The sequence below is a fragment of the Streptococcus infantis genome, assembly GCF_047465525.1.
In the GTDB taxonomy this organism is placed as follows: Bacteria; Bacillota; Bacilli; order Lactobacillales; family Streptococcaceae; genus Streptococcus; species Streptococcus infantis_R.
In genome coordinates this window covers 1-57,671 of record NZ_JASGZS010000011.1, presented here as the reverse complement: position 1 = coordinate 57,671, position 57,671 = coordinate 1, and the positions used below count along the sequence as shown (strand labels likewise).

Sequence of the window (57,671 nt, the reverse complement as noted above, 5' to 3'; positions counted from 1 at the left end):
GTCTAGTAGAGTGTCTACTGATCGTCGGTACCAATCCAGTTTTAGCATGAAACTCCGCATTCTTCCTGATTGTATCATCGATAATGGACTGAGTGAAATTCACAATAGGTTCACCGAGCAACCAACTGACATCCTCAAAATTCTCCTCAGACGAAAAGCGATTGACAATACCAGCGATTCGATCCTGATTCAACTCAGGAACTTGCACTTTGAGACCGATTTTTGCTTCATCATTCAAATTTTTCTGAACATCGCTAGCATAGCCACTAACAAGCTCGTGATTTCGTCCTAGCACGTCCGTCAGCAAACGCTGAGCGATATTGTAATACATTTTTCCGTCTGGTAATTTATCGGCGCTCAGAGACGCTCCTAGAGCTTTAGAGAGAATCTCTCCAATTTCAACCGCAAACTCATTTGCAGTTTTGTAAGTGGCTTTTTTTGCTTTTAACGCAGCAAAAGCATTTCTGACAATCTCGCTCTTACCAAAATCTCGTTCAAATCTATCCTGAACCTCTTGCAAGATACCAGGTAAAACATCATTCTCCATCTGAACCGCCCTCGCTTACCACTGGTTTAGCCGACATGTCTCCAGCAATACCAGTAAGGTCTCGAATTGTCTCCGCATTGATGTAACCAGGTAATGCCTGATTCAACTTCACAACACCGTCACCAATCATGGTCATTGTATTCGCATCCGCTTCAAACAATGGTTCCCACTTAACAGTGGTTCTCACGAATTGGCTTCTAGTATAGCGAAACTCATCACGCAAACAAGCTGCAACATAAGCCACATTTAGAAAACCTGCTCCCAGCGATCGCTGAGCCTTCCGACCAGCTAAACGCAAATTCTCATGACTAGCTTTGATAGCTTCAACAGATGATGGATTATCTGAAGCGAAACCAAGGTCATCCAATGTCAAGCCCATTTCCCCAGCAAATCCAGCAGCAGCCGTTTTTAGCTGTTCTGTGAAAGGTGACATGCTAGCGGTAGTAAATTGGCCAACGCTCGGCTTCTCTCCTTTGTCACTAGAAGAAATCGTCAACAAACTTGATACAGTAGCTTTCCATTTTTCCATTGGTTCCGCATCAGGATCAAGCCCAAGAATGTATTTCTGTGGCCACGAATAGAATTCAGCAGTGATGTCAGCTCGCTCTAAAGTACGCTTCGCATATTTTTGATGATACATCCCTGCCCTAGTAATACGAGATCGACCAAACGGACGAACAGCATCAGGACGATGAATGACTGGAACCAACAAAGGGATACCAGTTTCATTCACAACCGAGTATGGTCTACCATCTTTTGGAATGAAATGAGTAGCATTTGGCTCGAAGTAGGCTTCAAGTGTCGGACGATTGTAATCATCCCGAGCCAACACCGCATAACCTTCCACAAGCAACCCTGTGATAGGATCAATGACACCAGTTGCATTGCTTGATTCAATGACTTGCAACCTCACCTCATCATCCTCACCCTTCGAAATGTAGACGAAACTACACGAACCAATCAGCGCAGCTAAAATTGCACTATCAAAGAAGATATCAGGATTGTTCCGATTAAAGATTTCTGTAACATTAAAATCATCGTTAGCAAATGCCCTGAAAATCAAACGATCTGCAAGACTATCAACTCCCTTTGCAGCCCAACCAAGAACAGCTTGGTACTTCACCCTGATATGTGGAGGAATTGTAATTCCTGTCGGTGATTCATGGTATTGCATTGCATAATGCTTATACCTCAGATTAACTCTACTCTGATAGAGAGTCAACTTTCTCCTGAGATAGTCAATTCCTCTTAATTCCAAACCGTTCTCCTTTCTTTGTGATGATTTGGCGCGAGAAAAAATGTACAGTGACGGCGTGAAGCTCGCGAGCGCCTAGTGGGAGGGGGATACCCCCCCTATCCTCAGCTAGGACTTACTTCACACATATCTGTTATTTTTTTCAAAATCTAAGCATTCATTATTATTTTTGATATTTTTAAAAAATAATATAATTTTTCTTTTTTTAGTTTCTTCAACCTCTGTACTTTGTCCAGTCTCTAGACTGTGGCAAGTTCCTGTTGCCTACAACAGTAGCATTGGCTGATCTATCGTCAGCATACAGTTTATCAGACTTCTGTCTGTTGCATTGCCAGTGGGCTAACTGCAAGTTTTGAATATCTGATGGGTGACCGTTGCGATTGATTGGAATAATGTGATCAATGACCGGACTTAATGGATGTGGGTACCTCAAGGATTTGTCAACTGGTAGTCCACAAATCCCACAAGTATTTCTTGTTTTGAGAATAATATTTTTATTCTTTTCAAAAGCAACTCTGTGAGGACCGCTCCGGTCCGGTCTTTCATGGGTGGTATTCATCTTCGGAGGGGCCTTTCTTTTTAAGAGGTAGGGGGTTAATTTTTATGATGTAGGGGGGAGGTTTTTTAACTTCTTACACCCTCGTATATTTAACATATCTTATATTCTGTTAAATAAAATCAACATCCTTAAACCTCAATCGTAGCAAGTGCTTACATCTATTTTATTAAATACTAATTTACATTTTCTCAATGTGTTAAATAAATAGGAATTTAATAGCTAAAATTCATCATTGAATCATCCAATTCATCCTGCTTAATACCTATATAATCAAGTGTAATATCTGGTGATGAATGATTAAATAATTCCATCAAGATCGCTACATTTTGATTTTTTCTGTAGTGATGATAGCCAAATGACTTTCTCATGGAGTGGGTTCCAATATTCTTCAGGCCAACATGTTCAGCTGCTTGCTTTAAAATTTGGTAAGCAGCTACTCGACCTATGTGAGTTATCCGAACTCCATCCGTCCTGACTTTCTTTTTGCTAGGAAATAGATAGTCATATCCTTGTAGCTCATTCATTTTAATGTAATGATTCAAGGCCTTTCTTAATTCCGGATTGATAGCAAAACGCTTGACTTTGCCTGTCTTCTTCTCAGTGACTTCTATTCTATCACTAGTCACATGTTTAACTTGCAGAGGTATGATGTCGCTGATACGCATTCCAGAATAAAGACCACACATAATCAGAACATAGTTTCGCTCACTCTTTGATTTTAAGAAGTTTTTCATCCGTTCAATATCATCAAGTTCTCGAATAGGTTCTACTTTCTTCACGACATCACCTCCAATCCATACAAAAAGGCAGGATGTGCCTGCCTTTACAATTATTTCATAATATAATTTTAGCACACAAAATCATATATCCACTCCGAACTTACTCCGAATTTACTCCAAAAAAACTCCAAGTTTACTCCAAAATCTCAACCTGTTCACCATTGCGGTATAACTCTGCAAATGCCATCAGAGACTTATCCAAGATGTCGTAATATGAACTTTCTGACAGAGACAAGTCCATTGCGATTGTTTCATCCTTCTTGCAATTCCACTGAAGATACTTCTCAAAAAGTATCCTACGATATAGTGGATCATGTAATCTACTGACAGCTTGCTCAATTGCATCCAGCTCAATCTCTGCATCAACTTTTCGTATAGCCAATTTTTCAACTTGACTATCTCTCCCGCTTGATGGATTTCGTGGCATGAATGAGTAGGTGGTGGTCACTCTCTGACCATCAGTGTCATTCGCGACTCTTCTCCAACGAGGATATCCTTTTAGAATCCTTTTGGCATTCTCTTTCGTTTTTATTTCATTTATATCAGGAAAGAAGGGCATCGCTCACCTCGTTTCTATGCCGTTTATATTTTAATCATGATTTGTAATCACGCCACCGGCTCCATTAACAGTAACCCAGCCATGCTTCTCTCTGGCTTCTGCTTCTTTCATACGGATAAGGTTGTCTGTGATTGAGTCTGACTTAGCTTTGTTAGCTTTAGCTTCTCCTTCTGCTTTGATGATGCCAGCATCCGCTTCAGCTTGAGCTTGAACTTTCTTGGTATCAGCTTCGACCTTAGCTTTTTCCTGTTCCTGTTTAGCTGTGTCAATTTCCTTCTGTTTGACAGATTCAGATTTGATTGCTGCTTCAATTTCATCTCCTGCATCCTGATCAGTTATTGTGAATGAAACAAATTCAAGATCATAAGATTCAAATTTCTCTTTTAGCGCCTTGTCAATCTCTTCATAGACTTCTGTACGCTTATTCCCAAGAATGTCGTAGATGTCATAATTCCCAGTAACCGACTCGATAGCTCTCTGTACTGCCGGAGCAATTACACTCTCATTCACATTTTCTAACTTGGTGTAGTTTGAAAAGATTGTCATTGCCTTTTCTTTATTCACACGATATTTCACATCAATGTTAGTATTCAGCCATTGACCATCTTTGGTCTGAGTTGTGATTTTTTCCATAGTCTTCGTCTGAACTGAAGTCGAAAGAGTATAGACGGTATCGATGAAAGGAATTTTGAGATGATAACCTGTTTGTAGGGTGTTTTCTTGAACACCTCCGATTGCACTGACCTTTACTCCAACCGTATTAGCTGGGATGCGCTTCACGGCCGTGAGACGAAAAATTCCAAGTGAAGTAATAGCAACAACCGTGATGATGCTACCTTTTGCAAGTTTTGTAAGTTTAGTTTTCCCTGTTTCGTGATCGTATTGTGTAAACATTGTTTTTACTCCTTTTTAAATAATTTTTCCTTCAAAGACTAATGTAATAGTCCCTGTACCGTCTCTGTGCTTAGAGACCAAAGCACGACAGTCTGAACCATATTCGACACCATCAATCGTGATGCTACGCTTTATTTTATCAACGTTGATGATTGTTCCCATTAATGTTTTAATTCTCATGTTCTTTCTCCTCAATCAACCAATCCATGATCTTGCGAGCTTTCTTCTTTCTGAGTTAGAATAGCTGCAATCTCTTTGTATGTTGGCTTGATTACATACATGAACTTATCGGCAGTTAGTCGCTCTTTTAGATGCTCTGTCATTTCATCGTTTACAAATACTTTGCTAAAGAAATCATCATTTTTCAAAACGCTTTTGATACAATCAACATTTATCGTGATAGGTTCTTTCTCCTCACCATATTTAAACGGCACTAGTTGAATAAACTTTGTCATCCATTAACCTCCCAAAGCTCGGGATTTTCGTAGATGTTGCCGATGATTTCACATCTCATGTAAGCTAAATAAAGAGGATTCCATTCTGCATTTCGCTTTTGTAATTCATCTACAAATCTGTAAATAAAACTTGCATAAGAGCCATGCCAGCTTACAAGCGCTTTTCTGCCTTTGTAATCGACTATATCCCCCTCAAAGATTTCCTTTCCGTTCTTGTCTTTGAGTCCTGTTGATTGCATGAGTTTAATTTCATCAAACTCTACTGACATTTCTGTACATCTTTCAGTATCTCCCTGCTGACAGATATCTACGAATTTGCTATCAAATGAAATGTTAGTTACATCACACATCCATTTCAATGACTTTATCCATGCTCTATATCTTGGTATCATAATTTCACCTCAGCCCCAACTTTTACCTTGTCCCACTGCTCTCTAGTGACTACGAAAATTCCATAATCTCTGATAGTCACCGTGTATAACTTGCCATGTCGTCCTTTCTCAACGACCTTACCGAATATCTCAGCGCCTTGATTATCAGCTTTATAGACAATCATCGGGCGCTTTTCTTCTAATTTTTTGATTTGGATACTCTGCCAGACGTTTAGTCCAGCAGATAGCAAGATCCAGATAGCTATAAAACGTTTCATCACTCCACCTCCTCATTTTTTATTGATTCATACGCTCTTTTATAAGCATCCAAATAGAGAAGCACTATTTCAGACACTTTTTTACCAGCGAATTCAAGAGTCTCATAGTATTCTGAATCTTGTTCACTCAGGAATTCTCGAACAGTATCAGTAATGTGTTTGAATCCATGCCGATCATCGAAATATTCAAATAGTTCATCAAAATAATATCGATCATTTTCGTCTAAGTCTTCATATCGCTTATTATCAAAGAAATACTCAAGAATAATTTTTTTAGCTTCGTCTTCATCATAAACAAAAAGATTTCGACTAGATGCTTTTATTTTTTCAATAAAATATTCAGCGTTGTTTGTGAAATCCTTATAGAAATCTTCCCAACTACCCATATTGTAAAAATTTACTGCAACCAGCTCTCCAAAATCCCCTGTGATAGCTAATGATGAATTTTTCTTATCGAAAATATATCTTAGATTATACATTTGTTTATATTCTGGACTATGATAATCAATGATTGTAATATCAGCTAATTCGATTTTTTTAGCAATGTGCTTGTTAAAATAGTGTGCAAATAATTCCATCACTCAACCTCCTCAATCTCAATACCTGGGCAATCGAATACCCAGCCTAAGCCCGCTTCTTCTAATTCTTTGCAGGTGTGATGTGTTTTATAAAGTGTGTTTTCTTCTCGATCTGAAAAAAGCCATTTTTTTGAATGTTTTTCACGGTTCAAAGTTTCGTGATTTCCACAAATCCCTTTTATCTTCACCAAATACCGCTTTTCTTCCTCGACCTCGTAGCCATCAAGCCATGCACGAGCTACTTTGTCGTAAGCATCCTGTTCATTCATCAACCACTCATTGTATTGTTTGTTGAAATTTTTTTCTCTAAGCGCATCATATAACGTAGCGTTCTGTCCCTTGTAATACTCGATAATTTCCGCCACAAACTGCGGAACCTTTACTTGATTCAACTCACGTCGAATCTTATTAGCATCCTTCAATTGATTACCAACCCATGCTCCCTCAAATTTTCCTTGCTCGTAGCCCTCACGCCATTTTGCATGACTGAAATCTTTCTCAAATTCACCCATGATAGCCTTTAGCCAAACTTCACGGTCATGCAATGGCAATTCTCGCAATCTTGCTAGTATATTTTTGACATAGCGTGGAGCTTCATCTGCGTTACCTGCTTCTGGTTCGCCCTCGACATAAATCGCATCGTTTGGAGCAATAATTTGTTCGCCGTAATCAAGTTTAACAACGTTCTCAACAAACCTGTCATCAAGCACCTTTAAGCTAACTATCTTCCCTTTTATTGAAACATCTGTTCCGATAGGGAACAAAATCCGTGGGACATTAATCAATTTTTTTTCATTCATCTTCTAACTCCTTTATCTTTTCTTCTAGCTCTTTATTCTTTTTCTTCAACAAATCGCGCTCCAATGCTCTAATCCGTCTCTTGCGTGCATCGCACGGCTTCGAATACTCGGCAATCTTTTCTTCGTTTTTCTTGATTGTGCGTTTCAGTCCGTCAATCTCAGCCTGTTTATCGTACTTCATCTTCTAAAAATCTTTCAATAGCTTCTCTGTAGGAGACTTCCACCAGACCATCCAAGTCGTTCAGAGCTTCAATATAGTCTGGACGACCTTGCCCATACTGCTCTTTCAAAAATTCAACAAAGAGATGAATCTCCTGATAGGTTACTCCAACCATATTTCTTACCTCCTAGAACGGCAAATCATCATCTGAAATATCCATTGGCTCGCCTTGGCCATAACTTGGTGGCATCTGATTTTCCATACTTGACTGGTTCGCAGTATTATCCTTCTTTTCAAGCGTTTGAAAACTTTCAGCTACAACTTCCGTCACATAGACACGTTGGCCGTGTTGATTATCATAACTACGAGTTTGGATGCGACCTGTGATTTCCACAAGAGCACCCTTTTTTAGCCAATTTGCAAAATTTTCAGCCTGCTTGCGCCACATCATACAGTTGATGAAGTCAGCCTCTCGCTCTCCATTCGCACCTTTAAAATTTCGATTTACTGCCAGATTGAAAGTCGCAACTGCAACATTTGATGGCGTGTATCGTAATTCTGGATCACGAGTTAAGCGCCCAATTAACACCACATTATTGATCATCTTTCTTTTCCTTTCCTGCTATACATTCCACGACCGAGTAACCGATAAAGAAGCACAGAAAAGTTATTCCAAATTCTTTAATAAGTTCAATCATTTTCTTCTCCCTTTATTTGTTCTACGTTTGTAAATGATTCCATTACCTTAATAATTTTTTCTAACTTAGATTTATGTAGCGTGATGTAATTATTTTTCTTCACTTGTTCACAGAAGATACAAATTCGATCGCCAAAAAATCTGCAATTTTCAGTTAAGCGGTGTCTCTCATCTGACTCTATTTGTTCCTTGTTGGCTAAGCTAACAAGGATTATTTCATCAGATTCTTTCCAATCTGGAAGTGCTACAGCTTTGTATAAGTTTTCAAATGCTAAATCGGTTAAAATATCTCTAGCCATTATTTCCCTCCTGAAAAAGTCGCCAAGTAGTAACAATCCTTCGCACCGTAGTCGAACCGCGTTGTCCGTTTGCCGATGTACTTCTGAAACCTTGGGTGAGTGATAACCGAGAATGCCCATTGATGGTCTTCCATACGCTCAATGAGATCATCGACGTTATTAAACGTCCAAAGGAAGAATTGACAGTGCCCGTTGTAGACGAAGTAAAGATTTAACATCAATACCTCCTATCCTTCATCCCAGACGGATACACAAAGCACCTGCCAGTTGCTCCTTCAAAAATGCGACTTGATAAAGCACCATTCCCGAAATCGTCCGAGTAAAGCTCTTTAATTTCTTCACTAGACAGATTCGTGTTGATAATCGTATTGGTCCGATTATCCAGGATCTTGAACAATATCTGATGCGCCCATTCATTTCGCCTCGTGTCAGCCTTGCGACTCTCTTTCCCAAGGTCATCCAGGAAGAGAAAATCAACCTCAGACAGTAGCTTGACCATCTTGGCTTCTGAAAATCCATTGTCAAACTCAAAACTTTCTCGAATCTTGTCAAACAAAGCCACAACCGACACAAAGAGCACGCTTTTCGGTTCATCATAAGACTTAAATTGCTCATTGAGAAACCGAGCTAATCCATAGGTTAGATGACTCTTCCCGACTCCAGAAGGTCCTGTGATGATGGCATTCCCAACTGTACCTTTGGCATACTCACGTTCCAATCGCTTCACAAAATTCATAGCCTTTTCATCAATATCAACCTGAATCTCATAGTCATGTAGTGACTTGCTAGCAAGCTTACTTGAAACGATACTGTCACGAGCAAAGACCTCGTAAGTGTCCGATAGCTTGCTTTTGACCTCGGCTTCCATATTCAACTGCTTTTCAAAGAGACGGATGTTCTCTTTCTCACACTCAGGACATTGACTGATTTCTTCAACCTTCCCCTTAATAGGAATCTTAACAGACCAAAGATGGCATCCATGGATTTCACAGACATCATCAAGAACCGTTCTAGTTCTAAATTGTTTAAACTGTTTCATCTAAAACCCTAGCCTTTCGTCTGTTTTCTTTTCACGATTAACAATATTCCCTTGATTCAAATAACCATCGAACTTTGTTCCAAAGAGTGTTTCAGGTCTCAAATATTTCGCATACTTCGTACCTGACCAATCCTTAACCATGTTATCAATCACCTGTTTAAAGTCATCTAATCGATATCCTTCAGACCATCTAGCCTTAATCAGAGATCTGTTCTTCTGAACATTATCTCTATAATTCTTTCCAGTCTTTGAATTGAGATAATCGATAATTTCTTTGTAAGGGATATTATCTATACTACCCTGACCTATACTACCCTGACCTATACTATGCGGACATTCGTCCGTCACTTGTCCGTCAACTGCCTGACCTTCTTCAGTAAGCTCTAGAACTGCCTTTCCAGGCTCAACCAATCTACTTCCATCAACTTCTAATCCAAGTTGTTGAATAGCTAAATTCCTATGTATACTAGGCTTGTGTCTATCTGGTCTAATTTTATTTTGTTCGTTGAAATCCGTAATGAAATAGACCATGTCTTGATTAAGTGGTTTTATAAACTGCTTGATAACTAATAGGCCTAAACTGTCCTCACTGGCACCAATCATTCTAACGACTGGAAATGCTTCGACAATTCCGTCATCATCTGAATTGATGACTAAATGAACATACAATGCCTGAGTTTCAAGTGGTAGTCTTAAAAATTTTTGTGTTTGCATTATGGTCTTGCTGACCATTCTTCTTTCTGCCATCTACCCCTCCACACTTGAAAATTTTGTGTATTCCTTATGAAAATACAACTTCACTGTCCCTAGACTCCCATGTCTATTCTTTTCTAGGATTAGCTCGGTCACGTTATTCGCTTCTTGACTGTCTGCCTGTTCCTTCTGGTAATAGGCATCACGATACAAGAACGCTACAATATCAGCATCTTGCTCAATAGAGCCTGACTCTCGCAAGTCTGCCAGCATTGGGCGCTTGTCCTGTCTCTGTTCAACTGCACGACTTAACTGTGACAAGGCAATGACAGGTACTTTCAAATCTTTAGCAAGTATCTTCAATTCCCTTGAAATCTCTGAAACAATCTGCTGACGATTCTCGCCCTTTGCCCCAGTTATCAACTGCAAGTAGTCAATGATGATGACACCCAGACCGCCCATTTCTTGGGCGAGTTTTCGAGCATTTGAGCGTATCTCTGAAATCCGAATACCCGCAGTATCGTCCACAAAGATAGGCGCATCATAGAGATTATTTTGGGCCTGTACCAGCCGTTTCCATTCGTCAGTACTCAAATTCCCAGTCTTCAGATGATAAGCTGGAACCATGCCCTCTGATGCCAACATACGCTCGATCAGTTCCTCTGCACCCATTTCAAGCGAGAAGATAACTGCAGGCTTTCTTTCCTTCGTAGCCACATACTTTGCAATGTTCAATGCTAACGCCGTTTTCCCCATTGCAGGTCGCGCAGCAAGGATGATAAGATTTCCTTCATGAAGGCCTGTTGTAATCTTATCTAGTCCGACAAATCCAGTAGACAGACCAGTCACGAATCCATCTGTCTGTGAGCGAGTCTCGACTATCTGCATGTGTGTATCAAGAATATCGGCCACATTACGAAATCCTGTCCCTGCATTTTGATTACTGATATCCAGTAGAGATTTTTCAGTTTTAGCAATGATCTCACCGATTGAGACATCACCTTGATAAGCACTAGATAACGAATCCGACAAGTCAGCGATTACTTTTCGGAGCGTAGCCTTTTCTTTTACAAGCTTCGCATAATGCTCCACATTTTTTGAAGTCGGAGTTGAGTTCACCAGCTCGACAACGTAGGTGATGCCCCCGATATTTGAGATATCTCCCTGATTAGTAAGAGCAGAAATCATGGTAGTAGCATCGATCGGCTCACCTTTTTCAAGTAATGACAACATTGTTTTAAAAACAATCTTGTTAGCAGGCTTGTAGAAATCGTCTGGAGTTAATTCGTCTGCAAGTGACGTCATCGTTTCTGGTGAGATAAAGACTGCACCCAGAACCGACTGTTCTGCAACTAGATCATGAGGTAGTATTCTAAAATCTTCACTCATGCGCTATCCTCCCAATACTTTTTCAAATCCACTTCCATCACTGCAGCAAGGTTCTTTTGCTCGGTTAGGATTTGTCTGCGATAAGGCGCAAGACCAGCTTGTCGCTCCTCCTCATTTCGTGGTAAGTAATATCCGTTCGGCTTCATTTTCTTAGCTACGATAGGATGACCAAAATTTACACGCAAGCTCTCGATGATTTCTTCTACCTTACGTTTTGAGAGCCCAGTTTCTAAACGAATTTCACTGGCTTGGATTGGCAAGTCGAAGGTCGCACAATTGATAATCATGTTTAAGACACGAATTTCTAACTCATTCATACTGCGACTAACACTCATGTCTTTGCCCTCCATTTTCTTGGATTCTGACGAAAATCCATCGTCATTTCTTTGTAGAGCAAACGCCCATTTTCTTCTAAGAGATTCGCATTTTGTTTTCGTAGAATATCATTGTTACCTGCTTCTTCCTGGTAGTCGTTAGCCAGTCTGTCATAATCTTCGATGCATTCTCTAAAACTATGAGGCACATCCTCAATCGTTGAAGCGAGTCCGACAGGTGGTTGTGTGTCATAGGTGAATCCTCTATCACAGTTTTTCAAGTTTCTTCGTGCAACCTCTCTGAAATCTTCAGCTTCTTCAATGATGATCACTGTTTTTTGTTCAGTTTTTTCTTCATTTTTAGCGGTCAGTAACATCAGGATAAAGATCCCGATAAAGATTGACACTAAGCCAAGCAGCTGGCTTGATAAAGTTGGTTCTGTCATTTTGTTCTCCTTATGCTCTTAATTTTCGTACTTCTTTTTCTAATTCCAAAATCTCGTAAACATCATTGACATCATACATAGTATCTTTCCCTTGCTTACGAAATCTTAATCCTTTTCGTTCGAGCATCTTAACATATCCGTGAGTAAAGCCGAACTTCTTCATCAAAGCTTGTTGATTGATTGGCATGCGATCATTCTCTAACTGCTCCTTGACCTGCTTTTCAGCAAAAGCCAATAATTGATTCGTGAACAATTCAGCACTTTCACCATCCAATCGTAATTGTAATGTTATACCTTCCATTTTCTACATCCTCTCAACTATGCGGGCAAGCATTTTTTGTGATATAATAGTTTAAATTGTTTAAGTAAGTACCTGATTTCCGTCAGGTGCTTTTTGTTTAAAAAGTCTTACTTTCCATAGCCCTGAGTTCTATCTCATGGCTGACTTGTTTCAATAGCTTCTCACACGCTATCTTTGCTTCTCTGTACGTTTTAGATTCACTGATGAAGTAATCAGCAAGTTCAATAATTTTATCTTCCATTCAACCTCCTATATCAGTCTCAAGACTGATGAAATTCCCTCCTAATTTGCTATAATAACCTTGACTAGGACCTCTCACCGTTTTAGTCAAAATTTCAACAGAAAGGAGGAAAACTATATGGCAAAATTAACTAAAGAAGACGCTTTTAAAGTTTCTAAAGAAATTATCAACGATTCTAAACCTATTATCGAAGATATGTTAGATGAAGTATTTAAAGAGTATCCAATCGACATGGAGATTAGAAAGGCTATTCTCCATAGTGTTCTTGTTGCCCATAAACTTAGCACAGAAACTACGGTCTCTTTACTCGTTCAGCTAGTAAACTCTCAAGATAACTAGTGTTTCTTAAAAGTTTTTCAAATAATTCAGGGTCTGCCTTTACGAAGGCGGGCTCTTTTTTCCCGCTATACGGATATCGTCTTGGTCTCATCATACTGCCTCCTCATTCAAAAACTTGTTGATAAAATACTGCTGCCCCTTGCCAGTGACCTTGACGGTCTTGCTGACAGAGATATGACCGTCAGGATGTGTGATGGTTGACTCCTTGATTTCAAAGATTTTCATTTCCATGCTTCGTTGTGTCGGCATGTTCCAGTCAGAGCCTTTTCGCTTGATCAAGTAGCCATTTTCACGCAACCAGACAAAAAGACGATTGCCTCCGATTTTGTAGCCGTTTTGACTGATGAGCTTAGCAAGGTCTCCGACCAAGATAGATGTGTGACTAGCACTCACAGCATCCGCAAAGAGTACCTTCGGTTTGTCCGCCTCGATCTGAACTTCTAGCTTATGAACCTTCTTGTCTGCCATGAGCAAGGCTCTCGCCATAATCTTCTCAGGGCTGTTAAAGTCCTTTTCTACCTGAATGAAGTACTGTCGGACTTGCTTGCCTCGCTCTGTCCGCTGGATCATGGCAATTTCTTTAGCCATGTCTAACTTGATGACGTGGTCAGTAGCTCTACGACCTCCTGTACTTTGCGACAAAAATGTCGAAAAGTCTTCGTTTTCTGTAAATCCGTATTCCGTCATTCGTGGAAACCATTTATCATAAGGTGTTTTGACTTCCAGAGCCTCATGAAGTTGTCTTCCTGAAACAACAGGCTCATGACTGTCATTAAGTGTAACGTTGATAAGTTCGTTCATAATGTTCCTTTCTAGTTTTATTTTGTTCAAGTTTCTTGAACTTCAAGTTTAAAAAAATAATCCCCTATTTGGTTATCTGGAATAAGTAACAGATTACAAGCTGTTGTAATTTCGTTGTTTTTCCAATAACGCTGATTATTTAATTTAAGTGAAATACTTCGTTCTGAAAGTTTCATAGCTTTAGCGAATTTTTTCCGGCTATTAAAAATTTCAGTAATTTTTCCATTCAATTTTGAATAATCAAATTTCATTTATTCTCCTTTCTATCTTTTGTTCAAGTTATTTGAACTCTTGTGATTATAATTCTACTCCTTATTTTTTGCCTTGTCAATACTTAAGTTCATTTTTTTTGAACTTTTTTACTTTTTATCTTGAACTTTTGTTCAAATAGATATATAATTACTATTGAGAACGGAGTGTTAAATATGAAAACTACAACATCTTTACGACTAAAACAAATTCTGTCTGAAAGAAATCTTAGACAAGTAGATATCTTGAATAGTTCTTTACCACTTCAAAAGGAACTTGGTATCAAAATGGGTAAGAGTGCTTTGTCACAATATGTTTCAGGAAAGTCTTCTCCTGATCAAGACAAACTTGTTTTATTATCTAAAACATTGGGGGTCTCCGAAGCTTGGTTAATGGGATATAATGTTCCTATGTCAGACGATACTCCTGTCCAAGAACTAAAGATACCTACTTCCCCTCTTGTTCAGAAAATAACTGAAAAAGCTGTAAAGCTTACTGCTCCTAGAAAACAAAAGGTTTTAGATTTTACAGAGAACCAATTGCGCGAGCAGTCTAACAAAGTTATTTCATTAGAGGAAGACTTATTTGAATACAAGGTATATGAAAAACTTTCAGCTGGTACTGGATTCTCATACTTCAATGATGGGAACTATGACACTGTTTTTTATGACAAAGACCTAGACCACGATTTCGCTTCTTGGGTTTTTGGGGATTCTATGGAGCCTAAGTATATGAATGGGGAGGTCGTTCTTATCAAAGAAACAGGATTTGACTATGATGGTGCTGTTTATGCAGTTGATTGGGATGGCCAAACTTATATCAAGAAAGTTTATAAAGAAAAAGATGGTCTTAGACTCGTCTCTATCAATAAAAAATATAAAGATAAATTTGCACCATTTGAAGAAGATCCGAGAATTATTGGAAAAATAGTCGGAAACTTCATGCCAATTGAAAATTAAAAGGAGAAAGTTATGAAAATAGGTATGAGAACACCAAGTCTAAAAAAGAGCTTGAAAGCTAAAACTACTAGCAAATGGAAAAGACAAGCTAAAAAAGCTATTATTCCTGGATATGGGAAGAAAGGCGTGGGATGGATAAAGAATCCCAAGAAAGCCATGTATAATAAGGTCTACCATAAGACAACATTTGGACTTTCTGATTTACTGAAACCGTCTAAAAAGAGAAAGAAAAAAGTAGTCGCAAAAAAACAACAATCTATTTTGTCATCTAACGGTAAAAAGCAACACACTCCAAAAGAATATAAAGAAGTTGGACTTGTCTTTATGGTTTTAGGTGCTATATTCCTATTTTTATTTCTACCTCTTGGCTTCTTCTTGTTTATTACTGGTTTTATAACTTACATTATTGGTCATTTAACTGCAAAGCGAGAGAAAAAGAAGAAAATTGAAAATTACAGCCCACAGATTGATACAATTATTTTCCGAGAAGACTTCTTGTTAATGGGAACAAATTATCATAAAGAAGAAGCTGAAGCTGCTGCTGATTTTCTTTCTAAAGGAATTCATTATTTTGGAAAAGATAATAAGAGTTTAAAATCTTATATGCTTGAAACATATAAACCAGTTTATAAATACAATAAATTAAAAACAGTTGATGTTCATCTATTCCCAGAACCAACAAATCCTCATGATAAAAATGCTATCAAAGTTTTAGTGAATAATATCTTTGTTGGATACTTGCCTGCTATGATCGCATCACAAATTTCATCATACATAGCTAATCCAAATTACCGATACGATGCAATCCTTACTGGTAGGGGTGGACCATACAAAACACTAAACATCGAAACTGAGAGAGTTATTTCTCGTGAAAAAGAATTGACGTATTATCTAGATTTAACAGTATGGCGCCTAGCTAAAAAATAAAAAATCCCCACACTCTCCGACCGCCAAGTTTTTGAGTGTGAGGTTTCAATTTTCCATCTAGCAAGCAATGGAAAAGATGATAAAAAAATACAACTATAGTTTATCATAAGTTCTACACCTTTTCAACTATGCGGGCAAGCAATCGAAAAGAAAGGACTTTTTATGATAAAAAAATACATTACAAAAAAAGGAGAGACTAGATATCTCTTTCAAACATACCTGGGCATAGACCCTGCAACTGGAAAAGAAAAACGCACAACAAGACGTGGTTTTAAAACCATTAAAGAGGCCAAGACTGCCGAACGTGACCTTCTCTTAGACGTTGAAGAAAATGGTTTTTCAAACAATGAAGATTTCCAGAATCCTACTTTCGCTGAAGTCGCTGATTTGTGGCTTTCTAGCTATAAGAATACCGTAAAACCAACAACATATCAGAACGTTAAGAAAAAACTTAATGTTATGATTGACTCATATTTTACAGATATGAAGATTAAGCAGATCAGTGTCGCTTATTGTCAGAAGGTTGCTATAAAGTTAAGTAATCGCTATGTCCTCTATGCCAATTACTACTCTGTTATTAGCCGTATTTTCAAGTATGCCGCTTCTCTTGATATCATTAAGTCAAATCCCTTAGACAAGATTATCAAGCCTAAAAATAAACCCTTAAAGGGCAAAGAAAACTACTATACAAAACAGGAACTAACAGAGTTCCTTAAAGTTTCCAAAGCAAATTTTAAGCCTGTAGACTATACCTTTTTCCACTTGCTCGCTTTTTCTGGATTGAGAACTGGAGAAGCAATCGGCCTCATGTGGTCAGATGTTGACTTTGAAAATAAACGGTTAAGCATTTCTCGCACGGCTGTCGTGATTGGCAAAAAACAAACTGTTCAGGATCCTAAAACCAAAAGGAGTAAGAGGGTTATCATCTTAGATGATGAAACTCTGAATGTTTTGAAACTCTGGAAACGACAGCAAATAAAAGAATATTTCCAGGCTGGTGTTCCTTACAAACATGATTTGAATTATATTTTTACGAATGACATAGGGGGATGGCTTTTAGCCGCAACTATGAAAGTGAAGCTTAGCAGATTCTTTTGTAAACACAAAGAACTTAAAAAAATTTCGCCTCACGGATTTAGGCATACACATGCTTCTCTTCTGTTTGAAGCTGGTATTACAGCCAAAATCATTTCAGATAGACTCGGTCACAATAATGTTCAAATCACCCTTGATATGTATACCCACATCAATGATAATCAACGTGTTGAAGTCGTTGACCAGTTCATGGATTTCATCCGCTCCAGCTAAAATTAAAGTCGTATTCAATCTCGTATTCACTTTTGCTTAACACGCTAGAAGTCCACTGGTTTCAAAGGATTAGCAAGCTGTGTACTATTTATGGTATAAACAAACTGCTCAATTCCTTGCTGGTCTGCCCAAGCTAAGATTTCACGCGCCCCCGGCATCAGAACAACTTGAGCATTCTTCTCAGCCAAACTCTGAGCACGAACCTGATTGAGCATATCAGCATCCAAGCCTCTTTCTTCTCCCACCTTTTCCAACAGATCTTGAACGGAAGTTTTTAGAATAAAGGCACGAACCTCAGCCTTATCATAAGGAATATCAAACTGGGCAAAAGTCTCTTCGATTCCTGCTAAGATAGCCTCATAAGAGTCCAATAAAGTCCCATCTAAATCCCAGATAAATCCAATTTTTTTCATATGTCATCCTTTCAAAGAGATATATTGCTTATAACGATAGCGCAGGAAGAACCAGCGAAAACCATTATCCAAAAGCGTTCCTGCCCAAATACCAGGCAAGCCCCAACCAAGAACAATTCCCATCAGATACCCTGTTCCGATACGGATACACCACATTCCGATACTTGTCGCATAAAAGGGGAGGCGTGCATTTCCCAACCCCTGCCAGACAGCTGTATAAATGACTGTCCCCGTCGTCATAGGAGTTCCTAGTAGTGAGAACAGTGTCACCAAAACACTGGCTTTAATGGCCGCAGGATCACTAGTGTAGAGGTGACTTAGGGGCGTTCCGAGAGCATAGATACTAAGTGTTAAGGGCAACATGAGAAAGAGCGATAGCCAAAAAGTTTGCTTACTGAGCTTGTCCACCCTTGCCCAATCATCTTCTCCAACTGCTCGAGCCACCTGCATGACTGTTGCTGTAGCGACACCAAAGGCTGGCATATAATTAAACTGAGTCAAGACTTCACCGATTGCATTTCCTGCGACTGCCTCAGTTCCGAAAGAAACAACCAGGGCAATAATAACCACATCTCCAGCTCGCATCATGAGACGCTCTCCCGCTGCAGGTAAAGCCAAAGTCAGTAAGTCTTTGTCCAGTCCAAAGCTTGGTCTTGTATATGGGAGTTTTAATTGTGACCATAAAATCACAACCCCGACCAAACGAGATAGAATAGTCCCCCAAGCTACACCAGCTATGCCCATATCAAGAACAAAAATAGCTAGACTTGAAAAGAGAATATTCAAGGCATTGGATAAAAGACTCACATAAAGGGGAAGGCGCGGATTATGGGTGGTGCGAATCAAGGCACCCAAACTAGTCATCAAGCCCAAGAGGACAATTGTCCCTCCAACTAAAGCTAGGTATAGTCCTCCACTCTCAGCCACAGCCGCTTCTGTCCCCAAAAGACCAATCATCTCTCGTCCTGCAAAGATGGATAAGGCCCCTAAAACTAAACTCAGTAGCAGAGTAATCTTGAGCGCTTCTGTCACATGGTAGGCTAGTCTAGACTGATCTTTCTGTCCCAAACTTTTTGATATAACACTAGAAATTGCTGCTCCCAAGGCAATAAAAATAGCCTGATAAATAGTGATAATATTTCCAGCTACAGACACACCCGAAATGGCGATCAACCCCAGATGTGCCACCAGATAGCTATCTACCATCCCCATGAGCATCTGCAAGAAATTTTCACCCATGGCTGGCAGGGCTATGTTGAGAATGTCTTTATTTTTCTTAAACAATCCTTCCTCCTGATGAAAAGAAACTCAGTTAGTTGCCCAACCGAGTTTACTTCCTCTGTCTTAAAGTCCTAGATAAGATTCTACTGCAGCCTGCATCTCTGCTGCTGCAACAGTTGTCTTGTGACGGACTGGAGCTGTTTCAAGGCCATCAACTGCTGGTGGCACTGCCACTCCTGAAATTTCGTGCAACTGAGCCAAAGCTTCAAAGTCGGTCAAGCCTGATTTCCCTGTTACAGCTTCTACTGCAACTACTGGGAATTTATATGGACTAGCTGTTGAAGCAATCACGGTCTTAGCCACATCGCCTGTCGCCGCTTGGTATTTTTTATATACGGCTGAAGCAACTGCTGTATGAGGATCCTCGATGTAGGCATCTGTTTGATAAACACGCTTGATTTCTGCTGCTGTTTCCGCTTCAGTCGCATACTCTGCTGCAAAGAGATCAAGAATCTCTGCATCAAAATCTGTTAATTCATACTGACCTTGGTTATTCAAAGCATTCATGAGTTCAGCTGTCTTAACCGCATCATTACCCAAAAGGTGGAAAATCAAGCGCTCCAAGTTTGAAGAGACCAAGATATCCATAGATGGGCTAGTGGTTACCTTAAACTCACGCTTCTTGTCATAAACACGAGTTTTGAAGAAGTCTGTCAAAACATTGTTGTCATTTGAAGCACAGATCAACTTGCCAACTGGTAGGCCGATTTGCTTGGCATAAAAGGCAGCCAAGATATTCCCAAAGTTTCCTGTCGGTACGGTGAAGTTAACCTTGTCACCAGCCTTAATCTCACCAGTTTTAACAAGCTGAGCGTAGGCATACACATAATAGACAATCTGTGGTACCAAACGACCGATATTCATAGAGTTAGCAGATGAGAACTGGAGCTTGTTAGCAGCCAATTTTTCACGAAGCTCCACATCGTTGAACATGTGCTTAACGTTGGTTTGAGCATCGTCAAAGTTTCCATCGATGGCGATAACATGGGTGTTTTCGCCCGTTTGAGTGGTCATTTGCAACTCTTGCACCTTGCTGACACCGTCTTTTGGATAAAAGACGATGATTTCAGTTCCAGGAACATCCGCAAATCCTGCCATGGCAGCTTTACCAGTGTCTCCAGATGTCGCTGTCAAGATGACAATCTTGTTTTCCAAACCATGCTTCTTAGCAGCTGTTGTCATAAAGTATGGCAAGATAGACAAGGCCATATCCTTAAAGGCAATGGTTGAACCGTGGAAAAGTTCCAAGTTATATTGTCCGTCTAATTTCACTAATGGCGCGATAGCTGGAGTATCAAATTTGCTATCGTAGGCATTATTGATACAGTAGTCCAACTCCTCAGCTGTAAAGTCATCCAAGAAAGCTGACAAGACAAGCTTAGCTACTTCTTGGTAAGAAGCGTCCTTTAATGTTTCAAAATCCAAATCAACCTTTGGATAGCTAACTGGAGTAAATAAGCCTCCATCTGTTGCCAAACCTTGCAAAATCGCTTGGCTGGCTGTTACTGTATTTTTCGCATCACGCGTTGATTGATAAACTAATGTCATAAATCTCTATCCTTTATCTATAGTCTCATCCATTATAACATGATTTTTCAGAAAATTCTCCCTTTATAAGAAAATTATAGAATCAATTTTTCTTTCAAAGGCTCTAAATAGGTCATTTCTTGCTGACCTCTTATCTTAAGACCTTGCTCTGCTATCGCTAGCAAGTCTTTTGAGAATTGAACAATTCCAACTGTCTCCTCATCTGAAAGCCGTTTCTTAGAAAACTGGCGTCTCAAAGATTTGTAGTCACGACCAAAACTTTCAAAGAAAGGAGCTGTTTCTAGGTAAGTTTCAAGCTTGTCTAGATTCACCAGCAATCCTAAATGAAAGGCTGCTGAAGCAAAGGTGCGGTCTAACGGCTGTGTACAAACACTACGAAATTCGACCGTTCCTCGAGTTGTTAAGTCTTGGAATTGGTAACTACGGTGCGTTTGGAAATCCTTCTCTTGAGGAACAAGCAGAGTTTCTTTTCCATTTAGAGTATAGGCAGTAATCTCATCAGTATCTAAGTAATCTCTAGCCCGAATTGGAGAAAAATAGTAGGTTTCCCCATCACGTTCTGCTGTAAAAATCGCAGATCGGTCTAGATAATCAAAGAAATCATCCTCTTCTTTGAAGAGTTTTGAATTGACACCGACATTCTCTGGATAAATTCCATGCATGGAATCTTCCCAAAAAATATCTCGTGAAATCAAAGTATCCCATTCTGCTCCCGAAAACACAGAATTGGCAAACAGGTAAGCTTTGGCTGCCTCAAGCTGAGTGAATGCATTAATGACACGTAGGTAGTTAGCAGTCGATACATCCAACTGAACTTGACTCCCACAGATAAAGGCTCCATATTGTGGAAAGTCATACAAATCAGCACTCTCTTGGCGACTTCCCATCTGCAGATAAGCCATCAGCATCTGGTAGCGTGGATAAGCCACAGGGCGATTGTCATTCTGATCCCAGCTTGGATGAATCCCCCAGCCCTGGATAGCATGATCCTTTTCGCCTAGTTTTTCCTGAATAACCTTCATATAAGCTTGAAATCGTCCTTGGACCTCTTGGATTTTCTGGGCTCTGCCAAAGGCAAACTCCAAGGTCGTGTAGGAAACCTCAAACAAAATCCGGTCTTGACTGATCGGTTCTACAAGTTGAATTGGATTGCCATCCTGGTCTTCCTTTTCAACTTCCAGACCGAGAGCATCCACCAAAAAGCACATCAAATCCTTACTGACTTCAATATCGGTAGCTTGTCCATCTACATGTACGATAGGAAACTCCAACTCAATCCCAATATAGAGATTTGGATTTTCTTTTATATTTTTTAAATAACGGTTTTTCAATAACTGAATAGAAGGGGACATAGATACCTCTCACTCTAAATTCTCTTACTAGAAAGATCAATTGCTTTCTATATTATACCAAAATCCCCTCGAGAAGAAACTCAGAAAATTTGCTGAAAACCTTAAAGAGGCGATATAAAGTCAACTTTTCTAGCGTTTATAGGTATTTACTCGCCAATGCATCAATCTTATTTGTTCAATTTTCACAGTCTTATCAACCGGTTAAGCGATTACATAGGTTTTCACCTCAAAACTATTGTACTATAATAAATATCGTGATATACTTCACATATAAGTAAATAAGAAGGCGGTTCAAATTCGACTTCACTTGAAAACCTATCAAGCCAAGCCCCTTTTCCTCTGCACCTCAACGACTAATCAAGGAGGATAGCTATGAAAGCTGTTGTTGTAAATCCAGAAGGCACTGGTGTTGCTATTGAAGAAAAAGTTCTCCGTCCACTCAAAACTGGGGAAGCTCTTGTAGAAGTTGAGTACTGTGGTGTCTGCCACACTGACCTCCACGTTGCCCATGGTGACTTTGGTAAAGTTCCAGGACGTGTTCTCGGTCACGAAGGGATCGGTATCGTCAAAGAAGTTGCTCCTGATGTTAAAAGCTTAAAAGTTGGCGACCGTGTCAGCGTAGCTTGGTTCTTTGAAGGCTGTGGTATGTGTGAATACTGTACAACCGGACGCGAAACTCTTTGCCGTTCCGTAAAAAATGCAGGCTACTCAGTTGACGGTGGTATGGCTGAACAATGTATCGTAACTGCAGATTATGCTGTTAAGGTTCCAGATGGTCTCGATCCAGCCCAAGCTTCTTCTATCACTTGTGCCGGTGTTACTACATACAAGGCTATCAAAGAAGCAAAAGTTGAACCAGGCCAATGGGTTGTCCTCTATGGTGCTGGTGGCCTTGGTAACTTGGCTGTCCAATACGCTAAAAAAGTATTCAACGCTCACGTTATCGCAGTTGATATTAACAATGATAAACTTGCCCTAGCTAAAGAAGTTGGTGCAGATATCGTGATTAACGGTCTTGAAGTCGAAGACGTTCCAGGTCTTATCAAAGAAAAAACAAACGGTGGTGCTCACTCAGCTGTCGTAACAGCTGTATCAAAAGTTGCCTTTAACCAAGCAGTTGACTCTGTTCGTGCAGGCGGTCGTGTAGTTGCTGTTGGTCTCCCTTCAGAAATAATGGACCTTAGCATCGTCAAAACAGTTCTTGACGGTATCCAAGTCATCGGTTCCCTTGTTGGAACACGTAAAGATTTGGAAGAAGCCTTCCAATTTGGTGCTGAAGGTCTGATTGTGCCAGTCGTTCAAAAACGTCCTGTCGAAGATGCCGTTGCTGTCTTTGATGAAATGGCTGCTGGAACCATCCAAGGTCGTATGGTTCTAGACTTTACTCACTAAGATAAATAATAAATGCCAAAACGAGGTCGAGCCAGAAAATCCCACCTCGTTTTTTTGTAATAAAATTTTGACACGACAACTAATTGGACTTGGGGCATTTTTTAGACGCCCAAGAGCACTACTGACGTAAACTTCCTAGTCCCTCTGCTTTTTTATATTAAATTTTTTTACCATTTTATAGATGATTTTATAAAAATTCGATATATCAATATTTGTAAAAATGGAAATTTGAGATTTTTTTCACTCTTTATTATAATTAGTTGCTTTTTTTCTGAAATCGATTTATACTTAAGGAGTCTTAAAGTTTTCTTAAACTACAAGTCAAACATTTTATAAGGAGGAATGACAATAATGAGTATCGGAATCATTATTGCGAGCCACGGTGAATTTGCTGCGGGTATTCATCAGTCAGGATCTATGATCTTTGGTGAACAAGAAAAGGTTCAAGTTGTAACCTTTATGCCAAACGAAGGTCCAGATGATTTATACGCCAAGTTCAACAATGCTGTGGCTGCATTTGACGCAGAAGATGAGGTTCTAGTCTTGGCTGACCTTTGGAGTGGATCTCCATTTAACCAAGCTAGTCGCGTAATGGGAGAAAATCCTGAGCGTAAATTTGCCATCATCACAGGACTTAACTTGCCGATGTTGATCCAAGCCTACACAGAGCGTCTTATGGACGCGAATGCTGGAGTGGATAAAGTCGCTGCGAACATCATTAAAGAAGCTAAAGATGGCATCAAGGCTCTACCAGAAGAGCTAAACCCAGCTGAGGAAGTTGCAACTGCTGCAGCTGCTCCTGTAGCCCAAGCTGCTATCCCAGAAGGAACAGTTATCGGAGACGGTAAATTGAAAATCAATCTTGCTCGTCTTGACACACGTCTTCTTCACGGACAAGTCGCAACTGCTTGGACACCAGATTCAAAAGCAGACCGTATCATCGTTGCTTCAGATAACGTTGCAAACGACGATCTTCGTAAAGAATTGATTAAACAAGCGGCTCCTAACGGAGTGAAGGCTAACGTTGTCCCAATCAAAAAATTGATTGAGGTTGCAAAAGATCCTCGTTTTGGTGAAACACACGCCCTTATCTTGTTTGAAACACCACAAGATGCCCTTCGTGCTATCGAAGGCGGTGTGCCAATCAAGACTCTTAACGTAGGATCAATGGCTCACTCAACAGGTAAAACAATGGTCAACAACGTATTGTCAATGGACAAAGACGACGTTGCTACATTTGAAAAAATGCGTGATCTTGGTGTTGAATTTGACGTACGTAAAGTACCAAACGACACTAAAAAAGATTTGTTTGACTTGATTAGCAAAGCTAACGTTCAATAATTAAAACTAAATAGAAAAGGAATAAAACCATGTCAGATATTTCATTCATTTCTGCTATCTTGGTTGTAGTTGTTGCCTTCTTCGCAGGTCTTGAAGGTATCCTCGACCAATTCCAATTCCACCAACCAATCGTAGCTTGTACCCTTATCGGTCTTGTTACTGGTAACCTCGAAGCAGGGGTTATGCTTGGTGGATCACTTCAAATGATCGCCCTTGGTTGGGCAAACATCGGTGCTGCCGTTGCTCCTGATGCTGCCCTTGCCTCTGTTGCCGCTGCAATCATCATGATTAAAGGTGGTAACTTTACTACTGAAGGTATCGCAGTCGCAACTGCTACTGCAATCCCTCTTGCCGTAGCTGGACTTTTCTTGACTATGATTGTTCGTACAATCTCAGTTGGTTTGGTTCACACTGCAGACGCTGCTGCTAAAGAAGGGAACATTGCAGCTGTTGAGCGTGCTCACTACTTTGCCCTTGCTCTTCAAGGTCTACGTATTGCTATCCCAGCTGCACTCTTGCTTGCAATGCCAACTGAAGCCGTTCAAAGCGTATTGAACCTTATGCCTGAATGGCTTAAAGGTGGTATGGCTGTCGGTGGTGCCATGGTCGTTGCCGTTGGTTACGCTTTGGTAATCAACATGATGGCAACTCGTGAAGTATGGCCATTCTTCGCTATCGGTTTTGCTCTTGCAGCAATTTCTCAATTGACTTTGATTGCCCTTGGTGTCATCGGTGTTGCCCTTGCCTTCATCTACCTCAACCTTTCTAAACAAGGTGGAAACGGTGGCGGAGGAGCTGCAACTTCTAACGATCCAATCGGTGATATCCTAGAAGACTACTAGAAAGGGGAACAATCATGGCTGAAAAAATTCAATTATCAAAATCAGATCGCCAAAAAGTTTGGTGGCGTTCACAATTCCTTCAAGGTTCATGGAACTACGAACGTATGCAAAACTTGGGTTGGGCTTACTCTTTGATCCCAGCTATCAAGAAACTTTACACTAAAAAAGAAGATCAAGCTGCTGCTCTTGAGCGTCACCTTGAGTTCTTCAACACTCACCCATACGTAGCTGCTCCAATTATGGGGGTTACTCTTGCACTTGAAGAAGAACGAGCAAACGGTACTGAAATCGATGACGCTGCTATCCAAGGTGTTAAGATTGGTATGATGGGACCTCTTGCCGGTATCGGTGACCCAGTCTTCTGGTTTACAGTTCGTCCTATCCTTGGTGCCCTTGGTGCATCACTCGCTGCAACTGGTAATATCGTTGGACCACTTCTCTTCTTCTTTGGATGGAATGCAATTCGTATGTCTTTCCTTTGGTATACACAAGAGTTTGGTTACAAGGCTGGATCTGAAATCACTAAAGACATGTCAGGTGGTATCTTGAAAGACATCACTAAAGGAGCTTCAATCCTTGGTATGTTCATCCTTGCCGTTCTTGTACAACGTTGGGTATCTATCAACTTCACTATCAACCTTCCAGGTAAACAATTGTCAGAAGGTGCCTACATCGTCTTCCCAGAAGGTCCTGTTACAGGTGGAGAATTGAAGGGTATTCTTGGTCAAGCACTTAGCGGATTGAGTTTGGATAGCGTTCAACCACAAACGCTTCAAGGTCAGTTGAACTCATTGATTCCAGGATTGATGGGACTTCTCCTTACTTTCCTTTGCATGTGGTTGCTTAAGAAAAAAGTATCTCCAATCACAATCATTCTTGCCCTCTTTGTAGTTGGTATCGCAGCTCGTTTCTTCGGTATCATGTAATCTCGACGAGAATGTATAAACAAAAAAAGAATCAGGTTCATCACCTGATTCTTTTGGCTCTTTGTCAAATAGTGTTGATGAAGAACCTAATCAACAAAAATTGGACTACCTGTCTCCGGTTGAATTCCGAAGACGGTAGCCCTAGGGTGTTTTTATTAAATTCTCACTTTTTGGGGTCAGTCCCTAAGCCTGATAATAGTTTCTTGTTCATACTATTCTCCTACTAATATTTTATGAATATATTAATACCTATATTGTTATAAGATGTAGATATTGTTGCTAATATCAAATATTTCTATTTAATCTTCTCATAAATATATACATGTTAATATATTAAAATCTTTAAGTATTTATAACTATAGTTCCTTAATTTTCCCAGTAAAAAAACGAAAGGCACCACAAGTTATTTATGTGTTTTCTTTAAACGATTCATGTACTTCTGTCGCAACTTCTCACCCGCCTTTAATTGCGGTTACGATAGATTGAGGACCTAAATATGCATCACCTGTTATTAGTTCATTTCTATTGGACTCTGATGTTGACCGAAAGTCAAATTTTTACCTTTCATCTAGAACACTAAAGTCTACTTTTGTTCAATTGCTGCAACGACAAGGTCACATGGAATAATATGTTCACTACCTGCCAGTTCATGCGTTGATCTTCTTCCACTTTCATCAGGTTCACCAAGTTCCATTGTAATAACCTTTACACCAGTTACTTTCCCACTCTCATCACGCAATACTTCTTTAATATTCTCTAAGAAATGGAATGTAACACCTTCATTGTGTGCATCTTTGATTTGTAGTGTAGCTTCTAGTATATTGTTCATATGGTCATCATTCTTTTGTTTTAGGTTTCAGCGCTTTTAATATAATGGATGTTGGCCTTTTTGTATACACTAAAATAGGGTTGGTGGAAAATTTCCATCAACCCTAAAAATTATAGAACCACACAAAACCCTGACCAGAGATGGCCAGGGTTTTGTATTTCAAAAATTATTCTGTAAATTCTATAGTTACTTTTACTTCAGAATCCATTGAAGAAAATATTGTTTTATAATAATTGATTGCAGATTCTTTAATTTCACTCTTAAATTTATCTAAATACTCTGCTTGTTTATCACTAGAAAGTTGGTTAGCAACCAATTTCCCAGTATCAATATCTTCTGTAGTTCCACTTAATAACTCTCCATGACTATCATATAAATCATAAGGATTATCTTTTGAAAGTTCAACACCAATTACTTCCAATTTTGGAACAATAACCTTATATTCTTTTTCGCTTATTTGTTCAACCTTTACACTACTTTTAATTCCAAATTTAGCTTTATAATTTAAAATTACTAATGCTGCTTTTTTAGAGAACGGCACATCAAACCCAAAAACTTGAGTTGTTTTTGTTTCAGAAATAATTTCATTAATTCCCGCATTCAAAAATACAACTTCATTCACTTTTTCAATACTTTCGATATTAATTGACGATTTGACTTCTGATTTATGTTCCTTAGGTAAGAAAAATAGCACTCCAATAGCTATAATAGCTATTAATACCACATTCAATAGTACACTAAACATATTAACTTTCTTCTTTAATATAGACAAGATAAAAAAACCTCACTTTAAATAATCTATCTAAATTTTACACATTCTAAAGAAAATAGTCAATATTTTTTCGTACTATCTTCTAAAATTAATTGTGCCTATTAAAAATGAAATTAGTTTGTTGCATTTGATTATATTTTTTGAACACCAAATCCATTTAAAATTGAGTGCTATTTTGAGCACTAAAAAAGGGCTCTTTGTCAAATAGTGTTGATGAAGAAATTTAGGAAGGGATTAAGCAACTAATTGTTGCTTAATTCCTTTTTGTTTTGGGCCAAACATTTTTGTTATTAAAATAATCCTATTTCTAAAATGGTAATAGTTTCTAAAGCCGTAGGCATTTCTTTTAAGCACTTTTATTTTATTGTTTATTCCTTCAATAGGGCCATTTGTTCTAGTTAGATACTCACAAGTATTTTGAATATATGGCAAGTAAGTCATAAGAGTCTTTAATACTCTTTTTAAACCAGGAGATAGGTCTAATTGCGTAGCTGCTTCAATCGTTTCCTTGAATTCTATATAATCTCTATCCTGTATACATTCACGAAGTGAATGTACAACATCATAATCATTTTTAAGAGATGGATTTTTTTCTAAGATATAATCTACGATTCCTTTACTTGTTATGAAGCTTTCAAAAAGCTTATAACGATTATATTTATAGTTCTGAAGTTCATTAGAGTTCTTTAAAATTAACTTCCAATAATGTTTTAACTTTCGATATAATTTAGAGTCTTTATAGCGATGCTTATTCATGACACGTACCCGAGTTCGATTTAATTCTCTATTTAAGGCTTGTACGATATGAAAAGGATCAATGATAATTTTAGCGTTAGGAAACATTTCTTTTATTAATTGAATGTACGGTAAGTACATGTCGATGGAGATAGTTTTTACCTTTAATCTAGTCTTAGGCTCAAAACGATGAAAATACTTTTTCAAGCTGTAAGATTTTCTATCTCGTACAACATCGACCAGCTTGTGTGTAGTGCTATCACAAATAATGAAGCTCATATTACTATCGGAAGATTTGACGGATTTAAATTCATCAAAACACAAATGCTCAGGTAAATCGTGTAATGGTTTAATCTTTAGTAAACGTGTTGTATCATCTATGATACGTCTTACCGTATGAACTGAAACATTTGTTTCTTTTGCGATATAGGTTTCAGATACTGTTTCACTTATTTTTGATTTAATTTCGTTTTTTAAGCGTTTAGAGATATGACAGTGTTTTTCTACGATTCGACTAGTGTCTGCGGTAAATGAAGAGCCGCATTCTCTACAGAGAAATCTCTGCTTGCGTAGATTTAAGTAAGCCGCTAGGCCTGAAACAGAACAGAGAGTGATACGAGATGTTTTCGTGCCGTTTTTAACGATATTATTATTTCGGCTAACACACCCACAAACGGTACAAAATTCTGGTTTATGCGTATAAGTAGCTGCATAAAATAAAGATTTTCTCTTTTTAAATATCTTCTCTTGAACTTTATTATCCCAAATAATGTTTTTATCTTTGATTTGTAGTGTAGCTTCTAGTATATTGTTCATATGGTCATCATCCTTTTGTTTTAGGTTTCAGCGCTTTTAATATAATGGATGTTGGCCTTTTTGTATACACTAAAATAGGGTTGGTGGAAAATTTCCATCAACCCTAAAAATTATAGAACCGTTCTTTTTATATCTCATTTATTCAGCCAAGGCACCCATTGGATCCCATGGTGCAAGGACGATTGGTTCTGCTTCATAGGCAGCTTGTTCTTCTGCTGTTAGTAATTCCTTACGAACAACAATTTGGTAAGTGTACTCGTCCATCCAAGCATCTGAAGCAACAAAGTAACCATCTGTACCGACCTTGTCTCCCCATGAGTTTTCAACTTTCCACTTGATTGATTTGCCATTTTCATCCAAATCAACACCTGTCAAGACCATGGCGTGGGTCATCAAGCTTTCGCTGTAGTCCAAACGTCCAGCCTTGTCTTGAGTGAGTTGAATGTCCATGCTTGATTCAAAGTCATAAACATCTGTCGCAAGGATTCCCGCTTTACGGTTGCTGAGCTGGCCGACATCAGAACCAAACCAAACAGTCTCTCCTGCTTGCATTTGAGCAATCGCCAATTCTTTCAAGCGTTCCATCGGTACGTTAATGTAACGAACTGCACGGCTACCAACGACATTTCCCAACATCTCAACTGTGTATGATTTGCCATATGGTTTATCAGCAGTTGGAGCATTGATCACAGAAACGTAGTCTTCTAATGGAAGGTCGACATATTTCTTGTAAAACTCTTGTGGAGTGATACCTTTTTCGCTTTGGTAGTTATTGTCTTTATCACGATAAGCAAAGTCAAATTTACGTGGTGGGAGACCTAGTGACATTGCAAGGAAGTTAAAGATTTCTTGCAAGAGGTCTTCTTTCTTAGCCTGAACAGTTGCTTGATCAGCACCTGAAGTCAAGAGGTCACGTAAGATTTGAGCATCTTGACGAAGTAATTTATTAAGAATGGCATTAAGCTCACGACTGCTACTAGATGAAACAGACTCTGGATAAACAGACTTAGGAACAACACCGTATTTCTCAAAGAGAGAAACCACCATATCCCACTGACCACCATCTTGTTGTGGAGTTTGGAGTAGGAAGCTAACCTTACGGCTCGTCAATTCTTGGTCAGCAGTTGCAATCACTTGCTCCAAGAACCAGTTAGATTTTTCATACTTGTCCCAGAAGAAGGTGTGGGCTTGTGACAATTCAAAGTTTTCAAGTTTGTATTGAGAGATGAGTTTGTGGCGGAAAGTGTTGAGGGCCGCAAACATCCAGCATCTACCAGAAGCTTTCTGGTTAGTAACCTTATCCTTTGTCAAATCAAGTGAGAAAACTGGTGTGTTGTCGACATGGCTTTGACGACGCTCAAGGGCTGCAAAAATTCCATTATGGCTAGCAGCATTTTCGATAGCTTGGTATTTGACATTTGCTTCATAATTAGCAAATAATTTATCTGTAAATGATTCTTGAATAGCGTTCATAAAATCCTCCTTTTATTCTACAGTCTATTATAACTCTTTTCACAAAGGAAGCAACCAAAAACTGAAAAAGGCAAGGATATTTTCCTCACCTTTTTCAAAGATTCCACAGTTTACCCAACACTTTCGCGCAAGCCTTCCACTTCCTCTTTGGTTAAGCGACGCCATTCCCCACGCTTCAGATTTTCATTCAAGGTCAAAGTTCCCATGGTCAGACGTTGCAAGTCCACCACTTCCTTGCCACAGTAGGCTACCATCCGTTTAACCTGGTGGAATTTCCCTTCTACAATGGTCACACGAACCAGACTTTGATTTTTTTCTCTATCAAGAGCCACAAGCTCCAGCTTAGCAGGCTGACAGGTAAAGTCTTTGAGCGGAATCCCCTGAGCAAATTTCTCTACATCCTCTTGGGTCATAATTCCCTTGACCTGCGCCAGATAAGTCTTATCCACATGGCGTTTAGGAGAAAGAAGAGCATGAGCCAGTTGGCCATCATTGGTCAAGAGCAAGAGTCCATGCGTATCGATATCCAAACGCCCTACTGGGAAAACTTCCTTTGAACGAGCTAAATCATCTAACAAATCCAAAACAGTCTTATGTTTAGGATCTTCAGTCGCTGAGATAACCCCCTGGGGCTTGTTCATCATATAGTAAACAAACTCCTCGTAGTCTAGCTTTTGCCCGTCAAAACAAATCTCGTCTGTCTCTTCATTGATTTGTAGCTTGGCAGATTTTTCCTTTTTACCATTGACCATCACGCGCCCAGCCTTTAGAAAGTTTTTAACTTCCGTCCGACTTCCTACAGCGCAGGCAACTAAAAATTTATCTAATCTCATAGCACTATTATACCATGAACAAGCTTAATCTTAGTACAAAAATAAGCCGCCTGATTGGGCGACTTTATTTTATAGGGAGATTATTATGAAAAATTTTTAGGAGTTAAAGTTAAGTTCTTCTTAACTTATGCTTACAGTATAAACTAGATTCCTAAAAGTTTTCTTAAAATTTTCTCATCAAACTTAAATTTCTTTAAATCTTCACTGTTAAAATCAAACGTTCTATCAATACAGAAAAAGATTAGTTAAAAGTTAAAACCATAAAGAGGAGCAACAACACAAATAGTGATAAGCTAACGAGTAAGGTTAAGACTTTAACAAGCGTATTGCTTTGCCAATAGCTGGGCTTTCCGATATTACTAGTAGCATCCATAGAAAAAATTTGAGTTTGCCTTGGTTGAATGGTCACAAGGATGATTAAGACAATAGCTAAAATAATGGTTAAAATTATCAATAATTCTGTCATTTAACTACCTCAAAAGTCCTATCAAAGTAAATAATAAACCAATCAAAATGATGAATCCTATCAAGAAAGAAAATGTCTTACTAATTTTTTCACCACGTGTAGATTTTTCTTTTTTGATGGGTTGTTGTTTCATCTCTTCCATGCGACCTTCAACATCTTGATAAAATAGATCTTTTTTAGTCATGGCTTTCTCCTAAAATGGTTTCCATCCGCTCCTGATACATAATTGGATCTACATAATTGGCGTGGTACCCTTGATCTCCAAGAGCTCGTCCCATCTCTTTGACATGAGAAATAGCTAACTCAATGGTGTGAATCATGTCGTCAACTGCTTCCTTAGCGAAAATATGATTCGGAGCTGTATAGCGACGGTTATGGGCGGTTTCTTCAAAAGCTAGAACCAGTTGGTTGTGTTCAAAAGCCTGTCGAACAGCCTGGAGAAGTTCATTCCCATAGTTGATATCCAAGTAGATATCTGATAGTTGATAGAGATCTTGAATCTTTTGGGGACTGGCATTTTGATAGAGTACAACATTGGGATAGCGTAGCATATCCATCAACTTTGCTGACATTTCTGTCACTGCCGCGATTCGGAAAGTGACCCTTGGTAAACTCTCCACCAGTTTTTCGACTTGCTCTAGTTGATCCGAATTGGTCACTATCAGGGCATCAGGTCGAACAAAATTATCGCGCTTAAAGTGATAATGATAGCCTAGATGACTAAACTTATGATGAAATTTTTCATCGGTCAATTGCAGAGCGCGTTCATAAGTCGCATAGTCTGGAATGATAATGGTCTTAGCTCGAAGCTGGTCATTCTCTAAGATCAATTGCATATTTCCTGGTATATCATCATGTAGTGGTTCTTGCCAAACTAGGATATCCTGACCTGATTTTTCTGGGAAATGGAAGGAAGTCAAAAACGATGTAGATAGGGTATTAAAGAGAAGGTGGTCAAGATTCACTTTCAAACCTTTTAAGAAGTCTATGATAAAGGCCACTCGACCAGAAAAATGGCGCAATCCTTGACCTTCCAAGGTCAAAAGAATATCACCTGTGACATGGTTTTCCAAAATAACTTTCTTTTGTTCTACATCCCTATAGGAAGTCATAATAGCTTGACCAGAAGCATCAAAGGTGGTCTTAGCAAAGCAAGCTCCAAAACGATTATAGTGATCCACTTGGAAGATGCGACCTGCTGGTGTTTTCCATTCGACTTTTTTTACCAAACGAGCCTGTAAACCATCTGCAAAATGTATCACTGCTCGTTCTTGATTGAGGTCATTGATGGTCCCAAATTGATTATTACCAGCAATCTCCCAAAAGTCTGGTACAGGAACTTGGTTAAAGTACAAGGGTTTACCGCTGTCATAACCCAAATAATAGGTGAAGGGTGAGACAACTCCATCTGGCAAAAATCCATCGGGTTCAATAACCACAGCCAAATCAGACAGTCCTGCTTCAGTCAGACTATAGTGCAAATCTTGGCTTTCTTGATTATATACATCAAATAACTGAATCATCCACTACCTCCTTGATTGTTTTTTCCCATTTGTTCAAAATCTCTTGAGTCAAGAATTTCTCAGCAATCTGGTAAGATTTTTCTCTCATGCCTTCCAAACGATTCTCCAAATACAGTTGGCAGATTTTTTCTGCATAAGCTTTCTTGATTTCATCTTCGACATGGTCAGATGAGCTTGGAATCAAATATCCATTTTCGCCATCTTCGATGAAGGTTTGATTTCCATAAGGAACATCAAAACCAATCAATGGCAAGCCTGAACCAATTGCTTCCATGAGTGTCAAACCAAATCCTTCACTGGTAGAAGCGGTTAGATAAACTTCATACTGTGAATAGATTTGGGAAAGTTCTGCATGGCCCTTGAGTTTAATATACTCTTCTGCATGGCCTGCAACGATAATCTCATGAAGACGCCCTTCTTCACCACCACTACCGTAGATATCGAAGGTTAATTCTGGCAATTCCTTATGAGCCTCGATCACAGCCTTGACAAGCCAATCAATATGCTTTTCCTTGGCTAGACGCGAAGCTGTAATGAGAGAAAATGGCTTACGGCTCTCTTGTGGTTTTGTTAATTGGTCAACACTTCCAACTGGAATGGTCACAATCTTAGGTGCATGCGAGGTATAGCGAGCAAACTGTTGCTCTAGAACTTCCTTTTGACGATCCGTTGAAACGATGAAGAGGTCAACCTTATCTGCATTGGTAAACTGGTAGTCATAATAGTTGTTCCAAAGGATATAATCATCATTGGTCGCATTTTCACTATAGTGCTCAGCGTGAACGACAACAGCAAGGTGAGCAGCACGCGCTTCTTCAAAGACCACCTGACCAATTCCTGTCTCACGGTCTAAAATCACTAGATCTGATTTACTTAACCCAAGTGTCTGCATGAAATAACGGATCAAGGCAGGCTTCCCGTATAAAATGCGATCCTTGAAACGGTAGACTTCCTCGGTCCCTTGATTCATGAACATTTCATAAGCCGGAGTCCCATCTTCATTGTAGAAGGTTCTTTGATAGAGTGTCGCTACATTGTCTTTAGGAGCAAAATATTCTGTGCAGTAGCGTGTGTATGAGAAGTAATCCTTGCGGATTAATTTACCAGCATACACATACTCCACATGTTGAACAAAATCTTTTTCCTCATCTACCAAATAACAAGTGATAAACTTGTCTTCATCTGAGAAGAAGATTCGTTCAATTTTCCCATTTCTTTCACGACGGCTTTCGACACCTTCAAAATAAGCTAACACATCATCTACCGTCACACTGGTCGGTGCAATTTTGATATCTGTAAAGTGATTGTAAAGCCAGATGACTTGATCGTCATCAAAGCCGATATTTGCAGTCAAATGTTGTATATTATCTCCCAAAATCATATCTGTAAAGATAAACTTCGACGGCAGGTTCAGGCTGCGAAAAATACCCGCACGATAAGCTTGGGCATATTCAACACCACTGCTGGCCCAGCCGATTCCTAAATTTATATTGTAAATTGTCATATTGTCCCCTTTTTATGGAAAATGGGTTACGATTTCGCCCTTAGGTCCCATCTGTACCAAGCCCATCAAGATATTTCGTACCATATCTGAACGAATCTGCTCTTTCATGGCTTCAAATCCCATATAGGCTTCTCGGTAGTATTCTACGATAGGGTTCGTTTGACTGGCTGATTGTCCACCAATTGCCATCATCAATTGTTGCAGGTAGTCCACCTGTTCCACCCAGTTATCATCAATGGCTTTAAGCATGGAAATTCTCAAAAATTGGTCATATAAATCATGAGGTTCTAACAAGGTCTTCTTATCATTTAACTCATTGTTAATAATCTGAATCAAGAAATTTCTCAACGCTTGTTGATCTTCAATGACTAGATCAAGAGGTAATTCTCTGATATTAAAACTGATATTCGTAACAATATAATGAAATAATTCTTCTCTGGTTTTTATGTTTTCAGATAAAATAGTTTCAATATACTCGTCAATCATCTCAGATAATACATCTCTAAGATCTCTCTCTCCATTTATTAAACGATTTCTTTCCTTATAGATGAGATCACGTTGGATATTCATACTCTCAGCATATTCTAGTGTTCTCTGTCTGTTGGCGCGACTAGCACTATCACTTGCATTTTGAGCTTTTTCAACAAGTCTATGGTATTTTCTTCCCTCAAGGACTTGTGGTTGAGTAATATCTGCAACACTGTACTCTTTGTACATTCTGTGAACCCAGGATGGACCGAACTTCTTGATAACATCATCTTCTAATGATACAAAAAACTTCGACAGACCTGGATCTCCTTGTCTACCCGAGCGTCCTCTAATTTGCAGATCGATTCGCTGGCTTTCCATTCGTTCTGTACCGATAACTACTAGGCCACCAAGCTCGGCAACTCTAGGTCCCAATTTAATATCTGTTCCTCGCCCTGCCATGGATGTTGCAACCGTCACGGCTCCCATCTGACCTGATTCTGAGACAATTTGTGCCTCACGCGCAGCATTATTGGCATTCAAGACGTTATGGGCGATTCCTTCCCGCAACAGTAGGGACGAATAGAGATGCGACATCTCAACCGATCCTACAAAGACTAGTAGTGGGTTTCCTTTGAGATGGTATTCCTTGATACATTCAAGTGAAGCATAAACCTTTTCTGGTAGTGTTACATAAAGATTGTCTGGATAGTCTTTTCGGATCAAGGGACGATTAGTCGGAATTCGGATAACAGACATATTATAGGTTTCCAAAAATTCCTTCTCTGCGACCTTCCCAGTCCCAGTCATTCCTGATATCTTATTAAACATTTTGAAAAGACTTTGATAGGTAATAGAGGCCATTGCTCGCGTTTCAGGAGAGAGTTTCACATGCTCCTTGGCTTCGATGGCCTGATGAAGACCTCCCTGCAACTTGGTCATTTCCATCAAACGACCTGTTCCTTTATCCAGGAGAATCATTTCATCATCTCGAATGATGTACTCCTTATCTCTCGTGAACAACTTATGAGCTCTCAAGGAATAGACTAGATGTCGTACATAAGTCGCGTATTCTTCCTTATACAAGTTATCAATCCCTAGGAAGCTTTCAGCAGTTTTAGCCCCCTTTGTAGTCAACCATATCTCTTCTTTTTCTTCTTTAAAGATATAGTCTTCATTTTCAACCATAGTTGTTACTAAAGTATCGATGATGCCATAGTAGTTGGACTGAACACGAGGAGATCCCGCAATGATGAGTGGGGTCTGTGCACTATCTAGTAAAATATCATCAATTTCATCAATGATGACATAGTCAAATGGGCGCAAAAACTTTTCATTACTACTGGAAGCTAAATTATCACTTAGATAATCAAAACCTAGACTACTATTGGTTAAATAGATGATATCTGAGTTATAAATTTTCCTTTTATCTTCGGCTTTTAATTCTTCCTCAGGATCATCAGTGAATGGGATTCCTATACTCAAACCTAAGAATCGATAGACCGGCCCCATTTCCTCTGCGTCACGTTTAGCTAGATATTCATTGGTCGTAATCAACATGGCACCTTTACCAGTTAGGGCATTGAGATAAAGAGGCATAGTCGCAGTCAAAGTCTTTCCTTCACCGGTATTCATCTCCGCAACATTCCCCTGGTGGATGACAATGCCCCCCATAACTTGAACGTCATAAGGAAACATCCCTAGGATTCGCTTATCAGCTTCACGTACAACTGCAAAAGCTTCAACAAGTAAGTCATCTAGGGTTTCCCCCTCTGCTAAACGTTGACGAAACTCTACCGTTTTTACTGCCAAGGCTTCATCGCTAAGAGCTGCCATCTCATCTTTGAGACCATTGATCTTTTTTAAAGTAGCTCCGACTTTTCTGAGTTTTCTATTTTGATACAAACTATTAAACACGATCATACTCCTTAATTGAGAAAGAATAAAAATCGAGTGACTCAAACCCAGCAGCAATGAGAGAAACTCTATAGGTATAAGCCTCCTCAGGATAAACGAAAGAAAAAGATAGGGTTTTCTCAACTTTTTCTTCTAGCACTTCTTCGTAACGGTCCAAGAAAACTAGTTTGATGTAAATGCTATTTTCAGGATAACAAGTCATATTCATGGTAAATTGATAGCGATGATTTCTTTTTAAGAGAGGTAGGCTGGGTTGACTTCTACCACCTTGATAATTCAAGCTTGAAAGCCATGATTTGAGAACTTCTCCTGGAGCTAGTAATGGATTTGAAAGACTGATATGGCCATCTTCCCAAAACTGAACTCGAGTTCCATACAGGTAAGTTGCTCCCATATCTCCCCAGAGTATGTCTTCTCTTTGATTTATAATCATGTCTCACCTCTTCCAAATTCTGCTTGTAATATCATGTTATAAAAATGGATAAACCAGATAACGTTGGTTTCTGTATCATCATTGTGTCGACCTGCTGTTCCTTTTGATAAGATCTTCGCTCCAGTTTGACAGAGCGTAGTGACTAGCTGATCATAGGCATGACTATCCATATCCTCATCCTTCATGTAAGAAAGACCAAACGTCGTTTGAGAAAAATCTGCTTGTTTGAAGGCAGACCAAAAACGGTTATCCAACTCATCCATATGGGCCGGGCTGATCCCTCCAGTTTGATGGTGGAGCACGTCAAATCCTGTTGGAAAGATACCTGGTGCTTCCAGTCTACCACGTTTGGCAATTGTCCCTAAATTTGCTAAGGGTTTACCCACAACGATTCCTTTCGGTTCAAAGAATGAGCCATAGTAAAGAGAAGGGAAGGTTCCCATTGATAAACCTGATAAAATCAAATCTTTTTTTTCAAAACCTAAATATTCCTGATAATGTTCAATCGTTTGTTTGATTTTTTCTTCTAGTTCTTCACTGCCTAGGTAAAAAGCTCCACCTATTAAGCGAGGGTCCGAGAACAAAATGAAGGGGCACTTGAAATTTTGCATCATCCAGTATCCTTCAAATCCCTCGGCAGGTCGGAATCCTGAAAAGTAAACAGCCAATGGTGGCTTAAAATCCCCAGGATGAAAGAAGTAGTTAATCTCGTCTCTCTTACTATCGTGTAAAATATTGCCTCCAAGGACAAATTTCCCAAATTGTTTACGGGTCCAACGCTGATGTAGATTTCCCAATTTTAAGCTTCCCTGACCACGCGCTTCAATAGACATACAGAGGTGGGCATTGTAATACTGCTCCATGACTAGAGCCGTTTCTAGTTCCTCTTCTGTATACATCAAGTCTTCAACCACATCCGAAACTGAACCTTCAGGCATTTTTCGAACACGAAACTGAAATTCTACACCTTCACTTTTTTCATACTCTAACCACACCTCGATTGGAAGTTTTGTTGATGATACAAAGTTATATTTCCAATTAGCTACTTGGGAAAACTCAGAACCAAAATCTCCCTCTAAGAGCAAATATTCAAATCCTTGATAAGAAATAGAACCCTTAAAACTTGGATGGACATCAATTGCAGAGGGATTCAACTTATCTCCATAACCACCACCAAATAAGGAAGTTGATAAATCTTTTAATAGCCTCTGTGGATCTGAAAAGTCGATTGCTTGGGCACAGCGTTTCTTGATTAAATCTAAAATAAGAGGGTTGCTTGTTTGAAACTCTTGGTTATAAAAAATCGTATAAGGATCGATCATTTTAATAATTGGTAATAGGTCAACCAAGTAACGGCCGTCTTCAATGAGAATGGCATTAAACTTGCGAATCTCATCCATTTTTATCGTTTCCTTAAGTACCTTAGGAGAATTAGGATAAAAATAATACCATTCCATTTTCTTAGGGATCTCATAACGATGTTTCCAATTTCCCGTCCCTATCTGTAGGATTTTAAGATCCTTTGACATTTGTACTCTCCTCTATCCATTGATCTAGTTTTTCCACAAATTTTTCACCTGTATGTTCCTTGATTTTATCAATCGAGTAGATTAAAGACTGATTCCATTCTTTTAGGGTATCCAGGTAGTGATGGGCCGCTTTCTTAAATTCTGTGATGGTAGAAAGCAGGTAGCCATTTTTCAAATGGTCAACATAGACAGTCTCTACTTGATTCACCTGAGGAATTCCTGCACTAATCCCTGCTATTTGGGTATATAGGTGAGGTTGAGGATTCAAATCAACAATCAAACGCACATATTCTAATGTCTTAATCATTTCCAATTCATCATTGATGTTTAACAGGCGATAACGGAGTTTCTGCTGTGCATTTTCCTTTAAAGGATTTTCAGCCCCTTCATAGTCAACCGCTTTTTCAAAACTCTTTGCTGGGAATTTTTCATCTATGATCTCTTGAATTATATCTGCCACTCTCTCCATCTGGTCGTTATTGGCAGCAAAAGCACCGAAAATTACCTCAGTATCTTTGGTCTCTGCAAGGAAGGATAATATTTGGAAAAGTCCTTCTTTGTCCACTTCTTCTTCAAAATTAAGTTGATAGTAAATAATGGATTCCCTCTTTGTCTGACTTTTTCCCAATCTCAAACGAGTATCAAATGGCGATAAATGTTTGAACAGATTGTATTTATCTGGATACAATTCCTGCAAAAGCTGAAGGCTATCCTCCCTATCAACCAAGACCAAATCGACTTTGGATATAGGACCAAGAAGGTCTCTCATAGTCTGCTTTGGATTGCGACCGATGAAAAGGCTCAAGATTTTCGGATTTGCTTCAGGTAAACGATTTAGAACAAAATCGTTATGCCGAGAATCAGATGGGACAATAAACAAATCACTACTCTCTTCAATCTTCTCGAGTCGTTTCTCAAAAAATTCAGCAACCAACTGCCCCATATCACTATAATGGAGCGAATGAAAACGAAAGGCAAAAATAGGATTAATCTCTACCCTACCATCCTCTTGTAAATACTCTCTGAATTGCCAAATCCCTTTAGGATTCAGGTAATCTTGACAAGCTGGATAATTGTCCTGATAATAAATGACACTCGAAACAAAGCCTCTGTCATCCATAATATAGCGTTTAGACATTTGCCCTTGGATATCAAAATACTGGATATCACTAATAAATCCTTCCACTCCATGCTCAATCTGAGCATAGCGATTTCCATCTTTTTGGACAATAATGGCGAAAGGACTGTATATAAATTCACAGTCCTTATCCCACTCGATATCTCTGATATTCAAGACTTGTGGAGAAATATCAGTAATATCCTGCATCTCATCAAAAATAGAATATACTTCAGCTTCTAATACACCATGACGATGTAAAAAATAGCGAAGATGTGGCTGATAAGCCAAAATCAATAGACGTGTCGATTGTTCCAACCTATCTAGTAGACGAATCTGATTAAAGGTATCGTCAAATTCTAATTTAAATTGTGAAAAGTACCAAGGGGTTATATCAGCATGCCACTGCTGATGGCTACCATACCAAGCCGGAATAAAATAATACATAACACTCTCCTAAATCAGTGGTTTATAAGTTTCATTTAACTTCAGTGCTCTAATTTCATCTTTAATGTTAAAGATCATACCACTTAAAATCATAAACAAACCTGGTATCATACTCACTCTTAATAATTGTTCATCCATTAAAACAAACAACATCGGTAGACCTGCGAATAACACATTAAAGATACCACCTACAATAGCAAACTTGAATACTAGATTATTGATATATTTACTAGTGTCCTCACCTGGATAGATGCCATAAATATACTCGCCAGATTTTTTCATCCGTTCTGCCACCTGCTCTCCACTAATATTGACAAAAGCAAAGGCAATACTAAAGACAAACAAGGTCGCTATATAGGTATAGATCCACAAGGGTTTCCCCATCGCATATTGGATCGTTATTTGTTGATAAACTGGATTTCCTGGATCAAATAATTGCAACAAAAGAAACAAGTACGTTGGTAAGTTAATTAAACTCATCACGTACATGAAGGGCATCCCACCTGCAGGATTCAGCATTATATCAAAATAAGAATAACGCTTAAAGCGAGAGTGGAGACCAATCTTATTGACTGGAATCCGATAACGAGCACGATAAAAAATTGCAATGAGATAGGCAAAAACGATCCCCATCGCTCCGAGTATTTCAACAATCCACATAGGAATCCCTAATTTTTGTATCGATTGTACAATGTCTTGGGGAATATAGATAATCATACTGGTCAACAAGATGACAATAGAGCCACCAACACCTATCACCGAGTTAATATCTGATAACCATATCAAGAAAAAGGTTCCAGCTATCAGCAATATCGTGTTGAGTATGAGTACCAAAAGTGTATTATAGTTGTCCTTGATTGGTAGATTTACCGCTAAGGCTAGCGATTGAATCAAAGCGATTGTCAAGGTTAGATACATCTTTCTCCTATCCTGAACCTCAGTCGAACCAGAGGCAAGATTCAAACGCTTAGAAAAGGAGAACATCTGCCATAAAATCATCGATGACATCCAAGGAGATAAACCGACTGAAAAGATTGACAAGCTCCGTAGATTTCCACCTGTAATTGCGGTTGAAAAGGCCAAATAGGCGGTAGCACCGCCAAGGAAATCCCTGCTATTCAAATCGATAAAAGGAAGAGTAATTCGACTCCCTAATACATAAACAAAGAGCAGAAACAAGGTTCCTAGACCTTTCTTTACTGCTATAGATGAAAAAAATCGTTTCACGAAATACTCCTTTTCATTAGTTATAGGTTGCAGTCAAATCACTCAAGCTGTTGTTACAAATGAGATTTGAAAATTATATCATTCTTCACTCATCCTCTAATCTTACAGGTAACTCTCAATCACTTGGTAATTAGTTAGTATCCAAGTTTTTCATAGCAGCTACCAAGTCCTCTGGTTTATCGATAGAGAAAATGCCATCATAGATACTATCTTCAGCTTTTTTTCGAGTGTCTTCAAAAGCAAAAATTTTCTTTCCTCTTTCTTTTGCTCTTGAAACTACATCCAAGACTTCATCACCCCTATTAATATCCAAGTAAATACTGGAATCATCCAATAACCAATCAATTCTTTGATGAAGGATAGACTGGTACAAAGTCATATTAGGATAAGAGGATAGCTTTGTGACCGACTCAATACAGTAAACTGGAGCTGCTAGATGGAAATGCCAATCTGGTAGGCTACTAATCAAATACTCTAAATGCTCCACATTAGCACTCCAAGTCACAATCATCGCTTGTTTTTGAGATTGATTACTCCGTTTAAAGTAGTTCAAACTAGAACGTTTAAAAGCAATCTCTGTCCAATCCAAATCTCTATAAGTCCACCAGAGTTCACGAAGCCGTGAAATACTATAGGTGTTCCATGGCTTATCATGACTAGCAAAATGAACAATTACTGGTGGCTGATCATCCAGACGTTGACACTTCTGGGTTAGATGATAAGTATCTACACCAACCATATAATTATAAGTTTGGTCTAAGGGCAGCCATTTGTTTTCAAAGTAAATATTTAAAATACTTTGATCCCCTAGATGCACAGCCTGATTCTGTTCTGCTGCTAATTCTAATAGACTATTAACAATTAAGTGCTCTTTCCATTTTGCTACATCCATGATTAAAACACCAGAATTAAATCCTGATTCCCTACCTTCGTAGGCATATACATCATCGACAGCACCTACATAATAGCCTTGAAGATCCATTGTATATAAAGGTGACAAGTCCCCTGTCACAATGATATCTGAATCAAGATACAGAACTCGTTCAGAATGAACCACTTCCGTAGCAAAAAAACGAAAGTATGAAGCGTAATTTAAATGAGGCCCCGTCTTATAACCTTCAAATATCTCTTTGTTCAAATGGACATTATGAATAGTAGAATTCACAACTGTCATTTTATTTGCTAATAACTTGAACCACTCTGGTGCGATATCACTATTTAGTATATAAAAATCAACATCTTGATTATGATATAAAATCGATTTAATGGTTGTTTCTAACTGGATGAGATAGGCATTATCTGCCGCAAGTACAATTGACTTTCTCACTATTCTCTCTCCTTCATATAGCACTTAATTGCTTCTACTAATTCTTCTGGTCGACTTTCAGAGTAAACACCTGCATAGCAAGTATCAGGCAAATCTGGACAACGACTACTATCAAAACTGAGCATCGGCTTTTGGTATTTTTGAACCAAATCATAAATGTAAGTTAGTTTTTGATCCATGTTTAGGTCTAAATAAAGATCCGATTGTTCAAGAACATTCTCCACTAAAAGAGGGAAGGAATTTGGATAGAGAGTCACATTTTGAAAAGCTGATAAGCGCTTCAGTTCATCTGCCATAAATGTATGAGCAGCAATGTAAAAATGGACCTCAGGCAAGTGTTGAGCCAGATAATCTATTTTCTTAACACACCAAGAATTGGTTAGGTTCATGCATCTTAACTTAGGTTTGTAAACATCTGCAGTACAAACAAGATTCTTTTCTCTCCAAGTAGATACAATATATGACCACTCCATCATGGAATAGTGCCACCATTGGTCTCTGAGACGACCAACAGAGAATTGGTTCCAAGGTTTATCTGGAGAGATATAGTGTAAAATTTTTGGAAGAGGTGTTAGCGGAATATCAAAGACAAAACGATGATTCATTTCAGCTGCACCAGCATCAAAACCTATTTGAAAATTATAGGTATCTTCTAGCTGATAGCAGCTATCCCTAAAGAGAATATTGAGAATAGACTGATCTCCTTCTCCCACGTTTTCATGCTCTCTCTCAGTTAAATCAACCAATCTCTGTCTGATGTCATCTGATTGCCACTTTTTATTATTGATTAATAATACACCTGCATTAAAACCAACTCCTGCACCAAAACAAGAACGAGCTGCTGCCAAATAATTTTCTTCTAGTTCTATTTCAAACAGCTGACTCAAATCACCAGTCACAACTAAATCACTATCTAAATAGAGAACCTTATCTTCTTCGACAAAATCTGGAATAAAGTAGCGGGCAAAGGTCATGTGATTGATATGAAGCAACTGATTGGTCCAGTTCATCTTATATTTTGCTCCAATGACCTTACAATCAATCAAATCCCCACCCATTTGTTGAATATAGGTCCGAATATTCATAAACCATTCTTGTGGAATATCTTGATTAAGTACATATATTTTCAAATGGCTATTGTGGCGACAGATTGATTTTATAGCAGTTTCAATTTGACGAATATAGGCATAATCTCCTGCAAAGATAACTGACTGCTGTTTTTTCATTCGTTCTCCTTTTACTGAGTTGCTTTTGATAAATCAGCAACTATTTGACTTGTATAGGTCTCATCTTCGATAAATTCAATATCTTGATCAAAATTATATTCAGCCGTATGTTTATGGGCAAATTTAACCTTAGTTTTAGCTCCCATCTTCATCCACTCATATTCTGAGTCGATGTGTCCAATATCTAAGACCTGATAGCCTTTCTGACTTAGACGGTAAGCCAAAACCTTGGCTGTAGGTCCAAGCATACATAAAACAAGACGCCCAGCTGCATGCTTTTCTATCTCTTGCTCAATCTCATCGACACGCGAATAGGCACTATGAGATGAACAAACGATTCGTTTAATCGATTTTGCTTCATCAAATAAATCATTGCCGACACCCGAACGTGAAGTAGCCCCTTCTACAATGAGTAGGTCTTGATTTTCCCAAATACTTTTCAGTTTATCAAATTGACCTTTGGCCTGACTCTTATCTTCGAAATCAATGTAAGGACGTGATACAAAGGTTGAACCATACCACGAACCCGTGCAGAGTTCGCGATAAAAGTCCATATAATGATCCATATGTTCTTTCCAGAAGGGAATGGCCCATGATGTAAATTTGAAACGATCCGTAAAAGCATCAGGAAGGCAGACTACTAGGTCTTTCGTACTTTCTAAACCTATAATCTCTCGCATGGTAGATACGAGCTCTTCATCATAGTGTTGGTAGGGAATTGAATGCCCAGCAAGCATATTGATCTCGCCATCTCCAAAGCGGACTAAAGACGACTGGTGTTCAATGATATAATCCAGAGTTTCATCAATGCTCTTAACCTGAATAGGATCTTCTTGTTTTGCTAGCGGTTTCCCATCAAAAAGTTTTTGAAGATCTTCTAGCATCCGTTCAGGGTGCTCGCTCGAATATAATCTTTGTCCATGATAGCCATTTTGAGATTTATAAAAAGCAAATACAGGCTTAGACAGTTGAGCTACATCTGCAACCATGTCTGAAGTTGAGGTTTCTAGGTTAATATCCAGATAAACATCCATCTGCTCTTTTAGCTCTTCAAGTTTTTCTTTTGAAATAGCTGGATGGAGGTGAATATTTGGATAACGATTGGATAAGTCATAGAGTTTTGGACCCATACTTGTCCAGGCTGCTACATGAAAGGCTACATTTGGCAATTGTTCTGCTAAGTAGTCTAATTGTTCTAATTCTTGAGAAGCCGTAAAGGTTAAACACGTTAATTCTGGAACTTGATAAAATCGTGTAAAGCGTCCATTCTCCTTGAAATCTTTGATCGCCTCAATCATCAAAGCAGTTTTTCCTGTTTCGAATGAGATTTGCCCTAAATTTCCATGTTGGGTGGATTGGAAAGCCAGCATAGGCTTCCCTTGTTTTTTCATGGAATCCATCATCGTCTGATCCACATTACCATGGTTAATATCTAGGTAGATTGAAGCTACATTTTTAAGGTTTTCTAATACTGGTGGAACAATTTGAGGATGTAAGCGGACATTATCATAACTTGCCAGCCTTTTTAGCTTTTCTCCCATATCGGTCCAGGCTGCAATATGGAAAATCACGTCTGGTAAAGATGTAAGCAGTTCTTCTATTCCTTCTAAATCTTGCGATGTTGTAAGCGTCAAGCAAGAAAATCCTCGATTCTGAGGGGAAACTAGTTCAAACTCACCCATATGGTGTTGCAAAATTTGCGTCCATTCTAAATCATGAAAATCCCACCAGAGATCGCGGTAGCGATTAGCTATCAATGTCGTCCATGGTTTTCTATGAGATAAAAAATGCAAAACAACAGGTCTGTAGGATGATTCATCAAAAAAATTTGGCCAATTACTATAAAAAGCGACAACATCATGTCCAACTTGCAAATTGAATCGACGGTCCAATTCTAGCCAGTTATCCTTGACAACCTGATTAAAAATAGTCTGATCACCATTGAAATTTTTAAAACGACCTTCTGCTACTATTTTTAGAGTTTCAATTGATTGAGTAATGAGTAACTCTTTAATATTCTCTTGTTTCCATTTGGCATTGTTAATTAACAAAACCCCAGTATTAAAGGTAACACCCTCTGTATCCCTAACAGCAGCCAGCCACTTATCTTCAGGATTGATAGTAAATAATCCCTCTAAAGAATCATTCACAATCAAATCCGAATCTAGATATAAAACCTTGTCTTCTGGAACATAGTCGGCTATAAAATAGCGAGCATAGGCAATCGCACTGATATGATCCTGCTTGCTCCACTGTTGAAACACGGCTTGCTCGGGTAACTTCACATCGATAATGTCACTTCCCAGCATTCGAGCTATTTTGCGAGGCTTCCGAAACCAATCTGGCATGATATCTTGGTTTAAAATATAAATGTTAAGGTCTCGATTGTGATATAGAATGGACTTGATAGTTGTTTCTAGTTGGGAAGTATAGCTGCAATCCCCAGCTAGTACAATTGCTTTTTTCATATGTTCTCCTAGTTAATTCCTAATTGATAGATGGCATCTACCAGTAATTTTTTTGTAAAATAACCCTCTTTTAGCAAATAACTAAAGGTCTTTATTCGATTCGTCATTTCTTGATATTCTTGTAGATTCATTTTATCAACTATCTCATGAACCTCTTCTAGGCTATCTGCCACAAAGCCCAAGCCTTGATCTACTATAAATTTAGCAGTTGATAAGCTACTTGGTACAATGACTGGGATCCCGGCTGTCAGATAGGTGCTAACCTTATGAGATATATTCAGGGTGTAATATTGGTTACTTTCTCCATCATTTTGATGAGTTCCCCAGACAAGACCAAATCCACCTTTTGATAATTCTAGCAACAGTTCCTCATCTTTTTTCCATCCTTCAATACTAAGATTTCTAGCACTAGAACTAGCCTCCCCTTTATTTGAAAATACTCTTAAAGGCGTATCTTGAGACCAATTTTGTAAGTCTGGAAAACGCTCTAAACTTCCAGCAAAAAAGAGTTCTTTTTTAAAAGCCGGAGTGTATAAGGATAAATCATGAGGATGGTCCCACATCCCTTGAACGAGGATTTTCTTAGTTGTCAAGCCTTCTTCCATCAAGCGTGCTTTCATTCTCTCTGATGGAACTATCAAAACATCTGATAGATTATACATATACATGTATTCTTTCATGAGATAATAGTTACTATCAAACATGAGAGGAACAACGTCATGAATAAAGCAAACAATTTTCACCTGCATATCCTTCAGCTTATCAAATAAGACACGATCAAATTCAAAACCATTCCAAGTAGGAGATTGAAAGACTAAGATATCACCAATAGAGATACTAGCCATAATCCCATCCAGACGCTTATTCATTTCAGAAGGGCTATCTGAAGCAATGTTGTAAAAATAAATACCAACCTCTCTAAACCCCAGTTGACTTGCTATTTTTTGTACAGCATTTTGGGCAAGAATGACTGTACTATCACCAGCCATACCGTATAAGTTTGTTAAATGTAGTTTCATATTGTATTATCTCATTTTTTATTACTACGGTAGTAAAGACAATTTTTCCATCATTCTTCTATAAATCTCCGTAGACTGCATATTTTGTACTTCTAACTTTGCTATCACTCTTTGTAATCTATTTTTATAAACTAAAATATGATTGGTCAAGTCATAATCTAAACTTGCCAAAATAGAGATTTTCTCTTCCCTAGCCTCTATTTCATCATATATACGTTTTTCGCTCCATGTATTTGATAAAGTACCAGTCAAACCAACACGGTACCAGTAAATACAACGATTTAAATAGACCACCTTCGAAGCTTTTAGAAGTACCTTCCATGTCCAGTATGTATCCTCAGCCATTTTCCCTATAGGAAATGGTAAATCTTGTAGTAACTCTCTCTTGAATAATTTCAAATAAGCTACAGTCCAATTCCCAGTTTTCATTTCTTCGACACCTTCTCTATCTATGATTTCTTTTCCTTCTATCACCTCAAGAGAATCATCTGGATTAGAATCATAAAACAAATATTGGCAACGTGATTCATCGTAACAATTATAACGTCCGATACTAATATCCGCATTTTCTTTTTTCAATGCATCATATAACAGTTGTAAAGCATCATGTTCCAACCAATCATCAGAGTCTACAAACGTAACATACTCCCCCTCCGAACGTTCAATCCCAAAATTTCTTGCTGAAGATGAGCCACCATTTTCTTTTTCAAAGTAACGGAAACGAGCATCTTTAGCAAGATATTCTCTACAGATATCTGCTGAATTATCTGGAGAACCATCATTGATTAATAAACACTCAAAATTTTGATACGTCTGATTTTGAATGCTATCCAAACACATTCGCAAGTAATTCTCAACGTTGTAGATTGGAACTACAATACTGATTAATTCATTCTCCATACTATAATTTTTCTTCTCCTAAAAATTTTTTCATCTCTGTCACCATTCCATTTGCATCTTCTTGTCGAAAAACTTTACTAAATCCACTTGAATCATGATTGGTATTCTCAAAAGCATAAACAGGCTTATTCTGTTCTATTGCTCTATGAACAATACCATCCACCTCTCCCCAATGGTTAATATCTAAATAAATATCTGATTTCTTCAACAAATCCTCAATAATATCATCATGATGAACATTTGTGTATATATTCACGTTCTCATAACGATTGAAACTTTCAAGATAATCCGAAATATTTGTTTTAGCTGCTATATGGAAAGCTACCTCTGGAAGATTCTGAACAAGATAGTCTAGGTTTTCTAAAGTGTCTGAAGCTGTTAAAGTAAAAACATGAAATTGGTGTTGTTTCCTAGGAATGATTTTTAAATCCTCCTGAGAAGTAACGATAGAATTAGCTGGTATATCTTTATAAATTAGGGCATTTGCTCCAATAATGACATTATCTCCAATCGTCACCCCTTTTAAAATGACAACATTAGTTCCAATCCAGCAATTTTTTCCTATCGTTATTTTATCAGCAGTAAATTGAATTTTTTCGATATGGTAATTTGAGTATTTATGATTATGGTCAAAAATCCTTACCCCATCTCCAAACATGGTATCCTTACCAATTTCAATTTCTTTACCACAACGAATCGTACAATGGTCATTAAAGAAAACTCTATTTCCAAGTGTTAATTTAGCATTATTAGCTACTTCTAAACTTACAAATGAACGAAATGTAACATCTGTTCCTAATTCAATAGTACTGGTGGGGGAAATCTCTATATGCTGAAAATCTCCTAATAACTTTACAGAATCTTTAAAATCCATGTTTTTCTTCCACTTCTCTTAATTTTTCAATCATTTCTTGAACTTGTTCTACTTTGTAGGTTATCTGTCCAACTTCACGATATTTTGTATTCTCAAAAGCTAAAATCAACTTTCCTCTTTCTGAAAATTGATCTAACATTTCCTCTGTTTTTTCACCATGATTAATATCTAAAAGTACCTGACTAGTCTCAATTAATTCTTGATCTAGTTCTGCTAAATAATTAATTCCAGCATAAACAGTTACATTTGGATAGACCAACAATTGTTTCAAACGATCACTGACCATCACTCTAGCCGCAATCTTAAATTGAATATTAGGCAAAGATTGAATCAATGTCTCAATTTGTTCAATCTGATCTGAAGACGTATAAATTAAACAAGTAAGCGGTTCTCTGATAGGATAGATATGTGATTTTTGTAATGGATGTAAATGATGATTTTTTCCTAACTCTGTCCATTCGAGACTATGATAATACCACCAAACATCACGATAGGTCTGCGCAGCTAAATCAAACCACGGTTTTCTATGTGAGAGATAGTGGATGATACCGGGATAATCTTGACCTGCTGGTAACTCATAGTCTGTGAATTGCTTATGAATCACAACATGGTTATTGTCAAATTCCATCTCTATCCATCTATTTTCAAAGAGCATATTTAAAATACTCTGATCCGCTTGATCTACCTTATCATGCCACTCATTTGTCAAATCTATCAAGCGTTGGGACATGTTTTCTTGTTTCCATAAACGATTGTTGATTAGTAAAACACCCGCATTGAACATTTCCCTACCATAGTATACTCTTCCTCCATAATCTCGAACAGCTGCTAATGGATAGTCTTGCAAATCTGTTTCAAACAAGTTATCCAGATTTTTAGTTACTACCAAGTCGCAGTCTAAATAGAGAGCCTTATCTTCTTTCACAAAGTCAGATACAAAATAACGCAAAAATACTGTGTAACTAATATCTGTTTTATAACGCGAAATTTGCTCAGAAGTTACCCGACAATTGATAATCTCTGAATCATATACTTCTAATCGCTTATTTAATTGTTTAAACCATTCATTAGGAAAATCACTATTAATCAGATAGAACCGAATCGAGCGATTATGGTAACAGATAGATTTAATAGTCGTCATGACCTGCTCAACATAGGCATAGTTAGCTGCGAGGACAATAGCTTTCTTAAATTCCTGATTTTGAGTCTGAAGTAAATCTAATAACATCTTCTTCTCTTTTATCTGATCTAACACATGAGATTCTGATATTCCTCTGTTATTACTTTCAGAAGTTATATGATTTAAAATAAATTTATAAGCATGTATATGTTCTGACATTGGATAACCTAATGTTGATAACAATGCCAATCTATCTTCTATAGCGTATATGCAATCTTTAATCCATTTTTCATCCCAAGTATTTGAAATACTTCCACTCCTAACTCTGTAGATATAAGAAGCTTTATTAATATAAACAATACTTTTAGAAGCTAATAATATTTTCAAATTAAATACTGTATCTTCAGTCACTATTCCTACCGGAAAACGAAAATTAGAAATAATTTCTTTTCTATAAATTTTTCCCCAAGCAACTATCAATGCTGAATTTAATAATCTATTAGAATCATTTAAACAATCCACTATAGGGACATTGTCATAAAGTTTCTCAAAATAATTTCCAGATATATGAAAATAGAAATTTGAATCAGACTCATTAAACTTACAATAATTTCCAACCGCAATATCAGCCTGATACTCCGTTATTTTTTTATATAGGGTTTCTACATAATCTAACTCGACCCAATCATCCGAATCAACAAAGCTCACATAAGATCCAGTCATTCGATCCAAGCCCATATTTCTTGCTTCCGCTTGACCACCATTTTCTTTTTCAATATAGACAATTCGATTATCTTTTTGTGCGTACTCTTGACAAATTGTGCCCGAATTATCTGTAGAGCCATCATTGATAACGATAATTTCAAGATTTTTATAAGTTTGGTTTATTAAACTATCCAAACATTTTTCTAGATAATTTTCAACATTATAAACGGGTACAATCACAGTAATTTTTTCAGTCATGTAGTCGCTCTCCTTTCCTACTATTATAACATTTTTTTTTTGCTATTTTTTGAGCTATTAAGGAATTTCAATTTCAAAAATATATTTATTTCATTGACAGTATCGTTCATACAGTGTTAAATTATAATTACTTTCCAAATTAAATAATCATACAAAAACAAAAGTAAAATAGCTTAATAAATTCAATATTGTAATCTCGCTGTAATTATATGATAACATTTTCGAATAATCAATCCTAAAGATAAATTTTTATAGTGAAATGAATTAAAAACTGAACAAAATAATTAGAAAATTTAAATCACTTTATAAAAATATTTTAGTAACTGTGGTGTGCTATTCCAGATTCAACTCACTATAATTCATCTCAAGTATATTTTAGGTATCTATCGATGTAAATAACCTTATTATTTTATACTATACTAAAATCAAAAAAAACATCTTATAATAGTAGTTATGAAACTTACAAATGAAGAAATACAAAAAATTGAACAACTCCTAAGAGATTCATCGTACGCCAAATATCATAAACGTCTACAGATTATTTATTTTCGCTCAAAAGAAAAGTGTTATAGTCATTTAGTTTTAAAAAGCACTCTAATGATTCAAAGATATTGGGGACTTCCCTTAATAAAGCTGTCACTTTCTTTTTCAAGACAGCCCAAGCTTGCTCAATAGGATTCAAATCTGGTGAATAAGGTGGTAGAGGTAAGAAAAAGTGTCTATCTTGAATGCAGAGTTCATCCAAGATGTTCTTGGGATGAAAACTAGCATTGTCCATGACAATGACATGAGGTGTCTTCAAAGCAGGCAAGAGCTACGTTTTGAACCACTTCACAAATAAGTCGCTCGTCATGCTTTCCTTGTAAATCATAGGAGCTATAAACTCTCCATCTACTTGTCCTGCAACAATTGAAGCCCGCTCAAAACGCCGTCCACTAATCTTTTCATAGACTTTCTCTCCTCTAGGAGCCCGTGCATGAGGACGATAGAGGTAGCGGTCGATTCCTGTTTCGTCAATATATACGACTGGTAAATCTTTTAGGTTATCCAAAATATCAAGAAACTCAGCGACTTTCTCAGGATCTTGTTCCTTAAAGCTAGTCGTCTTTTTTTAAAGTGACCTTAATCTGCTTTAAAGCTGCCCATACTGAAGGAACAGCACAATCAAAATGTGTCGCAATTTCCCGTAAAAAAGCATCTGGATGAGCCTCTACAAAGGCCTTCAACTCCTCCAAAGGAATCTTTCGGCTTTTGGCGACTCGCTTTTTCCGCTCTAAGTGCCCTTGTTCACGTAATTTCTTTTCCCATGTGAAGAGAGTTCTGATGCCAACATCAAAAACTTTGGCTGCCTCGACATGGCTGTGTCCCTCTTTGATGTAATCTAATGCTCCTTGTCTAAAATCTGTACTATATGCCATAACTTTATTATAACATGTATTTTATAAACTAAGCGACTATATCCCACCTTACGCACCAGAAATGAACCCTATTGAACAAGTCTGGAAAGAAATTCAAAAACGAGGTTTTAAAAATAAGGCTTTTCAAACATTGGAATCTGTCATTGATAAGCTTCAAGAAGTTATTCAAGGACTGGAAAAAAGTATTTTAAAGTCCACTGTCAGCAGACAATGGATGAGGTTGTTTTTTGAAAACAATTGAGTATTAGAATAGCTATCTGATAAACGTAAAAAGCAACCTACATCAAAAACGAGATAACATTCTAATTTTTGAGTATAGGTCACTTTTTCTATCTAAAAATAGAGAAAAATCAATTTATAAAATGTGTTTGACTAACCTTCAAAATATTTAGCTGCAATTGCTTTTTTGACCAAAATTTGTTGATAAGATTCCACGTCCCCATGTTTAAGAGTTTCTTCTTCATGAATAGATAATCGCCATTTATAAGCTTGAATTTCTCTATCTAATAACTCCTGAGGAGCTCCAATTAATTGGAGAATAGTCATACGTTCTTCAATACTCTTTAAGGGATATACATCTGCAAGATTGACTGTCCTTGTAACACTTGTAGAACGTTTTCTATGGATATAAATAGCCTTATTCATAAAAGCAATTTTATCTGCCTGAAGATAAACTTTATAAGTTGTGTAATCATCCTCTACACTTTTATCTGTTGGATATACAATATCTTTAAATAGCTCTGTCTTGTATAACTTCGCCCACGGAACTGTGAAGCATTGACTGAAATTATACTTACTATCATATTGATGGTTAAACCATTCAAATGGCGTATAAGTCTTCTCAAAATAATCATCTGCTCCTACATGAATCAAAAAACTAGCTTGATCATCCAAAAATTGAGTAAAGTTTCCGATTGCAATATCTGCATCTGTTTTTTTCAATAAATCATAAAGATTTTGGATATGATCCAACTCCAACCAGTCATCATTATCTGCAAAAACGATATAATCCCCAGTTACCACTTCCAAGGCACGATTGCGGCTAGAAGAAACTCCACCATTTCTTTTATGATAGACTTTAACACGTGCATCTTGGTTTTGATAACGTTGACAGATTGCGGCTGAACCATCTGTTGAGCCATCATTAATCAAAATAATTTCAAGATTTTGATAGGTTTGTTGAACGATACTATCCAAGCATTTTTCAAGATATAGTTCTGACATGTAAACAGGAACAATAACACTTATTTTTTCCATCATTTTAATCATATACTCCTTTTCTGATGCAATATATAAAAAACAAAGTCGATTTCAATACACATTTCTTTAAGATACATTCTAAATCAATTCTAATATTTCTGAGAACAGATCAATCATGTTTAACTTTCCCAGCATTTGGTAAGTATTCTTTTATAAATCCTGATATATCCTTACTCATGATTTTATCCAATCGTTCAGAAATAATGTCTTCCGGCCAATTCCACCACGCAATTTCTAACATCTGTTCACGGAAAGTAGGATCTGCTATGCGATAACGAATAAGCTTAGCAGGATTTCCTCCAACAATAGCATAGGGTTCCACATCCTTGGTTACTACAGCACCTGTTGCTATCACTGCTCCATCTCCAATAGTTACCCCTGCCATGATTTGAACATTGTTTCCAATCCAAACATCATTCCCAACACGAGTGGGATTCTTTAAGATATGGTCATCCGTCATATCCAGGGTCTTATCTGTGTAAAACAACTCCAAACTCTTAAATGGATAAGTGGTAATCAATTCCACATCATGATTTGCTGTTACAAATTGAACATTTTGTCCAATAGAACAATAATCACCAATAATGACCTGGCCTCCATGGTCATAGTCAACTAATTGAGGAATACCATAAGTATGATTGCCCACTGTTAAGGCCCCGTAGTCAATCAAATAGCGACTAGTAAATTTCGTCAGGTAATCAAACAGATCCGAACGCGAATTATAGACACGAATTTCCAGAGGAATCGTTTCCTGATGCAAACCTTCCCAATAAGAATAGCCGACTTCCTCATAACAACAGTCAAAAACTGCCGTCAACTCTTTCGAGCTAGAAAATAGTTGAAGTTTTTTCTCCTGCATATGCCAAAACCGCTCATTATCATGACCGGTTCCACCAATATCCTTGATTTGACCATCAGGTAAAAGTTGAAAAAAGCGCTGATGTTGCTTATTTTTATGTGAAAACATGCAGAATTTTCCAGATAGCAATTAAAACTTCCCCCTCCAACTAAATTGACTATATCTATCAGTGTGCCTACAATATGAATAACTTGTCATCTAACTAAAACTTTTATACAAATTTAATGTTATTTACCATTAATATAGAGATACTATATAGCATTCTGTTATTATGTACATCTTACCACAAATAGCCTTATAATAAAAGCAACTTACATAAAAATATCAATGCTATCCAAAAATTGATAATTAATAAATTTACATACAATTAGCAAATCGGAAATATGATCATACACGATTTAAAGTCATGCCATTGAAGTTTCATTTTTTCAAGGATATTAATCCACAAGCAAAAAGAGGTCTTAAAGCCTTGTTTACCATAAGCTATAATCGTACAGGAAAAATGCGAATACAACTATAGATCATTATTGGACGGTTACAATAGATGGAAAAATCAAGCTCTTTTAACTGACAACGAAAAATCATCTTATTCTTCTTTTTCTTATCAAAACGGCGAGATTGGGGTGTTTCCAAAGGGACAATAAGGTGTGACATTAAAATAACCTCCAGTACTGTTTTTTCTACTAACAGTATACCGGAGGAATGGAAAGTTGGCTAGGTACTCTGTTATGGGGCGGTTACGAAATTTCTACTCTTTTTGATTTTAAACGAGTCTTACGAATCAACAAAACTCCAACCAGCTAATACTCACTTCCTATAGACAAAAACCTCCAAGAATTTTACAATCCTTGGAGGCTTTCTCATAGCTTACCTAGTCTTTTAGCAACTTTATAAAACAAGGCTTATTCTTCATCATCGCGCTTACGACGCTTAGCTACTAATCCTAATCCTGTTAGACCTGCTACAGCTCCTAGGAGCAGATTTGTAGCCGAAGTTGCTGTTCCAGTATTTGGAAGTTGCTTACGTGTCTTAGTTGTATCAGTTTGAGGAGCTTGACTAGTCGAATGAATCATAGATGCGCTTATGCTTGCTGATTGACTCGCACTGGTTGACGCTGACTCAGATGCACTTGTGCTTGCGGATTGACTTGCGCTTGTTGAAGCACTTTGGCTTGCAGACGTGCTGGCTGATTGGCTCGCACTTGTCGATGCTGACTGGCTAGCTGATGTACTTGCTGATTGGCTCGCACTTGTCGATGCTGACTGACTAGCTGATGTGCTTGCTGATTGGCTCGCACTGGTTGATGCGGATTCAGACGCTGACGTGCTGGCTGATTGGCTTGCACTTGTTGATGCTGACTGGCTAGCCGATGTACTTGCTGATTGACTCGCACTTGTCGATGCTGACTGGCTAGCTGATGTGCTTGCTGATTGACTGGCGCTTGTTGAAGCTGACTGGCTAGCCGATGTACTTGCTGATTGACTGGCGCTTGTTGAAGCACTTTGGCTTGCTGACGTGCTTGCTGATTGGCTCGCACTGGTCGATGCTGACTGGCTAGCTGATGTGCTTGCTGATTGACTGGCGCTTGTTGAAGCACTTTGGCTTGCTGATTGGCTTGCACTTGTACTTGCTGACTCAGAGGCGCTTGTGCTTGCTGACTGACTTGCACTGGTTGAAGCTGACTGGCTAGCTGACGTGCTGGCTGATTGACTTGCGCTTGTTGAAGCTGACTGGCTAGCTGACGTGCTGGCTGATTGACTTGCGCTTGTTGAAGCACTTTGGCTTGCAGACGTGCTGGCTGATTGGCTTGCACTGG

General features: G+C 38.2%; 62 protein-coding genes and 2 pseudogenes (1 of these 64 running past the window's edge). 9 read left to right on the top strand and 55 right to left on the bottom strand.

Translation table 11 applies throughout. From position 1 onward, the window contains the following. The 24 genes from QM374_RS05655 to QM374_RS05540 form a co-directional block, all read right to left on the bottom strand. Positions 1 to 547, bottom strand: partial view of a polymorphic toxin type 50 domain-containing protein gene (locus QM374_RS05655; RefSeq protein WP_414311135.1) — the 5' end (the start) only. Its footprint begins 680 nt before the window's first position; the window shows 547 of its 1,227 coding nt (coding positions 1-547); the start codon lies at positions 545 to 547; its stop codon lies off the left edge, out of view. After that, the gene (locus tag QM374_RS05650; RefSeq protein ID WP_414311134.1) at positions 537 to 1,805 is read right to left on the bottom strand and encodes a hypothetical protein; all 1,269 of its coding nucleotides are present in this window, start codon (positions 1,803 to 1,805) and stop codon (positions 537 to 539) included. Before QM374_RS05650 ends, QM374_RS05655 begins: the two co-directional genes overlap by 11 nt. 211 nt (positions 1,806 to 2,016) lie before the next feature. Then, entirely contained in the window at positions 2,017 to 2,361 is a 345-nt protein-coding gene (locus QM374_RS05645; RefSeq protein ID WP_414311133.1) for an HNH endonuclease, read from the bottom strand. 212 nt (positions 2,362 to 2,573) lie between these two features. Continuing rightward, entirely contained in the window at positions 2,574 to 3,140 is a 567-nt protein-coding gene (locus QM374_RS05640) for a site-specific integrase (protein ID WP_414311132.1), read from the bottom strand. Positions 3,141 to 3,273: 133 nt separating this feature from the next. Then, on the bottom strand, positions 3,274 to 3,699 hold the full coding sequence (locus tag QM374_RS05635) for an ArpU family phage packaging/lysis transcriptional regulator (protein WP_311523208.1): 426 nt from the start codon (positions 3,697 to 3,699) through the stop codon (positions 3,274 to 3,276). Positions 3,700 to 3,729: 30 nt separating this feature from the next. Further along, a complete protein-coding gene (locus QM374_RS05630) occupies positions 3,730 to 4,593 on the bottom strand; it encodes an SPFH domain-containing protein (protein WP_301559836.1) in 864 nt (287 codons plus the stop codon). A 15-nt stretch (positions 4,594 to 4,608) separates the two neighbouring features. Beyond that, a complete protein-coding gene (locus QM374_RS05625; RefSeq protein ID WP_371559504.1) occupies positions 4,609 to 4,773 on the bottom strand; it encodes a hypothetical protein in 165 nt (54 codons plus the stop codon). Between the two features lie 11 nt (positions 4,774 to 4,784). Further along, positions 4,785 to 5,048: a hypothetical protein gene (locus tag QM374_RS05620; RefSeq protein WP_301559834.1), complete on the bottom strand. Its 264-nt coding sequence runs from the start codon at positions 5,046 to 5,048 to the stop codon at positions 4,785 to 4,787. Further along, positions 5,045 to 5,440: a YopX family protein gene (locus tag QM374_RS05615; RefSeq protein ID WP_414311131.1), complete on the bottom strand. Its 396-nt coding sequence runs from the start codon at positions 5,438 to 5,440 to the stop codon at positions 5,045 to 5,047. Before QM374_RS05615 ends, QM374_RS05620 begins: the two co-directional genes overlap by 4 nt. Continuing rightward, positions 5,437 to 5,697 (bottom strand): DUF1372 family protein, encoded by a 261-nt coding sequence (locus tag QM374_RS05610; RefSeq protein ID WP_414311130.1) that lies wholly within the window; start codon positions 5,695 to 5,697, stop codon positions 5,437 to 5,439. Before QM374_RS05610 ends, QM374_RS05615 begins: the two co-directional genes overlap by 4 nt. Further along, the gene (locus QM374_RS05605; protein WP_414311129.1) at positions 5,697 to 6,275 is read right to left on the bottom strand and encodes a hypothetical protein; all 579 of its coding nucleotides are present in this window, start codon (positions 6,273 to 6,275) and stop codon (positions 5,697 to 5,699) included. Before QM374_RS05605 ends, QM374_RS05610 begins: the two co-directional genes overlap by 1 nt. Beyond that, positions 6,275 to 7,075, bottom strand: a complete 801-nt coding sequence (locus tag QM374_RS05600) for a DUF1642 domain-containing protein (RefSeq protein WP_414311128.1) — start codon at positions 7,073 to 7,075, stop codon at positions 6,275 to 6,277. The genes QM374_RS05605 and QM374_RS05600 overlap by 1 nt, the downstream gene beginning before the upstream one ends. Beyond that, on the bottom strand, positions 7,068 to 7,256 hold the full coding sequence (locus tag QM374_RS05595; RefSeq protein ID WP_414311127.1) for a hypothetical protein: 189 nt from the start codon (positions 7,254 to 7,256) through the stop codon (positions 7,068 to 7,070). The genes QM374_RS05600 and QM374_RS05595 overlap by 8 nt, the downstream gene beginning before the upstream one ends. After that, complete coding sequence (locus tag QM374_RS05590) at positions 7,243 to 7,410, bottom strand: hypothetical protein (protein WP_000233203.1); 168 nt, start codon at positions 7,408 to 7,410, stop codon at positions 7,243 to 7,245. The genes QM374_RS05595 and QM374_RS05590 overlap by 14 nt, the downstream gene beginning before the upstream one ends. Positions 7,411 to 7,422: 12 nt before the next feature. Beyond that, positions 7,423 to 7,839: a single-stranded DNA-binding protein gene (ssb, locus tag QM374_RS05585; RefSeq protein ID WP_414311126.1), complete on the bottom strand. Its 417-nt coding sequence runs from the start codon at positions 7,837 to 7,839 to the stop codon at positions 7,423 to 7,425. An 86-nt stretch (positions 7,840 to 7,925) separates the two neighbouring features. Next, positions 7,926 to 8,231, bottom strand: coding sequence for a hypothetical protein (locus QM374_RS05580; protein ID WP_414311125.1), 306 nt, complete (start codon positions 8,229 to 8,231; stop codon positions 7,926 to 7,928). Further along, a complete protein-coding gene (locus QM374_RS05575) occupies positions 8,231 to 8,449 on the bottom strand; it encodes a hypothetical protein (RefSeq protein ID WP_414311124.1) in 219 nt (72 codons plus the stop codon). Before QM374_RS05575 ends, QM374_RS05580 begins: the two co-directional genes overlap by 1 nt. Beyond that, positions 8,449 to 9,270 carry an ATP-binding protein gene (locus QM374_RS05570; RefSeq protein WP_414311123.1) on the bottom strand — a complete coding sequence of 274 codons (822 nt, stop codon included), beginning with the start codon at positions 9,268 to 9,270 and terminating at the stop codon, positions 8,449 to 8,451. The genes QM374_RS05575 and QM374_RS05570 overlap by 1 nt, the downstream gene beginning before the upstream one ends. After that, on the bottom strand, positions 9,271 to 10,017 hold the full coding sequence (locus QM374_RS05565; protein WP_414311122.1) for a conserved phage C-terminal domain-containing protein: 747 nt from the start codon (positions 10,015 to 10,017) through the stop codon (positions 9,271 to 9,273). It lies immediately after the preceding gene. Then, positions 10,018 to 11,352 carry a replicative DNA helicase gene (dnaB, locus tag QM374_RS05560; RefSeq protein WP_414311121.1) on the bottom strand — a complete coding sequence of 445 codons (1,335 nt, stop codon included), beginning with the start codon at positions 11,350 to 11,352 and terminating at the stop codon, positions 10,018 to 10,020. It abuts the gene before it with no gap. Then, a complete protein-coding gene (locus QM374_RS05555) occupies positions 11,349 to 11,687 on the bottom strand; it encodes a hypothetical protein (RefSeq protein WP_414311120.1) in 339 nt (112 codons plus the stop codon). The genes dnaB and QM374_RS05555 overlap by 4 nt, the downstream gene beginning before the upstream one ends. Then, positions 11,684 to 12,112 carry a hypothetical protein gene (locus QM374_RS05550; RefSeq protein ID WP_414311119.1) on the bottom strand — a complete coding sequence of 143 codons (429 nt, stop codon included), beginning with the start codon at positions 12,110 to 12,112 and terminating at the stop codon, positions 11,684 to 11,686. The genes QM374_RS05555 and QM374_RS05550 overlap by 4 nt, the downstream gene beginning before the upstream one ends. A 10-nt stretch (positions 12,113 to 12,122) precedes the next feature. After that, positions 12,123 to 12,413 carry a hypothetical protein gene (locus QM374_RS05545; protein ID WP_052696554.1) on the bottom strand — a complete coding sequence of 97 codons (291 nt, stop codon included), beginning with the start codon at positions 12,411 to 12,413 and terminating at the stop codon, positions 12,123 to 12,125. A 97-nt stretch (positions 12,414 to 12,510) separates the two neighbouring features. Beyond that, the gene (locus QM374_RS05540) at positions 12,511 to 12,654 is read right to left on the bottom strand and encodes a hypothetical protein (RefSeq protein ID WP_414311118.1); all 144 of its coding nucleotides are present in this window, start codon (positions 12,652 to 12,654) and stop codon (positions 12,511 to 12,513) included. Between the two features lie 117 nt (positions 12,655 to 12,771). On the opposite strand from QM374_RS05540, the gene QM374_RS05535 reads away from it, so the two are divergent. Beyond that, entirely contained in the window at positions 12,772 to 12,993 is a 222-nt protein-coding gene (locus tag QM374_RS05535; RefSeq protein WP_414311117.1) for a hypothetical protein, read from the top strand. Between the two features lie 90 nt (positions 12,994 to 13,083). Here the strand turns inward: QM374_RS05535 and QM374_RS05530 are convergent, their stop codons facing one another. Together QM374_RS05530 and QM374_RS05525 are read right to left on the bottom strand one after the other, a co-directional pair. Then, complete coding sequence (locus QM374_RS05530) at positions 13,084 to 13,794, bottom strand: phage antirepressor KilAC domain-containing protein (protein WP_414311116.1); 711 nt, start codon at positions 13,792 to 13,794, stop codon at positions 13,084 to 13,086. 26 nt (positions 13,795 to 13,820) lie between these two features. Next, entirely contained in the window at positions 13,821 to 14,045 is a 225-nt protein-coding gene (locus tag QM374_RS05525; protein ID WP_414311115.1) for a DUF739 family protein, read from the bottom strand. Positions 14,046 to 14,219: 174 nt separating this feature from the next. Here QM374_RS05525 and QM374_RS05520 point away from each other — a divergent pair, with 174 nt between their 5' ends. From QM374_RS05520 to QM374_RS05510, 3 genes are all read left to right on the top strand, one after another. Beyond that, positions 14,220 to 15,002: a S24 family peptidase gene (locus QM374_RS05520; protein WP_414311114.1), complete on the top strand. Its 783-nt coding sequence runs from the start codon at positions 14,220 to 14,222 to the stop codon at positions 15,000 to 15,002. Between the two features lie 12 nt (positions 15,003 to 15,014). Continuing rightward, positions 15,015 to 15,929 (top strand): HIRAN domain-containing protein, encoded by a 915-nt coding sequence (locus QM374_RS05515; RefSeq protein WP_414311113.1) that lies wholly within the window; start codon positions 15,015 to 15,017, stop codon positions 15,927 to 15,929. 162 nt (positions 15,930 to 16,091) lie between these two features. Further along, positions 16,092 to 17,237, top strand: coding sequence for a tyrosine-type recombinase/integrase (locus tag QM374_RS05510; RefSeq protein ID WP_414311112.1), 1,146 nt, complete (start codon positions 16,092 to 16,094; stop codon positions 17,235 to 17,237). Between the two features lie 44 nt (positions 17,238 to 17,281). Here the strand turns inward: QM374_RS05510 and QM374_RS05505 are convergent, their stop codons facing one another. From QM374_RS05505 to QM374_RS05490, 4 genes are all read right to left on the bottom strand, one after another. Next, the gene (locus QM374_RS05505) at positions 17,282 to 17,650 is read right to left on the bottom strand and encodes an HAD hydrolase-like protein (RefSeq protein ID WP_414311111.1); all 369 of its coding nucleotides are present in this window, start codon (positions 17,648 to 17,650) and stop codon (positions 17,282 to 17,284) included. 3 nt (positions 17,651 to 17,653) lie between these two features. Then, complete coding sequence (locus QM374_RS05500) at positions 17,654 to 18,934, bottom strand: MATE family efflux transporter (RefSeq protein ID WP_414311110.1); 1,281 nt, start codon at positions 18,932 to 18,934, stop codon at positions 17,654 to 17,656. A 60-nt stretch (positions 18,935 to 18,994) separates the two neighbouring features. Continuing rightward, a complete protein-coding gene (thrC, locus tag QM374_RS05495) occupies positions 18,995 to 20,479 on the bottom strand; it encodes a threonine synthase (protein ID WP_414311109.1) in 1,485 nt (494 codons plus the stop codon). Positions 20,480 to 20,553: 74 nt separating this feature from the next. After that, positions 20,554 to 21,831, bottom strand: coding sequence for a gamma-glutamylcysteine synthetase (locus tag QM374_RS05490; RefSeq protein WP_414311108.1), 1,278 nt, complete (start codon positions 21,829 to 21,831; stop codon positions 20,554 to 20,556). Between the two features lie 372 nt (positions 21,832 to 22,203). Here QM374_RS05490 and adhP point away from each other — a divergent pair, with 372 nt between their 5' ends. The 4 genes from adhP (at position 22,204) to QM374_RS05470 (ending at position 26,332) form a co-directional block, all read left to right on the top strand. Then, positions 22,204 to 23,223: an alcohol dehydrogenase AdhP gene (gene adhP, locus QM374_RS05485; protein WP_414311107.1), complete on the top strand. Its 1,020-nt coding sequence runs from the start codon at positions 22,204 to 22,206 to the stop codon at positions 23,221 to 23,223. A 351-nt stretch (positions 23,224 to 23,574) separates the two neighbouring features. After that, complete coding sequence (locus QM374_RS05480) at positions 23,575 to 24,564, top strand: PTS sugar transporter subunit IIB (protein ID WP_045613768.1); 990 nt, start codon at positions 23,575 to 23,577, stop codon at positions 24,562 to 24,564. A 29-nt stretch (positions 24,565 to 24,593) separates the two neighbouring features. Next, complete coding sequence (locus tag QM374_RS05475) at positions 24,594 to 25,406, top strand: PTS mannose/fructose/sorbose transporter subunit IIC (protein ID WP_075230373.1); 813 nt, start codon at positions 24,594 to 24,596, stop codon at positions 25,404 to 25,406. A gap of 14 nt (positions 25,407 to 25,420) precedes the next feature. Further along, on the top strand, positions 25,421 to 26,332 hold the full coding sequence (locus tag QM374_RS05470) for a PTS system mannose/fructose/sorbose family transporter subunit IID (protein WP_045763029.1): 912 nt from the start codon (positions 25,421 to 25,423) through the stop codon (positions 26,330 to 26,332). Between the two features lie 583 nt (positions 26,333 to 26,915). Here the strand turns inward: QM374_RS05470 and QM374_RS05465 are convergent. The 22 genes and pseudogenes from QM374_RS05465 to QM374_RS05360 form a co-directional block, all read right to left on the bottom strand. Beyond that, entirely contained in the window at positions 26,916 to 27,161 is a 246-nt protein-coding gene (locus QM374_RS05465; RefSeq protein ID WP_414311106.1) for a glutamate synthase, read from the bottom strand. A gap of 166 nt (positions 27,162 to 27,327) precedes the next feature. Beyond that, on the bottom strand, positions 27,328 to 27,906 hold the full coding sequence (locus tag QM374_RS05460) for a DUF4230 domain-containing protein (RefSeq protein ID WP_000493216.1): 579 nt from the start codon (positions 27,904 to 27,906) through the stop codon (positions 27,328 to 27,330). Positions 27,907 to 28,167: 261 nt separating this feature from the next. Further along, positions 28,168 to 29,484 carry an ISL3 family transposase gene (locus QM374_RS05455; RefSeq protein ID WP_414311105.1) on the bottom strand — a complete coding sequence of 439 codons (1,317 nt, stop codon included), beginning with the start codon at positions 29,482 to 29,484 and terminating at the stop codon, positions 28,168 to 28,170. A gap of 138 nt (positions 29,485 to 29,622) precedes the next feature. Continuing rightward, entirely contained in the window at positions 29,623 to 30,957 is a 1,335-nt protein-coding gene (pepC, locus tag QM374_RS05450) for an aminopeptidase C (protein ID WP_070458803.1), read from the bottom strand. Positions 30,958 to 31,067: 110 nt separating this feature from the next. Continuing rightward, positions 31,068 to 31,790, bottom strand: a complete 723-nt coding sequence (locus QM374_RS05445) for a pseudouridine synthase (protein WP_414311104.1) — start codon at positions 31,788 to 31,790, stop codon at positions 31,068 to 31,070. 241 nt (positions 31,791 to 32,031) lie between these two features. Continuing rightward, positions 32,032 to 32,256: an accessory Sec system protein Asp5 gene (asp5, locus tag QM374_RS05440; protein WP_075228150.1), complete on the bottom strand. Its 225-nt coding sequence runs from the start codon at positions 32,254 to 32,256 to the stop codon at positions 32,032 to 32,034. A 4-nt stretch (positions 32,257 to 32,260) separates the two neighbouring features. Beyond that, positions 32,261 to 32,440, bottom strand: coding sequence for an accessory Sec system protein Asp4 (asp4, locus tag QM374_RS05435; RefSeq protein WP_049508236.1), 180 nt, complete (start codon positions 32,438 to 32,440; stop codon positions 32,261 to 32,263). Continuing rightward, positions 32,433 to 33,779 (bottom strand): accessory Sec system glycosylation chaperone GtfB, encoded by a 1,347-nt coding sequence (gtfB, locus tag QM374_RS05430; RefSeq protein WP_414311103.1) that lies wholly within the window; start codon positions 33,777 to 33,779, stop codon positions 32,433 to 32,435. Before gtfB ends, asp4 begins: the two co-directional genes overlap by 8 nt. Next, positions 33,763 to 35,283 (bottom strand): accessory Sec system glycosyltransferase GtfA, encoded by a 1,521-nt coding sequence (gene gtfA / locus QM374_RS05425; RefSeq protein WP_414311102.1) that lies wholly within the window; start codon positions 35,281 to 35,283, stop codon positions 33,763 to 33,765. Before gtfA ends, gtfB begins: the two co-directional genes overlap by 17 nt. A gap of 12 nt (positions 35,284 to 35,295) precedes the next feature. Beyond that, positions 35,296 to 37,674 carry an accessory Sec system translocase SecA2 gene (gene secA2, locus QM374_RS05420; RefSeq protein ID WP_414311101.1) on the bottom strand — a complete coding sequence of 793 codons (2,379 nt, stop codon included), beginning with the start codon at positions 37,672 to 37,674 and terminating at the stop codon, positions 35,296 to 35,298. Continuing rightward, complete coding sequence (gene asp3, locus QM374_RS05415) at positions 37,661 to 38,101, bottom strand: accessory Sec system protein Asp3 (RefSeq protein WP_315640015.1); 441 nt, start codon at positions 38,099 to 38,101, stop codon at positions 37,661 to 37,663. The genes secA2 and asp3 overlap by 14 nt, the downstream gene beginning before the upstream one ends. Next, entirely contained in the window at positions 38,098 to 39,630 is a 1,533-nt protein-coding gene (asp2, locus tag QM374_RS05410; protein ID WP_414311100.1) for an accessory Sec system protein Asp2, read from the bottom strand. The genes asp3 and asp2 overlap by 4 nt, the downstream gene beginning before the upstream one ends. Next, positions 39,614 to 41,194: an accessory Sec system protein Asp1 gene (gene asp1, locus QM374_RS05405; RefSeq protein WP_315640017.1), complete on the bottom strand. Its 1,581-nt coding sequence runs from the start codon at positions 41,192 to 41,194 to the stop codon at positions 39,614 to 39,616. Before asp1 ends, asp2 begins: the two co-directional genes overlap by 17 nt. Before the next feature lie 9 nt (positions 41,195 to 41,203). Beyond that, the gene (gene secY2 / locus QM374_RS05400) at positions 41,204 to 42,421 is read right to left on the bottom strand and encodes an accessory Sec system protein translocase subunit SecY2 (protein WP_315640018.1); all 1,218 of its coding nucleotides are present in this window, start codon (positions 42,419 to 42,421) and stop codon (positions 41,204 to 41,206) included. Positions 42,422 to 42,551: 130 nt separating this feature from the next. Further along, the gene (locus tag QM374_RS05395; protein ID WP_414311099.1) at positions 42,552 to 43,748 is read right to left on the bottom strand and encodes a glycosyltransferase family 8 protein; all 1,197 of its coding nucleotides are present in this window, start codon (positions 43,746 to 43,748) and stop codon (positions 42,552 to 42,554) included. After that, positions 43,748 to 44,974: a glycosyltransferase family 8 protein gene (locus tag QM374_RS05390; protein WP_414311098.1), complete on the bottom strand. Its 1,227-nt coding sequence runs from the start codon at positions 44,972 to 44,974 to the stop codon at positions 43,748 to 43,750. Before QM374_RS05390 ends, QM374_RS05395 begins: the two co-directional genes overlap by 1 nt. An 11-nt stretch (positions 44,975 to 44,985) precedes the next feature. Further along, positions 44,986 to 47,442 (bottom strand): SP_1767 family glycosyltransferase, encoded by a 2,457-nt coding sequence (locus QM374_RS05385; RefSeq protein WP_414311097.1) that lies wholly within the window; start codon positions 47,440 to 47,442, stop codon positions 44,986 to 44,988. A gap of 8 nt (positions 47,443 to 47,450) precedes the next feature. Then, on the bottom strand, positions 47,451 to 48,461 hold the full coding sequence (locus QM374_RS05380; protein WP_414274037.1) for a sugar transferase: 1,011 nt from the start codon (positions 48,459 to 48,461) through the stop codon (positions 47,451 to 47,453). A 24-nt stretch (positions 48,462 to 48,485) separates the two neighbouring features. Then, on the bottom strand, positions 48,486 to 49,361 hold the full coding sequence (locus QM374_RS05375; protein WP_414311096.1) for a glycosyltransferase family 2 protein: 876 nt from the start codon (positions 49,359 to 49,361) through the stop codon (positions 48,486 to 48,488). A gap of 1 nt (position 49,362) precedes the next feature. After that, positions 49,363 to 50,235, bottom strand: a complete 873-nt coding sequence (locus QM374_RS05370) for a DapH/DapD/GlmU-related protein (RefSeq protein WP_414274039.1) — start codon at positions 50,233 to 50,235, stop codon at positions 49,363 to 49,365. Continuing rightward, entirely contained in the window at positions 50,225 to 52,318 is a 2,094-nt protein-coding gene (locus tag QM374_RS05365) for a glycosyltransferase (protein WP_414274040.1), read from the bottom strand. The genes QM374_RS05370 and QM374_RS05365 overlap by 11 nt, the downstream gene beginning before the upstream one ends. 538 nt (positions 52,319 to 52,856) lie before the next feature. Next, a pseudogene (locus QM374_RS05360) lies at positions 52,857 to 53,736 on the bottom strand (IS630 family transposase). Positions 53,737 to 53,773: 37 nt separating this feature from the next. Between QM374_RS05360 and QM374_RS05355 the strand changes: the two are divergent. Beyond that, a pseudogene (locus tag QM374_RS05355) lies at positions 53,774 to 53,977 on the top strand (transposase); the annotation flags it as partial. Positions 53,978 to 54,108: 131 nt separating this feature from the next. Here the strand turns inward: QM374_RS05355 and QM374_RS05350 are convergent. The 3 genes from QM374_RS05350 to QM374_RS05340 form a co-directional block, all read right to left on the bottom strand. Beyond that, positions 54,109 to 54,993, bottom strand: coding sequence for a glycosyltransferase family 2 protein (locus QM374_RS05350; RefSeq protein WP_414274043.1), 885 nt, complete (start codon positions 54,991 to 54,993; stop codon positions 54,109 to 54,111). Between the two features lie 112 nt (positions 54,994 to 55,105). Next, the gene (locus QM374_RS05345) at positions 55,106 to 55,963 is read right to left on the bottom strand and encodes a CatB-related O-acetyltransferase (protein WP_414311095.1); all 858 of its coding nucleotides are present in this window, start codon (positions 55,961 to 55,963) and stop codon (positions 55,106 to 55,108) included. 794 nt (positions 55,964 to 56,757) lie between these two features. Then, the coding region (locus QM374_RS05340; RefSeq protein WP_414311094.1) for an LPXTG cell wall anchor domain-containing protein at positions 56,758 to 57,671 on the bottom strand (914 nt) is incomplete at its 5' end.

Coding starts and splice junctions, on each gene's coding strand:
- QM374_RS05645 (WP_414311133.1), bottom strand. CDS start 2,361: ATGAATACCACCCATGAAAGACCGGACCGGAGCGGTCCTCACAGAGTT.
- QM374_RS05635 (WP_311523208.1), bottom strand. CDS start 3,699: ATGCCCTTCTTTCCTGATATAAATGAAATAAAAACGAAAGAGAATGCC.
- QM374_RS05630 (WP_301559836.1), bottom strand. CDS start 4,593: ATGTTTACACAATACGATCACGAAACAGGGAAAACTAAACTTACAAAA.
- QM374_RS05625 (WP_371559504.1), bottom strand. CDS start 4,773: ATGAGAATTAAAACATTAATGGGAACAATCATCAACGTTGATAAAATA.
- QM374_RS05620 (WP_301559834.1), bottom strand. CDS start 5,048: ATGACAAAGTTTATTCAACTAGTGCCGTTTAAATATGGTGAGGAGAAA.
- QM374_RS05615 (WP_414311131.1), bottom strand. CDS start 5,440: ATGATACCAAGATATAGAGCATGGATAAAGTCATTGAAATGGATGTGT.
- QM374_RS05610 (WP_414311130.1), bottom strand. CDS start 5,697: ATGAAACGTTTTATAGCTATCTGGATCTTGCTATCTGCTGGACTAAAC.
- QM374_RS05605 (WP_414311129.1), bottom strand. CDS start 6,275: ATGGAATTATTTGCACACTATTTTAACAAGCACATTGCTAAAAAAATC.
- QM374_RS05600 (WP_414311128.1), bottom strand. CDS start 7,075: ATGAATGAAAAAAAATTGATTAATGTCCCACGGATTTTGTTCCCTATC.
- QM374_RS05595 (WP_414311127.1), bottom strand. CDS start 7,256: ATGAAGTACGATAAACAGGCTGAGATTGACGGACTGAAACGCACAATC.
- QM374_RS05590 (WP_000233203.1), bottom strand. CDS start 7,410: ATGGTTGGAGTAACCTATCAGGAGATTCATCTCTTTGTTGAATTTTTG.
- ssb (WP_414311126.1), bottom strand. CDS start 7,839: ATGATCAATAATGTGGTGTTAATTGGGCGCTTAACTCGTGATCCAGAA.
- QM374_RS05580 (WP_414311125.1), bottom strand. CDS start 8,231: ATGGCTAGAGATATTTTAACCGATTTAGCATTTGAAAACTTATACAAA.
- QM374_RS05575 (WP_414311124.1), bottom strand. CDS start 8,449: ATGTTAAATCTTTACTTCGTCTACAACGGGCACTGTCAATTCTTCCTT.
- QM374_RS05570 (WP_414311123.1), bottom strand. CDS start 9,270: ATGAAACAGTTTAAACAATTTAGAACTAGAACGGTTCTTGATGATGTC.
- QM374_RS05565 (WP_414311122.1), bottom strand. CDS start 10,017: ATGGCAGAAAGAAGAATGGTCAGCAAGACCATAATGCAAACACAAAAA.
- dnaB (WP_414311121.1), bottom strand. CDS start 11,352: ATGAGTGAAGATTTTAGAATACTACCTCATGATCTAGTTGCAGAACAG.
- QM374_RS05555 (WP_414311120.1), bottom strand. CDS start 11,687: ATGAGTGTTAGTCGCAGTATGAATGAGTTAGAAATTCGTGTCTTAAAC.
- QM374_RS05550 (WP_414311119.1), bottom strand. CDS start 12,112: ATGACAGAACCAACTTTATCAAGCCAGCTGCTTGGCTTAGTGTCAATC.
- QM374_RS05545 (WP_052696554.1), bottom strand. CDS start 12,413: ATGGAAGGTATAACATTACAATTACGATTGGATGGTGAAAGTGCTGAA.
- QM374_RS05540 (WP_414311118.1), bottom strand. CDS start 12,654: ATGGAAGATAAAATTATTGAACTTGCTGATTACTTCATCAGTGAATCT.
- QM374_RS05535 (WP_414311117.1), top strand. CDS start 12,772: ATGGCAAAATTAACTAAAGAAGACGCTTTTAAAGTTTCTAAAGAAATT.
- QM374_RS05530 (WP_414311116.1), bottom strand. CDS start 13,794: ATGAACGAACTTATCAACGTTACACTTAATGACAGTCATGAGCCTGTT.
- QM374_RS05525 (WP_414311115.1), bottom strand. CDS start 14,045: ATGAAATTTGATTATTCAAAATTGAATGGAAAAATTACTGAAATTTTT.
- QM374_RS05520 (WP_414311114.1), top strand. CDS start 14,220: ATGAAAACTACAACATCTTTACGACTAAAACAAATTCTGTCTGAAAGA.
- QM374_RS05515 (WP_414311113.1), top strand. CDS start 15,015: ATGAAAATAGGTATGAGAACACCAAGTCTAAAAAAGAGCTTGAAAGCT.
- QM374_RS05510 (WP_414311112.1), top strand. CDS start 16,092: ATGATAAAAAAATACATTACAAAAAAAGGAGAGACTAGATATCTCTTT.
- QM374_RS05505 (WP_414311111.1), bottom strand. CDS start 17,650: ATGAAAAAAATTGGATTTATCTGGGATTTAGATGGGACTTTATTGGAC.
- thrC (WP_414311109.1), bottom strand. CDS start 20,479: ATGACATTAGTTTATCAATCAACGCGTGATGCGAAAAATACAGTAACA.
- QM374_RS05490 (WP_414311108.1), bottom strand. CDS start 21,831: ATGTCCCCTTCTATTCAGTTATTGAAAAACCGTTATTTAAAAAATATA.
- adhP (WP_414311107.1), top strand. CDS start 22,204: ATGAAAGCTGTTGTTGTAAATCCAGAAGGCACTGGTGTTGCTATTGAA.
- QM374_RS05480 (WP_045613768.1), top strand. CDS start 23,575: ATGAGTATCGGAATCATTATTGCGAGCCACGGTGAATTTGCTGCGGGT.
- QM374_RS05475 (WP_075230373.1), top strand. CDS start 24,594: ATGTCAGATATTTCATTCATTTCTGCTATCTTGGTTGTAGTTGTTGCC.
- QM374_RS05470 (WP_045763029.1), top strand. CDS start 25,421: ATGGCTGAAAAAATTCAATTATCAAAATCAGATCGCCAAAAAGTTTGG.
- QM374_RS05465 (WP_414311106.1), bottom strand. CDS start 27,161: ATGAACAATATACTAGAAGCTACACTACAAATCAAAGATGCACACAAT.
- QM374_RS05460 (WP_000493216.1), bottom strand. CDS start 27,906: ATGTTTAGTGTACTATTGAATGTGGTATTAATAGCTATTATAGCTATT.
- QM374_RS05455 (WP_414311105.1), bottom strand. CDS start 29,484: ATGAACAATATACTAGAAGCTACACTACAAATCAAAGATAAAAACATT.
- pepC (WP_070458803.1), bottom strand. CDS start 30,957: ATGAACGCTATTCAAGAATCATTTACAGATAAATTATTTGCTAATTAT.
- QM374_RS05445 (WP_414311104.1), bottom strand. CDS start 31,790: ATGAGATTAGATAAATTTTTAGTTGCCTGCGCTGTAGGAAGTCGGACG.
- asp5 (WP_075228150.1), bottom strand. CDS start 32,256: ATGACAGAATTATTGATAATTTTAACCATTATTTTAGCTATTGTCTTA.
- asp4 (WP_049508236.1), bottom strand. CDS start 32,440: ATGACTAAAAAAGATCTATTTTATCAAGATGTTGAAGGTCGCATGGAA.
- gtfB (WP_414311103.1), bottom strand. CDS start 33,779: ATGATTCAGTTATTTGATGTATATAATCAAGAAAGCCAAGATTTGCAC.
- gtfA (WP_414311102.1), bottom strand. CDS start 35,283: ATGACAATTTACAATATAAATTTAGGAATCGGCTGGGCCAGCAGTGGT.
- secA2 (WP_414311101.1), bottom strand. CDS start 37,674: ATGATCGTGTTTAATAGTTTGTATCAAAATAGAAAACTCAGAAAAGTC.
- asp3 (WP_315640015.1), bottom strand. CDS start 38,101: ATGATTATAAATCAAAGAGAAGACATACTCTGGGGAGATATGGGAGCA.
- asp2 (WP_414311100.1), bottom strand. CDS start 39,630: ATGTCAAAGGATCTTAAAATCCTACAGATAGGGACGGGAAATTGGAAA.
- asp1 (WP_315640017.1), bottom strand. CDS start 41,194: ATGTATTATTTTATTCCGGCTTGGTATGGTAGCCATCAGCAGTGGCAT.
- QM374_RS05390 (WP_414311098.1), bottom strand. CDS start 44,974: ATGAAAAAACAGCAGTCAGTTATCTTTGCAGGAGATTATGCCTATATT.
- QM374_RS05385 (WP_414311097.1), bottom strand. CDS start 47,442: ATGAAAAAAGCAATTGTACTAGCTGGGGATTGCAGCTATACTTCCCAA.
- QM374_RS05380 (WP_414274037.1), bottom strand. CDS start 48,461: ATGAAACTACATTTAACAAACTTATACGGTATGGCTGGTGATAGTACA.
- QM374_RS05375 (WP_414311096.1), bottom strand. CDS start 49,361: ATGGAGAATGAATTAATCAGTATTGTAGTTCCAATCTACAACGTTGAG.
- QM374_RS05370 (WP_414274039.1), bottom strand. CDS start 50,235: ATGGATTTTAAAGATTCTGTAAAGTTATTAGGAGATTTTCAGCATATA.
- QM374_RS05365 (WP_414274040.1), bottom strand. CDS start 52,318: ATGACTGAAAAAATTACTGTGATTGTACCCGTTTATAATGTTGAAAAT.
- QM374_RS05350 (WP_414274043.1), bottom strand. CDS start 54,993: ATGGAAAAAATAAGTGTTATTGTTCCTGTTTACATGTCAGAACTATAT.
- QM374_RS05345 (WP_414311095.1), bottom strand. CDS start 55,963: ATGTTTTCACATAAAAATAAGCAACATCAGCGCTTTTTTCAACTTTTA.